Here is a 57,185-nt window from a genome sequence, read left to right on the forward strand (position 1 = left end):
CTGCCGCAGCAAGTGCCTCATGGGTTTCAGCTTCAGAAACATCGCCAGCAACACAATGCGCCTTTCCGCCAAACGCCGCGATCTCCTCCGCAACACGTTCGAGACCGGCAAGCCCACGAGCATTCAGCACAATGGCTGCGCCCTCTCTGGCAAAAAGTAATGCAGTGGCGCGTCCTATACCCGACGATGCGCCGGTGATGATTGCGACCTTGTCTTTCAAGCTGGACATATTGAGCCTCCATGATTTCGTGGAGGTCCCAATTAGAGTTCCGACCGCAACGCAACCATCCGTTTCTTGCGTTCGAATGTCGAAACAGTCTTGTGAGAAAAATTGTCAGTCGGTCTGTAAGCCGGGTTCTGTATGGCCGGACTTTCGCCCGACGTGGCAGCCATTCATCTGGGACGGATGTCGCCACCCGCCTCGTGCAACCCACCCGGACGGCTGATCCGGAAACCGATTGCCAGCCCTTGCGAACCAGCGCGCCGTCCCTATTCGGTTTTGCTCCCGATGGGGTTTACCGTGCCGTCTGCATTGCTGCAGACGCGGTGGGCTCTTACCCCACCCTTTCACCCTTACCCCGTCATCCCTGCCGTTTCATCACGCAACGGTACGGAAGACGGGGCGGTCTGCTTTCTGTGGCACTTTCCCTGGGGTCGCCCCCGCCGGGCGTTACCCGGCATCGTGTTTCCATGGAGCCCGGACTTTCCTCACCTGCCGCCTTTCGGCACATGACAGGCGCGGCTGCCCGACCGACTGACAGCGCGCATATAGCAACGATAACGGAATAGCGAAACCGGATTCCGGAAAAAATCTCAACTCAGCGGAAACAGAAAAGCCGACAGTGTCTCCACTGTCGGCTCTCCGTTCACATCGGACGGCCTGTACTCTACGCGACCGCCGACGTAAATCTGCGTTCACATCAGAGCGCGCGTATATAGGCCTTGACCGAGCTGCAATACTTTGCGGAAGTCGGGTTCATGCGCGTTGCGCCGTGACCGGCATTGTACTTCAGGATCGTGCCGCAGGTGCTTCCACCGCCGAGCTTCTGTGCCATTGCAAGGTATTTCATGCCGAACTGGATGTTCGTGGATGGCTCGTAAAGGCCCTTGGCGGAACCCGTATAACCGAGGCCGCGTGCGGTCGAGAGCTTGATCTGCATCAGGCCGATTTCACCGGCCTTGCCGCGCACGTTCGGCTGGAAATTGCTTTCGTGACGCACAACCGCATGTGCCAGCGCGGAAGGCACACCATAGGTCGATGCGTAACGGTTAATGATGTTGGAGTAGGTGCTGCCACCCTTGGCGCTACGGGCAGTCGTGTCTTTCGACTGCGCACGCTTGCCTGTGGACCCCTTGGTGGCCGGTGCCGCACGGCGGGTGACAACCGATGCCTTCTTAGGCGTTGTGGTTGGTTTTTCCGCCTCCGCAGACTTGTTCTGCTGGCGTGCCTTGAGGAGAGCTGCGAGGTTGGTCGGTTCAGTTGAAGGGGCACTCAGTGCTGGATTCAGGCCAAACGAACTCATCGCGCCGACAAGGGCGCAAACAACAACAAATTTAGTTTTCATAACCTACCGTCTTGGAACGTTTCTTTTGTCAGACCGCCCGTCTTGGGAGAGACAGTCCTGTTTTTTGATCCCGCCCGATAAGGGTTGTTAGGCCCGTGTCCGCTGGGATTGAGCGATGAAGTGCCGGGCAAATGCAGCTGAAGATTGGTTGCAAAAGTAAAATAGTCTTACAGGTTGTAACATTTGCGATTCACGCATCGACAAGCGGAACCTTTGTCAAAATCCTCCGGCAGCCACCGGGATCAATCTATTTTTTTGAAATCATTACGGAAATGCGAATCAACGCTAAATGGACAAGTTGCCCGCTCACACTTGGTCAGGCGGTAACATTTTGCAGGGAAAAAATTAGCCTGTAGAGGGTATCTATAGTAGATACATCGGCCACACCGTCCACATTTTGTGTCCGAAAATGACGCTGAAAGGCCTTAATCACGGTTTCTGTGCCTTCATCGAAGACCCCCGTGATGGCGATCTCATAGCCATAAAGTGCCAGCATGGATTGCAAGGCTTCGACAGGCTGACCGTTTTCGCCACGTGCCAGAAACCGTCCACCGCGGATCGATGTCGGCTCGATATAGTGCCCGATGCCCGCATCGTGGAGCCGCTTCCAGGGGAAGTTATGGCCAGGATCGGTCTTGCGCGACGGTGCTATATCCGAATGGGCCAGAACATTTTCCGGCTTGATGGCATAACGCTCGCATATATCGCTGCAGAGGCGGATGAGTGCATCGACCTGCGCATCCTTGAAGGGCGGATAATTTTCGAGATTGCCAGGATTGACGATCTCGATGCCGATAGAAGCGGAATTGATGTCCGTCTCGCCCTTCCAGTAGCTCTTGCCCGCATGCCAGGCGCGCGCCTTTTCCGAAACCATCTGCACGATCCGCCCATCTTCATGGACAAGATAATGCGCGGAAACTTCCATATCCGGCGATTTCAGAACCTGCACCGCCTCTTCGGCAGTCGCCAGCCCGGTATAATGGAGAATGAGAAAGGCGGGCACCTTGCCATCGCGGCGAGGACCGAAATTGGGCGACGGATCGAGCGTTACCCCGGCGAAATCGGGCTGCTCGAGCGCCAGCTCCTGCAACAATTCACTCTCGATTTCGTTCACACTGCTCATGCAGCCTCCAGATTCTTCTCAATGCTCGCCCAGGCAGCGTTTATCGCCGCCAGACGCCTGTTGGCAATGGTTATGAATTCCAGCGGCAAGCCTTCTGCGACCAGCCGGTCAGGATGATGCTCCTTAACCAGCGAACGATAGCGCTTGCGGGCCATCTCGAAGGAAACACCGCGCTCCAGCCCCAGAATGGCATAGGGATCGTCAGCACCGCGCTGAACATGCCGGATCGCGATACGATCGAAAGCAACTTCGTCATAGCCGAAAATATCAGCTACGCCCGCAAGAAAGGCCATTTCCTTTTCGTGCACATAACCATCGGCAGTGGCGATATGAAAAAGGCCGTCGAGAATGTCTTCCAGCAAATGACAATCGGTCTGCCCTTCGCTGCATAATCCGGCAAGCTGGCGCGCATAGGATTCATAGCCTGCGACGTCCTGCTTGGCGAGATCATAGAGCCGCGCGACATGCGCCGTCTCTTCCTTCGGCACGGAGAATATGTCCTGGAAGGCGCGGATTTCATCCTGGGTAACCACCCCGTCGGCCTTCGCCATTTTGGCTGAAAGCGCGATCATCGCGATGGAAAAGGCCACCCGGCGACGCGTGTCGGCATCGCCCTCGAAAACGGTGCGCACGGCTTCGATAACGCCAGTAATGGCATTCGACGCCACTGACGTTACAAACTCACCAATGCGAACCCAAATCGACATGGAACTTTTCTATAGAATTCCGAGTGAACTGAAAACCGTCCACACAGACGAAAGCCGAAAAAACAAACATTTAGAAAGAATGAGAAGGCATTGGCTTAGATTGTTGCCGTGTTCCGCAACGAACGCTTACTGCTGAGGTTCGCGTTCATCGAATGAGCGCTGTGCGACCGTAGCTGCCGCTTCTCCCGCCGTCTGCGCCTGCTGATCCGTCTGCCCCACAGATTTTGCCGCAGCGACAGCATTTGTGCGCGCACGTTCAATGGCTGCAGCTTTCTCTTCCGGGCTTACTACACCGGAACTATCGCGGAGCGATTTGACCAGATCGGGGCCTTTTTCCGTGCTGCCATTTTCTGTCGGTTTTGCAGGCTGCGATACAGCCGCAGCCCCCTGCTCGCCGCCGTTGGTTGTGGCAGCGGTCTCGTCACTTCCCTTGCCGCAGGCGGCAAGCGCAACAAGAACAATCGCAGAGATGAAAAACAGGGCGTTACGGTTCATGACAAAAGCCATAACCGAACCGAGCCTGCGTTGAAACACGGAAAACGCAGAATGCCCGTCTTTTCCCGACGTGGTTGCTTTAACGTTCATCTCAAAACCCATTGGCACGAATGGCGACCCGGAGACCGGATCGCCATCCAAATGCAGACGCATGATGCGTCACGGCTCTGCACCATTAGTTGGCAGGTGCCGTGCCCGTACCCGGCGTTGATGGTGCCGGATTGGTTGGGGCTGGCGTCGTCGTCGTGTCATTGTTCGAAGGCGCTGCCGGCGCGGATGGTGCCGGTGCGTTGCTCGTGTCATCCTTCTTGTCGTTGCAAGCTGCAAGGCCGAGAAGTGATACGGCGGCGACGGAAGCAATCAGAAACTTCTTCACGTTGGCTCTCCTTCCTAGATCAGGCTCGTTGGCCTGGTTTCAGGCATCAAATGGCAATATTGCCAAACGCCTCTCTCTGTTTTCTCCGTGCGTGACCGGTTTGTCCGGCCAATCACCTTTACGGTCGCTCATCGACACAGAAATCCTGTCGACTGGGACCGTCACACAAGAAAACGGCAACAGCGCGAAAAAGTTCTCTCAAATAGTCTTACTGGCCGTAATAAACCGACAGTATTAAAGGCGTATAGCGGCATTCATCAGGTTTAAAAATCCGCAGTTAATTCGTCACGCCCCTGTCATTGGACGATGTTTAACTTTGCGAAATCGAAGTCGGGATTCGTGCATCAGGGGAACTTTTAATGACAGAGCAAACATCAGCCGACACAATTCTCAAACGTGCCGTAACCCAGAACAGCGCCCTCTCGCGTGCGGGCTTTTCCGAAAGGTTGTTTGCCTGGCTCTTCAAAGGGCTGGTCTATCCGCAGATTTGGGAAGACCCCGAAGTCGATATGGCTGCTCTGGCCATCAAGCCGGGTCACCGCATCGTCACCATCGCGTCCGGCGGATGCAATGCCATGTCCTACCTGACCGCCGATCCGGCGCGTGTGGAGGCAGTCGACCTCAATCAGGCACATGTCGCCTTCAACCGGCTGAAACTTGCCGCGGTCAAGAACCTGCCTGACTACGATGCGTTCTACCGCTTCTATGGAAAGGCCGACGACAAGACCAATCTTGCCGCCTACAAGCGCTTCATCCGCCCGCATCTGGACGGCGAAAGCCGCGCCTATTGGGAAAAGCGCAAATGGAACGGTCGCCAGCGTATTTCCATTTTCTGGCGTGATCTCTATCGCCACGGCTTGCTCGGCGTCTTCATCGGCATGGGCCATCGCGTAGCGCGGCTCTACGGGATCGATCCGCGCGATATCTTGAAGGCACGCACGATGGAAGAACAGCGCAGTTTCTTCGACACGGCGCTCGCACCGCTCTTCGAAAAACGCATGGTGCGCTGGGCCACAGCCCGCAAATCATCCCTTTTTGGGCTGGGCATACCGCCGCAGCAATATGATGCCCTTGCCACTGCCGGAAACGGCGATATGGCGCTTGTCCTGCGCAGCCGTCTTGAGAAGCTGGCCTGCGGCTTCCCCCTTACCGACAATTACTTTGCCTGGCAGGCATTCGGGCGCGGCTATAGCGGCAATGAGGAGACTGGGCCTCTCCCGCCTTACCTGTCACGTACCAATTTCGAAATGGTACGGAAACGCGCAGATCGCATGACCGTGCAGAACGCGAGCTACACCGACTTTCTCGCTGCCAAGCCTGGCTCTTCCGTCGACCGTTACATTCTGCTGGACGCGCAGGACTGGATGAATGACGAACAGCTCAATGCTCTCTGGAGTGAAATTACCCGTACGGCAGCAGCGAATGCCCGTGTCATTTTCCGTACAGCAGCGGAACCGAGCCTGCTTCCGGGACGGGTGGCACCACAAATTCTGGACCGCTGGGAATATCAAGCGGATGAATCCCGCACCCTGCATGACCGCGACCGCTCGTCGATCTATGGTGGTTTCCATCTCTATACGCTGAAGGATGCCTGACATGTTGCGCAGCCCGTGGAGCGTTCAAGGTATCAACCATGCCAATCTCATGGATCGGGTCTATCGCCGTCAGCGGCATTTCTATGATGCTACCCGCAAGTATTATCTTCTGGGCCGGGACCCCATGATCGCGGGACTGTCCGTGCCCAAGGAGGGCACAGTTCTGGAGATCGGCTGCGGCACCGGTCGCAATCTGGTGAAAGCTGCGGAAAATTATCCGGATGCGAAACTCTTCGGCATCGATATTTCAGCAGAAATGCTGGATACAGCACGCCGGGCGGCAGAGCGCGCAGGCATTGAAGATCGCGTCCGGCTTGATCGCGCAGATGCAGCCCAGTTCGACCCTGATCGACTGTTCGGACAAACCGGCTTCGACCGGATTTTCATTTCCTATGCCGTATCGATGATCCCGCAATGGCAGTCGGTCATTCGTGAAAGCATCCGGCATCTTAATGCAGATGGGGAATTGCATATCGTCGATTTTGGAAATCAGGCCCGCCTGCCGCGCTGGTTCGGAAAGGCACTCTTCAAGTGGCTAGAATGGTTCCATGTCACGCCGCGTTGCGACTTGTTCTCGGTTTGCGATCAGTTCGCGCAGGAACGCAGTGCTGTTGTTGAAAAGCGTATTCTTTATCGTGGTTTTGCCTGGATAGCGATCATTCGTTCGACAACGTCTCCCGCTCCCAAAGATTAGCACCAAACTTGCCCGCCAGACTGGTGACGTCCGGCTTCGGATCGCGTAACCGTTAGAGGACTGATTCGCGACACGGAACCCCTTTATGAACCGTCTGGCCAGCTACAGCATTCTCGCCCTCGGCGCATTTATTCTTTCCGCCTGCACGACGGTGGATTACGACTTTTCCGACGTAAAGAAATCAGGCAGCTCAGTGGCGCGGATCGCACCGCCGTCCGGCCCTGTGAAAGCGCCGCGCTTCGGCGATCGCGACCCGCATGACTGGACCGGCAAGACGCCCTGGCATTATCCGATACACGGCACCGATGTTTCCAAATATCAGACCAATGTGGACTGGAGCGCCGTGCGCGCCAGCGGCATTTCCTTCGCCTTCATCAAGGCGACGGAGGGCGGTGATCGCGTCGATGACCGTTTCAAGGAACACTGGAACGGCGCCCATCAGGCAGGCATCGCGCGGAGCGCCTATCATTTCTATTATTTCTGCCGTCCGGCTATCGAACAGGCACGCTGGTATATCCAGAACGTACCGCGTGATCCGAGCGCGCTTCCGCCCGTTCTCGATATGGAATGGAACCCGCAGTCGCCAACCTGCAAGCTGCGCCCCAATGCTGCCGTTGTGCGCAAGGAAATGCGCATCTTCCTGCAGGCGCTGGAAAAGCATTACGGCAAGCGTCCGATTGTTTACACGACGGTCGATTTCTTCGATGACAACGACTTGCGGCAGATGGCTGACTATCCGTTCTGGCTGCGCTCCGTTGCCGGTCATCCGGATGAGAAATACGGTCCCCATCCGTGGACGTTCTGGCAATATACGGGCACCGGCTCCATTCCAGGCATCAAGGGCGACGCCGACATCAATGTCTTCGCCGGCGATGCCAACGCATGGAAAAAGTGGCTGGAAAGCAACAAAGTTCGGTAACACAGCGCAGTTTGGCAGTTCACACCAAGTTTTGCTTCATTTCCGGGGCTTGTTGAGGCAATAGCTAAAACAATCCTCGGAGGGAGCAGCTTGCTCCCAATCTATTAGTGTGAGTTACCAATGAAGTTTTTTGCTTCAGTTATCGCAGCCGCCTTGCTTGCATCGACAGCCATGTCCCATGCACAGGCTGCCGCTTCTCCCGCGCCCGCTGCGACGCCAACTGAAAACACCGTCAATCTTCCCAAGCCGGAATGCGAGATCGATTACGGCCAGTGGATGGACAATCTGACCAAGGAAGCCCGTGACGCCGGTGTCGGCGAAAAGGGCATCGCCGAATTGCACAAGGCCATGCTTGAGCAAAAGGTGCTTGATCGCGACCGCAAGCAGACTGTTTTCAACCTGACTTTCACCGAATTTTCCAAGCGCCTCATCTCGGAAGCGCGCCTGAAAAAAGGCCGTGAAAATCTGGTCAAATATGCAGATGTCTTCAAGAAGGTCGAAGATACCTATGGCGTTCCGGGGCCAGTCCTTGCCGCCTTCTGGGGGCTTGAAACCGACTATGGTGCCATTCAGGGCGATTTCGACACGTTGAATGCGCTCGTTACCCTCTCCTACGACTGCCGCCGTCCAGACCTGTTCCGCCCGCAGTTGATTGCCCTTCTCAAGCTTTTCGATCAGGGCGTCGTCGATGCGGCAACCACCGGCGCATGGGCTGGCGAGATCGGCATGATGCAGCTTCTGCCGAAGGATTATCTTGAACGTGGCGTCGATGGCGACGGCGACGGTAAGGTTGACCTGAAGAACAGCGTTCCCGATGCCATGATGACTGCCGGTCGCATGATTTCGGAACTCGGCTGGAAGCGTGGCCAGCCTTGGCTTGAAGAGGTGCGTCTCACCAAGGATCTGCCTTGGGAAGAAGCAATCCGCACCAACCGCAAGCCGCATTCATGGTGGGCTGAGCAGGGTGTGATGGGCCTCAACGGTCCGCTCGGCGCAGATGATGGCGATGCGTCACTTCTGCTGCCGCTTGGCCGCAAGGGACCGGCTTTCCTGTCTTATCCCAACTTCGACGTATTCGTGGAATGGAACAAGTCCATAGTCTATGCCACAACCGCCGCTTATTTCGCGACCCGCCTCGCTGGTGCGCCAGCCTTCGATCCGGGCAACCCGGTTCCGGGCCTTACGCAGGAGCAGCTTAAGGAACTCCAGACCAAGCTTCAGGCCCGCGGTTACGACATGGGCGAAAAGATCGACGGTGTGTTCGGTCTCCTGACCCGCGATGCCGTGCGCGCTGAACAGATGCGCCTTGGAATGCCTGCCGATTCATGGCCGACACAGGAGCTTCTTGATAAGCTCTAAGCAAATCATAAGGCGCGGGATCATCCCCGCGCCTTTTCCTATTCTGCACTCACCACGAATGCCCGTTTCATGCTCACTACCCTGCTCGTCGTCCTTCCCGTTTTCGCGTTGATTTTCTCCGGCTGGGGTGCCTTCAAGCTGAAAATACTCGGGCCTCATGCGATAGCGGAGCTGAACCGTTTCGTCGTCTATCTGGCACTGCCTGCTCTTCTCTTCGACATCATGGCCAATACCCATGGCAGCGAGCTCTGGCAGCCGGGTTTCATCGCAGTATTTCTGCTTTCAAGCGCAATTGCGTTCGCCTTGCCCTTTCTGGTGCGGCTGCGTGGAAGGCTGCCTCTGGCAGATACTGCGCTTGACGGGCTGAACGCCGCCTATCCGAATACCGGTTATATGGGCATTCCACTTTCGATGATCGCCTTCGGGTCAGGCGTTTTGGCAGCGACCACCATTTCGATCATCATCACCGTCTGCGTCACTTTTGCTTTTGCAATCGTGCTGATCGAAATCGGCCTGCAGACCGAGAAGAAGCCGCTTCATCTCGCCTGGAAGGTTATGCGGTCCCTGATCCGCAATCCGCTGCTTGTCGCTCCGGCGCTCGGCGCGGTGGTTTCCTTTCTGGGGTTAACCATCCCGGCCCCGACGGAAACTTTCCTGAAGATGCTCGGTGGCGCCGCATCCCCTTGCGCGCTGGTGGCGCTTGGCCTGTTCCTCGCCCAGCCGCGCAAGATCGAACGCGAAAGCGTCAATGCCATTGCTTTTCTTGTTTCAGTCAAGCTCATCGTCCAGCCTCTCGCAACCTGGCTGCTGGCGGTCTATGTATTTTGACTGCCTCCCCTGCTCGCACAAAGCGCGGCTCTCCTTGCAGCACTTCCGACCGGCACGGGCCCCTTCATGCTGGCCGAGCATTATCGTCGCGAGGCAGCGATTACCTCCAACGTCATCCTCTATTCGACAGCGATATCTATCCTCACCTTATCGGCATATTTGGCGTTAATTCGCTAAAACGGGCGAAAAACATGTCAAAAAACCTGTGGCAACTGCGGCGAAAACAGTACCAAACATGGCAGTTCAGTGTCTTTTTCATGAAATGTGAATAAATTTTCCTAGTCAAATATTTCAATAGTTTAGGTGGTAAACGATAGGTTTATTTCTCCATCACGGCAGATTGCAGTGCGAAATCTTCTTTTGTTCGAGGCGTTTTGCGCTTAGATTCGAGCTTCCTACCAGCGCGCGTCCGGTCACCCGGACGCATATGAAGGAGACAGACCAATGGGACTTACGCGATCTTTAAATGTCCTCATGATCTGTGCGGCATTTGCATTTGTTGCAGCGTTGATAGCAGGCGTCATCCCTTAGGGGAATTAGCCTAAGCCATTACGGCGGCTTCGGTTTTGAGGATAGGCCGACCCGCATGAAAACAAGAAAGCCCGGCGTCACCGCCGGGCTTTTTATGTTTAGGCAACTTCCAGAGTTGCTTCCGTCTTTGGCCTTATGCCGATCATGTGACAGATCGCAAATGGCAGATCGGCGCGATTCATCGTGTAGAAATGGAAATCCTGCACGCCGCGTTCGATCAGATCCATCACCTGCTCGGCGGCAATTGCAGCGGCTACCAGCTGATGTGTCTGCGGATCGTTGTCCAGTCCTTCGAAACGCTCCGCCAGCCAGCTCGGAATATGTGTCGCCGACCGCGCACAGAAATTCTTGACCTGCTTGAAATTATGCACCGGCAGGACACCTGGAACGATCGGGATATAGATACCGGCACGGCGAACGCGCTCGACATAACGTTCGTAAAGATCGTTTTCGAAGAAGAACTGGGTAATGGCGCGTGTCGCACCATTATCGACCTTGCGCTTCAGCATATCGATATCGGTTGCAAAATCCGGGCTTTCCGGATGCTTTTCCGGATAGGCGGAAACTGAAATGTCGAAATCCGCAATATTGCGCAAACCAGAGACCAGTTCGGCACCGTTCTGATAGCCACCCGGCGTCGGCACGTATTTCTCGCCGATACCGGCGGCTGGATCGCCGCGCAGCGCCACGAAGCGGTTGACACCAAGTTCTGCGAATTCACGCACGACGCGATCAACTTCCTCGCGTGTCGCATCCACGCAGGTTAGATGCGCCGCTGGCTTGACGTCGGTTTCCTTGAGGATGCGCGCCACGGTGCGTGCCGTGCGTTCACGCGTGGAGCCTCCGGCACCATAGGTCACGGAGACGAATTCAGGCTGCAGCGGAGCAAGCCGCGTCACCGTATCCCAGAGACGCTGTTCCATTTCCTCCGACTTGGGCGGGAAGAATTCGAACGATACCCGGGTGGTCTGGCCAACATCCGGTCGGCGGGAAAGACCGTAAAAACCCATCAAACTGTCTCCGTCATGCTTATTGTCTGTTTTTGTCGCATGTCTTTATCCCAAAACCGGTTCCCACTTTTGGGAGACATGCGAAGCCGGATCGGCAATGAGAAGGCGTGGATCGCGGGCAAGCCACAGCTTCACTGTCAGCCCTTCGTCTCCATTGGCCGCCTTCGGCTCCAGTTCCAGTGTCTTTTCCGGCTCGAGACCGGCATCTTTCATCCAGCCCAGCATCTGCTCGTCGCTGAAGCCAAGACGCAAATGCGCGTGTTCCTCACGCAGGAACTCGAGCTTGTGCGGTGCGAAATCCACGATCAGCAGCCGCCCATCAGGGCGCAAGGCCCGCGCCGCTTCACGAATGGCAGCAAGCGGATCATCAAGGAAGTGCAGAACCTGATGAATAGTCACCAGATCGAAGCTCTCACGCTCCACAGGCAGCGCGTAGACATCGCCCTGGCGAACCTGCGCATTGCCGATGGCTGCAAGGTCGAGATTAGCTCGCGCCACAGTCAGCATGTCACGATTGATGTCGATGCCGACACCACGAATGTAAAGCGGGGCAAAAAGCTCCAGTAACCGGCCAGTGCCCGTGCCGACATCCAGCATAGCCTGAAACGGCTTGTCACCGATAACCTTTTTGAGGGCCACTTCGACCGCATTCTCGGAAACATGCAGCCTGCGAATCTGATCCCAGCGCCCGGCATTGGCGCTGAAATAGGCAGCAGCCTTTTCCTGACGGCTGGATTTCACCTGCAACAGGCGTTCCATGTCACGCTCAACCAGCGCATCGGCCTTGTCGAGCCGCGCCAGAAGCCCGCGTGCAAGATCGCCGCTGATCGCATTGTCGGCGAGACGAAAATAGGCCCAGGCACCTTCCTGATACCGATCGATAAGATCGGCTTCTGCCAGAAGCTTTAGATGGCGTGATACACGCGGCTGGGATTGCCCCAATATCGTTGTCAGGTCGGAGACGGTGAGATCACCGCGCGAAAGAAGCGCCAGAATGCGCAAGCGGCTCGGCTCAGCCACCGCCTTCAGCACATCTACCATCAGATCGAGTTGCAGTTGCAAACCGGTCATGCCTTCCGCTCTTTGTTGATCCATCACTTCATTTACGGCCCATCACGGTAATCCGTAAAGATATAAAGATATGTTTATATGAAAAGCAATTCCTGCGCAAGCGATTTTCGTGGCACAATGTGTCAGACAAAGGATTCGCCCCAATAACTGACTGTAAGGATAAGCCATGCGTGCAGGCACAATGCGCCAGAAGGCAATCGCCAAATCGCTGACGCTCCTGCTTCCGGCAGTGCCCTATTCGGATTCCGAGCCGATCCGCGCTGCGGCGCTCAGCCCCCATATGAAGACGCTGCCGCCGTCTACTGCCGTGTGGCTGGCGACAGTTGCGCATGTGCGCCACATGCATACCGATTACGATGCGTTGCGGGATGATGGATATGACAAGGATTCAGCGCGCTTCTTCGTACTGGATGCGATCAATACCAAACTGACCGAATGGCGCGCGACGCGACTTCTGTCGCCCGAAGACGACGAAGCCGTGGAGATGTGAAAACGCCGCCCGGAGGCGGCGTTTTGATCGACAATAAAACACCGGTTACTCAGTGCCGTGGCCTTGCAGATATCCATGTTCACGCGGGTTCGGCATGACAAGGCTAACGACGAAGACGATCACCATCATCACGGTCACATACCAGAAGAAGCCGCTTTCCATGCCCTGCTGCTTGAACCAGAGCGCCACATATTCAGCCGTGCCCCCGAAGATCGCATTGGCGATAGCATAGGAAAAGCCGACACCCAGCGCCCGCACTTCCGCAGGAAACAATTCCGCTTTCACGATGCCGCTGATCGAGGTGTACATGCTGACAACCGCCAGAGCAATCACGATATAGATGAATGCCCAGGTCGAGCTCTGCACCGAACCGATCAACGTCATGAGCGGGATTGTGGTCAGGATCGAAATACCGCCAAAGCCGATCATCATCGTCTTGCGGCCGATCTTATCGGACAGCGCGCCAAAAAGCGGCTGCATCAACATGTAGACCAACAGCACGAAGGTCATGGTTTCACTGGCCGTTTCCTTGCTCATACCAGCGGTGTTGACCAGATATTTCTGCATATAGGTGGTGAAGGTATAGAAGGCGAGCGAACCCCCAGCAGTGAAGCCGACGACAACAAGGAAGGCCTTACGATGGTTCTTCCAGATATTGGCGAAGCTGCCTGCTGCCTTGTTGTTGCGGGTTTCTTCCGTCGAGGTCTCGTGAAGGGTCCGCCGCAGGAATAGTGCGACGATGGCCGCAACGCCGCCAATAGCGAAAGGAATGCGCCAACCCCAGGCATGAAGCTCGTCCGACGTCAGGAAGAACTGCAGCACCACGATCACCAGAACAGCAAGCAACTGCCCGCCAATCAGGGTGACATACTGGAACGACGAGAAGAAGCCCCGGCGCCCGGCCAGCGCCACTTCGCTCATATAGGTAGCGGTGGTACCATATTCGCCGCCGACCGAAAGGCCCTGCAGCAAACGCACGATCAGCAGCAGGAATGGTGCCAGAACACCGATTGTTTCATAGGTCGGCAAAATGGCGATGGCGAAGGAGCCAAGGCACATCATCGTGACCGAAATCAGCATGGATTTGCGGCGACCGAGCTTGTCGGCAATGCGGCCAAACAGCCAGCCCCCGATGGGGCGCATGAGGAAGCCAGCCGCAAAAATCGCAGCCGCATTCAGCAGCTGACTGGTCTGATCCTCGGCAGGGAAAAACTGCGATGCGAAATAAAGTGCACCGAAGGAATAGACGTAAAAATCGTACCACTCCACCAGATTACCCGATGCGCTGGCCACGATGGCAAAGACGCGGCGGCGCGTGTCATGGGCATCATGTGCCGCTTCGACCTCGCCATTGGCGTCAGCATGCATTTCTGCATTGTTCATTCTGAAAACTCCCGATAGCAGGCGGTTCTCAAACAGCCTGCAAGCCGCCGACCCCAGGCAGGGATTACCGAAATCGGCGATTGTTTCACTTCATAAACATAAAACTGCGAACCGCATTTCAACTGGAAAGCAGGCTCGCATTTGAAATGTCCTCCCGGTCGAAATCATACTGTTTGGGTCAATTGCGAAGACGCAAAGACGCCTGAAACAGTCCTTGAACCGGCAGCCTCGGCGTTCATTTCCATTGAAAAGTAAAAACGGAGCAAGAGCATCGAAACCGGCCTCCTGAACGAAATCGCAACGGGGATGGCGCGCATCGCGGCGTTGCGATCATGACGGCTCCATATCTAGAGCGGTTTCAGGATGCGGCCAGACCATAGGAACAAAATCGTTTGCATGCAATCTATTCCAATATGAGAAGTTGCTAAAAGACATGATTGACATTCCCGTGCAATGATCCCGCTATATAACATATTGAAATAATTCAAAAATTATCATTTCGCTCTACACGGGCAATCGATCAATTCCGCGTGTAGAGCGATTTTTCGGGCAATTATTTCTTCTGAACAACCAGAAAAATACGTGGGAAACGCAGCAGGACTTTCCCATCGACAGCCGCCGGATAATGCGTCGCAATCCTCGCCTTGTAAGCTTTCAGATAGTCGGCCTGCTCCTGTTCATCGAGCGGATCGAGAAACGGTCGCAACCCTGTCCCCTTCACCCATTCCACAATCGCATCAACGCCATCCAGCGGGTGGTTATAGACCGTATGCCATATGTCGAGCCGCGCAGCCTGACCGGCGAGCGCGTTATAATATTCCATCACCGGCGGCAGAGGTCCCCTGCCCTTGGTGCCGATCCTGGCGACGAAGGCCTCTGTTTTTGCGACGTCACGCATACCAACATGGGTCTGCTCTCCCATATTATCCGGCATCTGGACGGCCAGCACCGCGCCGGGACGAAGCTGCGACAAGAGGCGTTTCATCTGCTCGATATGATCCGGCAACCACTGGAAAACAGCATTGGAGAAGAGGACATCGGTTTCCGCATCCGGCCCATAGCTCGTCACATCGTCGATCGTGAAATCAACTTTCGGCAAGCGGGCCTTGGCCTTTTCGATCATGTCGGGCGAAGTATCGAAGCCGGAAACATCAGCTTCCGGCCAACGCTCGACCAGAAGCTCCGTCGAGTTACCCGGTCCGCAGCCGATATCGACCACCTTGCGCGGCTTATCGATCGGTATCCGGGCCAGAAGATCGCGCGCCGGGCGGCTGCGTTCATCTTCAAACTTCAGATACTGTTTTGCGGACCAGTCTTTCATCGTCTTTCCTTTCATCACGTGAAAAGGGCCTGAAATAAAAAGGCCGGTGCGATGCACCGGCCTTGGAAGTCATTATCGGGTAAGCGGCTTATACGTTACCCGCTTCGGGTTGACACTCTCGGGTCCGAGACGACGGATCTTGTCGGCTTCATAGTCCTCGAAGTTGCCTTCGAACCATTCGACATGGCTATCACCTTCGAATGCGAGGATGTGCGTTGCCAGACGGTCGAGGAACATGCGATCGTGGCTGATGATAACGGCGCAGCCAGCGAAGTTTTCCAGTGCGTCTTCAAGCGCGCCGAGCGTTTCCGTATCGAGATCGTTGGTCGGTTCGTCGAGCAGCAGAACATTGCCGCCGGACTTCAGCATCTTGGCGAGGTGAACGCGATTGCGCTGGCCGCCGGAAAGATTGCCGACCTTCTGCTGCTGATCGCCGCCCTTGAAGTTGAACGCACCGCAATAAGCTCTGGAGTTCATTTCAAACTTGCCGAGCTTGATGACGTCATTGCCGCCGGAAATCTCTTCCCAGACGGTCTTGTTGGCATCCAGCGCGTCGCGGCTCTGGTCGACATAGGAAAGATGAACCGTGTCGCCGATACGAACCGAACCGTTATCCGGCTGTTCCTGCCCCGTCAGCATCTTGAACAGGGTCGATTTACCGGCACCGTTCGGGCCGATCACGCCGACAATGCCACCTGCAGGCAGCTTGAAATTCAGATCGTCGATCAGCAGACGGTCGCCATAGCCTTTCGACAGCCCCTCGACCTCGATGACCACCTGGCCGAGGCGCTCACCAACGGGAATGATGATCTGCGCATCGCCGGGGCGACGCTCTTCCGCACTCTTGACCAGTTCGTCATAGGCCTTGATACGCGCCTTGGATTTGGCCTGACGAGCCTTCGGGCTCGCGGAAATCCACTCGCGTTCACGCGACAGCGCCTTCTCACGGGCAGCTTCTTCGCGGCCCTCCTGCTGCATGCGCTTGGCCTTGGCTTCCAGATAGGCGGAATAATTGCCTTCATAAGGAATACCACGACCACGATCGAGCTCGAGAATCCAGCCCGTCACATTGTCGAGGAAGTAGCGATCGTGGGTGATGATCAGCACTGAACCCGGATATTCGCGCAGGTGCTTTTCAAGCCATGCCGTCGTTTCGGCGTCCAAATGGTTGGTCGGTTCGTCGAGAAGCAGCAAGTCAGGCTTCGAAAGCAGAAGCTTGCAAAGTGCCACGCGGCGCTTTTCACCGCCCGAAAGCTTGGTCACGTCGGCATCGCCCGGAGGGCAGCGCAGCGCTTCCATGGCCATTTCGACCTGGCTTTCGAGATCCCACAGATTCTGGCTGTCGATGATGTCCTGAAGCTTCGCGCCTTCATCCGCCGTTTCGTCGGAATAGTTCATCATCAGTTCGTTGTAACGGTCGATGATTGCCTTCTTGGCAGCCACACCTTCCATCACATTACCAAGCACGTCCTTGGAAGGATCGAGTTCCGGTTCCTGGGCAAGATAACCGCAAGTAGCGCCATCGGCCAGCCAAGCCTCACCGGTATATTCCTTGTCGAGACCGGCCATGATCTTGAGAATAGTCGACTTACCGGCGCCGTTCGGGCCGAGAATGCCGATCTTCGCGTCGGGATAGAAGGAGAGATGGATATTCTCCAAAATCTTCTTGTTGCCATAGGCCTTGTTGAGGCCGGACATGTGATAAATGAACTGGCGTGCCATAAAGCGCGTCGTCTCCGCAGGTTGAGAAGCGCGATCGGTCCAATGCTTACCGAGCCGCGCGGAAATTGTTGACGCGTATGTAGGCTAATTATGCCCCGGAAGCAAACGGCAACCCGCGAAACAGAAGCAGTGGCAACAGCCAATCAATGTTTGATGAGAACCATAAATAATGAAACCGGGCGCGGATATTTCCGTCACCCGGTTTCCCCTCTGGCCACCGTCCGCGAAAGTTTCCTCCCTTTCATCGGACAGCCTGCAAGTTATGACGTGAAATCCTGTTTAAAACGCCCCTGATTGCCCTTCAAAAACCCTGTCTGCAAAACTAGATTTGCCCAAGCTCTTGCGCTTTTCAAGCGGAATCTGCACAAAAAACGTAATTGCCTAAAATTCATTCACACTCCGTTCCAATGCCTGTTTAAGCGACGCCGCATCGTGGGAGATTGACTATTTGCACGGCATAAAATCAGATGGCGAAATGACATTCAAAACCATTCATCATCTGACGGTTTCCGACAAATCGGAACTCCCGTTCCGCACTGTCCGCGCCGGGACACCGCGAGGAGTTGTCCAGATATGCCACGGCCTTGCCGAACATTCCGCGCGCTATGAACGTTTCGCCTCCGCCTTGGTCGCGGCGGGCTACCACGTCTATATCCACGACCATCGCGGGCATGGCACCAATATCGGCGCTCATGCGCCAAGAGGAATGTTCGCACAAAAGCAGGGCCATGTTGTAGCTATCGAGGACGTGCGCGCGCTTAACCGACATATTCACGAGAACCATCCGGGTCTCCCGGTCGTGCTTTTCGGACATTCCATGGGCGGGCTGATCGCGCTGAACTATGTGCTGAACTACGCCGATACAGTCGATGCGGCCGCGATCTGGAACGCCAATGTCGATGGCGGTGCGGAAAGCGCTTTGGCATTCGCACTCCTTTATACGGAGCGCATGCTGAAAGGTTCGGACGTTCCAAGCGCCATTCTGCCGAAAATAACCTTCCGAGCCTGGGGGCGATCCGTACAAGGCCACCGCACGCTATTCGACTGGCTTTCGCATGATACGGCGGAAGTCGATGCATATGTCGCCGATCCGCTTTGCGGTTTCGATGCCAGCGTGGCGTTATGGATCGACATTTTCCACATGATCCGCCGTGGCGCTGATGACCGGAACTTCTCGAAAGTCCCGCGAAACATGCCGTTCAGTCTCGTTGGCGGGGCCGAAGACCCCGCAACGGTGAACGGCGCTGCCGTGCGCAGGCTGGCGGAGAGAATGCGGAAAATAGGTTTCGAGCGTGTCCAATGCACGATCCTGCCCGGCACCCGCCACGAGAGCCTCAATGAGATCAACCGGGATCAGGTGACGCAGAATTTTCTGGATTGGCTGGAGCAGGCTCTTCCGTATCCGGCTATGTCCGGCTAAAAAACGGCAGTCAACCGATCAATCGAGCTATTATCCGGGCCAGAACTCACGTTTACTTGAACCGTCTTGGCTTTGCCATCCAATCAATGCTATGGAGCGCGCCTTGCGCTTTATCGGGTTTCCGGGCAGGAAAGCCGAGCTTAAGCAGATAGCGCGAGGAATAAAGGAACACTCCGCTTGGACACACCGACGATTTCTGTGGTTATCCCCTGCCGCAACGAAGCCGACAATCTTGCCTTTTTGCTGGATGAAGTCGATGCCGCCATGCAGGGCCGCGCATACGAAGTCATCGTCGTCGACGACGGTTCGACGGACTCAACCAGCGATGTACTCGCGGGCCGCATTCATGCAGGCAAGCCACTGCGCCATCTGCGCCACGACCGGTCGTCAGGCCAGAGCGCCGCTGTGCGTTCCGGCGTTTTCGCAGCACGTGGCAAGATCGTCGTGACCATGGACGGCGACGGACAGAACAACCCCGCCTATCTCCCCGTTCTGGCAGATGCGCTGTTAAAGGCCGGGCCTGATTACGGCATTGCTGCCGGACAGCGCCTCAAGCGTACGGATACAAAACTCAAGCAGCTTTCGTCACGCTTTGCCAATAATCTGCGCGGCGCGATCCTCAAGGACAAGACCCGCGATTCCGGCTGTGGCCTGAAAGCGCTGCACACTGACCTGTTCCGACAACTGCCTTTCTTTGATGGATGGCATCGCTATCTGCCTGCCTTGGCGATCCGCGAGGGCTTCGACGTCGTGCATGTCGATGTGGTCGACCGCGAACGCCGCCACGGCAAATCCAATTACGGCATTCTGGACCGTGGAGTGCGCGGCATTCTGGATCTTTATGGCGTCTGGTGGCTGCGGAAGCGCCGCAAGGTCGTTCCGCGTGTGAGAGAGATCACCCATGACTGATATTTTCAACAGCCTGTCACAGTGGCTGCACGAGGTCTTCGTGGCGCAGTGGGATGGCTGGATCGTGCTGGGCTTCGTCGCTCAGGCCTGCTTCACCATGCGCTTCGTCGTGCAGTGGCTGGCATCCGAAAAGGCAAAGCGCAGCGTCATGCCGGTCGCCTTCTGGTTCTTCTCGCTTTTCGGCGGCACCTTGCTGCTGATCTATGCGATCCAGCGCAAGGACCCGGTCTTCATCGCGGGCCAAGGTCTTGGCCTCGTCGTCTATATCCGCAATCTCTGGCTCATCGCCAATGAGAAGAAGCGGCTGACGGTCGGGGAGTAAACTCCCCGTCCGTCTAGAGCGCACCCCGAAAAGTGTGAAACGGTTTTCGGAAAAGATGCGCGTCAAAATAAACAGTTAGAGCGCGTTTCGGACGCAACACCGGTTTCCACTTTTGCTGGAAATGCTCTGGTCAGGCCCGAAGCGTCCGGCCGACGGAACGATAATCAAGGCCGGTGCCTGCAATGTCTTCTGCCTTGTAGACGTTGCGCAGATCGATCAGCACATTTCCGGCCATACCATTGGCCACCCGTTTCAGATCGAGCGCACGATAGGCGTTCCATTCGGTCAGCAGGGCAACAACGCCTGCGCCCTTCGCCGCTTCATAGGCCGAATTGCACCAGACAACATCCGGCAGCACCGCCCTGGCAGCGTCCATGGCTTCAGGATCATGCGCCTGCACCTTGATCCCTGCTTTCTGAATGGCCGCGATAATGTCGAGCGCAGGAGACTCGCGAATATCATCGGTGTTCGGCTTGAAGGCGACGCCCAGGACAGCAACCGTGTCTGCACCGTTTTCCTTGGCGGCAGTCACGATCCGTTCGGCCATCGACTGTTTGCGCGTCTCATTGACCGCAATGACCTGCTCGATCAGCGATTGCGGCGCATCATATTTCTTGCCGGTCGCAGCGAAGGCACGTGTGTCCTTCGGGAAGCACGACCCGCCAAAGCCCGGACCGGCATGCAGGAATTTCGAGCCGATGCGGTTATCCATGCCGATTGCGCGAGCCACTTCCTGCACATTGCCGCCAGTCTTCTCGCAAAGGTCGGCAACCTCGTTGATGAATGTCACCTTCATGGCCAGAAAGGCATTGGCCGCATATTTGATGATCTCGGCATTTTCCAGCGACGTGACGACCATCGGCGTTTCACGCAGGTAAAGCGGACGATAGAGGCGCTGCATTGCGGTTCTGCCGCGTTCGTCTTCCACCCCGACAACCACACGGTCGGGTCGCATGAAATCCTCGATTGCCGAACCTTCCCGCAGGAATTCCGGATTGGACACCATTGAGAACGAGACACCCGGATTGGCAGCCTTGATGCGGTCGCGTATACGCGCATTGGTACCGACCACGACCGTCGACTTGATAACGACCACGGCACCGGGCTTCATGGCAGCGGCGATTTCATCCGCAGCCGCTTCAATATATTGCAGGTCCGCCTCGCCATCTCCGCGACGGGATGGCGTGCCGACCGCGATGAAGATGACGTCAGCGTCCGCGACACTTGCCGGAAGATCGGTACTGAACTCCAGCCGGCCATCGCGAATATTGCGGGTCATCAGTTCATCGAGCCCCGGCTCGAAGATGGTGACTTTCCCGGCCTTCAGCCGTTCGATGATCGATGGGTTCTTGTCGACGCAGGTGACGTGAAAGCCGAATTCGGCAAAACACACACCCGAAACCAGCCCCACATAGCCCGTTCCGATCATCGCCAGCTTCATATGTTCAGTCCTTCAGTTGCCTTCGCGAGAGCCTGTTGAGCTTCCCTGCCCCGTTTGCCGGAAATGACGGCGTTAGAGAACCGGGGAGCCGTTCACTTAAAGTTACATGCAGACCGGAAGCGTCAAACAACTTCATTTGCAGGCAGCCATAACCGAAATATCGGTAGGCTTACAGCCATTTGTCGTAGTCGGACACCAGGAGATGTAGCGGCTTCTCGTTTTCTTCGATATTCGAAAAACGGCCGATCGGCTCGCGGAAAATATTGTCGGTCAGGTCGTCGTTGACAGTCGAAACCTCGCCAATTAGCACATCGCCGCCCTCGCCCCAGAAAGCATGCCAGTTGCCCGGCAGCAGTGTCACGCTTTCGCCCGGCTGCAGCTTCAGGTGAGCACCAGCCTTCTGCGTCACAAGGCGTCCGTCGGTGGCAACCGTCACGTCGGTTTCCTCATCTACACTGCCATCCGGCAGCGAATTGAACAGTTCCAGCACCAGTGTGCCGCCACCACGATTGATAATGTCTTCGGCCTTCACCACATGGCGGTGCATCGGAGAAAGCTGGTTCTTGCGCGAGATCATGATCTTTTCGGCATAAAGCATGCCACCACCGCGCTTGAGGTCCTCGGCATTGCCGTTGCGCGTGGTGAAGAGAAACAGGCCGAGATCGGCAAATTTGCCCTGCCCGTAATCGGTGATATCCCAGCCAAGGCGCGCGTCGCGAATAGCATGTGCATCCGAAGAGGTCCGCGCCTTCAATTCCTCGGGAGACCAGTATGCGAAAGGCGGCATGACATAGCCGAAAGAGCGAATGAAAGCGTCGCTTTCGCGGATGATTTCGTTGATTTCAGAACGTTTCATGGCCACCGAGCCTCCCATGGAATGAAACAGATTGGGATGTGGTTGACGTGGTAACTGGCTTTTAAACCAATTTGCAATCCCGGAAACGCTCCGAAGGCATATGTAACACATATTTGCTACGATCTGATCACGCCGCAAAAGCGACATTTTGGCGTGTCGTCTTTACGCGAAAACCATGTCGCATCCCAATGCGCGTTTAGAATAGTTCAGTGATTGAATCAGAATAACGGAAGCTAGTTCACAGACCTCGGGAGATGTGAGCAAGCCATTGAGATAACGGGATAAGCCGTGCTTCCGGAAGACAAAGGGAACACCGGATCGAGCCATAGTCGCTGGGAGAACAGCAGAGGGCAGATCCAAGATGGAAAGCAAGGGTTCGATTCTATGGACGTTCGCAACGAAATGCTGGGGCTGTTGACCGGGCGCGACCCCAATTTCAGCCTGGAGCAAAAATTCTACACCGATCCGGAATATCACAAGCTGGATTTGGAGAATATTTTCTACAAGGACTGGCTGTTTGTGGGCCATGATTGCGAATTGCCGAAGACCGGTTCCTATATGACCGTGCAGATCGGCGCTTATCCCGTTGTCATCGTTCGCGATGCGCAGGGGGGCATTCGTGCTTTCCATAATTCCTGCCGCCATCGCGGTTCGCGCATTTGCGCGGCCGAAAAGGGAACTGCAGCAAAGCTCGTCTGCCCTTATCATCAGTGGACCTACGAACTGGACGGACGCCTGCTCTTCGCACGTCAGGTCGGCCCTGATTTCAAACCTGCCGAATATGGCCTGAAGCCGGTGCATTGTGAAACCGTCGCCGGCTATATCTATGTCTGTGTCGCCGAGGAAGCGCCTGATTTCGGTGCTTTCCGCAATCTGGTTGAACCCTATCTCGCGCCGCACAATATCAAGGACGCAAAGGTCGCTTTCGAAAGCTCGATCATCGAAAAGGGCAACTGGAAGCTCGTCTGGGAAAACAACCGTGAGTGCTATCACTGCGCCGCGAACCATCCAGAACTCTGCCGCACCTATCCGGAAGCTCCTTCGGCAACCGGCGTGCAGGGTGTGATGGAAGACCCCGAGATCAACCAGCTCTGGAAAAATTGCGCCAACGTCGGCCTGCCTGCGGAATTCAACATGTCCGAGGATGGACGCTATCGCATCACCCGCATTCCGCTTCTGCGCGACGCGGTGAGCTACACCATGTCCGGCAAGGCAGCCGTCAAGAAGCCTTTGAGCGATCAGGTGGCTGGCAACACGAATATCGGCGCAATGCTGCTGTTCAACTATCCGTCGACCTGGAACCATCTGATGGCGGATCATGCGATTTCCTTCCGCGTTCTGCCGATCAGCGCCGAGGAAACGCTTGTCACCACCAAATGGCTCGTCCACAAGGATGCTGTTGAAGGCGTGGATTACGATCTTGATGAATTGACCCATGTCTGGATCCAGACCAATGACCAGGACCGGCAGATCGTTGAAGAAAATGCGGTTGGCATTCGCTCGCCCGCTTATCAGCCCGGCCCCTACTCGGTCGAACATGAAGGCGGCGTGATGCAATTCCTCGAATGGTATACCAACACCATTACACCGCGCCTGCGTGGCGAAGCAGCAAAGCTCAGCCGCGTCGCCTGATAGTGTAATGCGAATTGAGAAGTGAGAAGGCCATGCAGCCTCTGAAATATCTGGACGAGATGCTGCCGTGGAACGACAGGTTGCAGATGCTGGAATGCATCTCGGCCATCGAAGAAGCGCCAGACGTGATGACCTTCTCCTTCAAGACCACCGAGGACAACTGGTTCCGCTATACGCCGGGCCAGTTCGTCACTCTTGAACTGCCAATAGAACGGACGGATGGTCTTGGCCCGGTGCTTCGGACTTATACGCTTTCCTCGACCCCATCCCGTCCCTACCATATCTCCGTCACGGTCAAGGCGCAGAAGGACAGCATAGGCACCCGCTGGATGCTCGACAATCTGCGCCCACCGATGAAGATCAAGGCTTACGGACCGAACGGCGATTTTTCGCTCGCCAACCATCCGGGCGAAAAATATCTCTTCGTTTCTGCCGGCTCCGGCATCACGCCGATGGTCTCCATGACGCGCTGGCTCTTCGACTGCGCACCGGCAACCGATGTCGCCTTCATCAATTGCGCGCGCACGCCGGACGACATCATCTTCCGCCGCGAACTGGAACTGCTTACCGGTCGCATGGAAGCAATGCATCTGGCTTTCATCGTGGAACAGTCGTCACCGCGACACGTATGGCTGGGTCTGCATGGACGCATCGACCGTGCCCGGCTTGAATTGCTGGCGCCTGATTTTCTGCATCGCAAGGTGTTCTGCTGTGGACCGGAACCGTTCATGAACGGTGTACGCGGCCTGCTGGAAGACGCTGGCTTCAACATGGCCAACTACCATCAGGAGAGCTTTAACCCGGCCAGCGAGATTTCGTCGGTTCCGGTGCCATCCACACTCTCCGAAGCAGCGAGCACTGTGGCAGCACCCGCCGCCCCGGCACCGGCAGTTGCCGCCGCAAGCGTCGTCTTCAGCCTTTCAGGTGTGGAAGTCGAATGCACGGAAAACGACACGATTCTGCTTGCCGCACGTAATGGAGGTCTCAAGATTCCGAGCGCCTGCGAGTTCGGAATCTGTGGCACCTGCAAGGTGAAGTGCCTCGGCGGCGAAACCGAAATGAACCACAATGGCGGCATTCGCGACGATGAAATCGCCGAGGGCTATATCCTCGCCTGCTGCAGCCGCCCACGCGGACGCGTGGAGATTGATGCCTGATAACGGAGCCTGAATCAAAAAGCGGCATGTGTGTGCGAAAATGGTGATTTTCGAGTACCGGAGCGGAGCGTACTTAAGGGTACGTGAGCACCGGAACGCAGAAAATTGCCATTTGCAGCCACACAGGGCGACTTTTGGAACAGGCTCTTAGGCTTTTTTCAGAAATTCGGTCCGCAGCACCAGTCCCTTGACCTGCTTGGTGCTGCAATCGACTTCGTCCGGATTTCCGGTGAGGCGAATGCCCTTGACCAGTGTTCCCCGTTTCAGTGTCGTCGAGGTGCCCTTGACCTTCAGGTCCTTGATGAGCGTGACGGAATCGCCGTCATTCAACTGAGTGCCATTGCTGTCGCGGACGATTACGTCTGTCATGATCGTTTCCTGTCTGGTTCCTGATTGGAATCGTCCGTAGCACTCTTGCCGATGTTATACCAGAACGCGGCTTATTGCTGGTCTCGCGAACCCTGTCTGGCTATAGTCGATTATGAAATGAGAAAAGCGAGTATTCCATGATCGGTCATGCACTTGTGGTTGTCGACGTCCAGAATGATTTTTGCCCCGGCGGCGCGCTGCCGGTTGATCGCGGCGACGAAATCATTCCCGCCGTCAACCGGCTGATTGATGAAAGCGAACACGTCATCCTCACGCAGGACTGGCATCCAGCCAATCATTCGAGCTTCGCCTCAACCCATCCCGGTACCAAACCTTTCAACACTGTCGAGATGGCCTATGGCCTGCAGACACTCTGGCCCGATCATTGCGTGCAAGGCAGTCATGGCGCGGATTTTCATGCCGATCTGCAATGGACGCGGGCACAGCTCGTCATTCGCAAAGGCTTTCGCATCGGCATAGACAGCTATTCGACATTCTTCGAAAACGACCATAAAACGCCGACCGGTCTTGGCGGATATTTGCGCGAACGCGATATCGGTTCGCTCACATTGGTCGGGCTGGCCACCGATTTCTGCGTCGCCTATTCGGCGCTCGACGCCATAGAAGAAGGTTTTCAGGTGCGCGTCCGTCTCGATGCGTGCCGTGGGATCGACCTCAACGGCTCGATGGACATCATGCTGCAGAAAATGAAACAGGCTGGCGTCGAACTGATCGACGAGCCTGTTTCAGCATCGCATCTACTCTAATGGTCTGATCCCGACATTTGCGTCCCTCTGATACAGGAGCCGAGTAAATGTCGGAATCGCAAAGACCACTAGTAACTTTATGTATCTCGTGGATTTTTCGAATTTGACGTTTGAAACAGCATCTCATTCAGTCGGGATTCAAACGTCAAATTCAATCCACTAGCTCGCCGTCCGGCATAACGACGAAGATCAGCACCGCAATGATGGTGATGAAGAAGCGGAACGCGGATTCGATCCCGTTCCATGTTTGCGACATCCACATGCCGAACCATTCTCCGCCGACCGACATGAAGCCAACCTGCCAGACCAGAAAGCCGAGCGACAGACCGGCGATGGCCCATTTCTTGGAGCGATTGAAACTGGCCGCGCGATCCGTCAGACGGCCGAGCATCGCAAACGCTCCGATCCAGCACAGGATTGCCGTCAGCGTTTCCGCCGCTATGATGAGAATATAGGCGGCATTGTGCAGCATTGGATTATCGATAGCGCGATATTTGATCGTCGCGTCGGGAAAGATCGTGTCCATCATCAGCACGTGCTGCACGAACCCGAAATTGGTGTCGTAATCGGTGATATTACCGAACGAAACCAGCGTTGCGAAAAAGGCAATCGCCGCCACGAAGGCGGTCTTGCTTAACCGTGTCACGATCATGGAAACGTCTCTCCCCGAAAAGGCCGCAGCATGCCGATCATGTCCCCTGAAACGATCTGCGGCATGAAAGCGATATCAATCGCACTCGGATGATGGTCCTCAACTCCGGCGATTCGGTCAAGACCAACAAAAAGGGCAGCCGAAGCTGCCCTTTTGATCCAGTCAGACACATCAGACTAGTGCCCTGCAACCTCTTCGGCTTCTTCCTGCCAGTTCGGATTGAGCCGGTTATAGCGCAGCGAAGACATGAACGAGAGACCGATCAAAGCGGCGCCGATAAGGCCGGTAATGACTTCCGGAATATGCACCAGCGTCTGGACATACATGATGACCGCCAGAACCAGGATCGCATAGAAAGCGCCATGCTCGAGATAGCGGTACTGGCCGAGCGTCTTGCGTTCGACAAGCATGATGGTCAGCGAACGCACATAGAATGCACCGATACCAAGCCCTATTGCGATAATGAACAGGTTCGTAGTCAGTGCGAACGCACCGATAACACCATCGAACGAGAAGCTGGCATCAAGCACTTCAAGATAGATGAAGGCGCCCAGGCCACCACGATGGACCATGTCCATCTGCTCCTGCGTGGCATCCAGAACCTCGCCAAGCCCTTCGACGGCAAGGAAGGTCAGAAGACCGAACAGCGCGGCAATCAGGAATGTATGCGAGTGCTCAGCATCCAGTTGATAGGAGAAGAAGATAATCAGAGCGATTGCAACGCCGATCTCGACACCTTGCACGGAAGCGAACTTCGACATGCGGCTTTCGATGGCCTTGATCCAGTGCACATCCTTCTCGACATCGAAGAAGTACTTCATGCCGACCATCAGCAGGAATGTACCGCCGAAGGCCGCAATGCCTGTATGCGAATCCGAGATCACGCGGGCATATTCATCCGGCTGCCAGATCGCAAGCTTCAGCGCCGAGATCGGATCGGTCCACATGGCAACCGCAACGATAGCCAGCGGGAAAATGATGCGCATGCCGAAAACGGCAATCACAATGCCCCAGGTCAGGAAGCGATGCTGCCATTCCGGCGTCATGTCGCGCAGGATGCGCGCATTGACGATGGCGTTATCGAAAGAAAGTGAAATTTCGAGAACGCTCAGAACCGCACAAATGATGAAGACGGAGACCATTCCCCCAAAGGTGCCGGTCATTTCGTAGCCGAGCCAGAGAGCACCTGCGAGACCCAATACGGTGAAGACCATGGGCCAGATAAAGTATCGAAGAGTGGCCATTGCAAACCATCGAATTATTATTGTTATCAAACGGAAACAGGCACTGGTCGCTACAGCGCGACTTCCCGCGAAGCGAAATCCGCTTCCCGTCGCACGCTCTACCTGACCAATGCTCTTCCCGCCAAGGCGTACCGGCTATGTAAGTAGGCCATCAGATGCAAACAAGAGAAAGCGTGGCAATAATTTGGCTTCTTTGCGGATTTGATGTGCTGAAATATTTCGTTACTATTTCGTGATACTAAAGTAGAACGACCGCGCAACTCCACCTTCTTGTCTCATAGTAAATTTTGCCGAAACGCCAGATTTGTACGAATTGTCACGTGGCAAAAACTTTATCTCAACATAAATTCATAGTGTGGGTGGCAAATCGCTGTCGGTTGCGCACCCTTCAGGAATAAGGGAATTCAACAAATGATTGCTCCGGAAGAGCTACAGCGTCGAATAGAAAGAAGACTTGCCGAGAGCAGTTTTTCACAGCCGGAACTTTTGATCCGGCGGGCGCATCGCATGGCGCAGGAAGGCAAAAACGGATCTGCCTCCGTTGCCGACGCGTTGCTCAAGGAAGCCGGATCGCAAATAAGTCTGCGTGAACTCTCTGAAATAATTGACCACAAGCCGTGGCTGCTCGAAACGATTATCAACGGTGCGGGAAAAAAGAGCGGTAACTCCGACCACCACTAAAAAGTTTTCCTACAACAGCGTGAAACGGCTTTCGAAACTATTGGCGCCAAAGCGCGCGACGCTTCCAGCGTTTATCTCCAGTACATGACTGCAAGGGGAGAAAGACATGATGATAACCGGACCTCAATGCCGCGCTGCCAGAGCTCTCGTGGAATTCTCCCGCGATCGCCTGGCCCAACTATCCGGCATCGACACAGCGACCATTGAACAGTTTGAACGCAAGCTCGGCACGCCATCGGACGAACAAATACAGGCATTGGCCGACACCCTGGAAAAGGCCGGGGCGCTGTTCATTCCGGAAAATGGCGGCGGTGCTGGGGTGCGTCTGAAATTCAATCGCTCGGAAACTCGACGCATTGCCAATCTGGAGAACGAAGGCGGCCCGACTGCCTCCGATGACGTACCCTGAAACGAAAAAGGGCGGCTAACCGCCGCCCTTGAACCCGTACAACTAGAGCATTTCCAGCAAAAATGCGAAGCGGTTTTGCGCAGGATAATGCAACGAAACAAATGCTTAGGCGATTTCTACGACTCCGTTTTAACCGGAACCGCTCAAAGTTACTTCTTCTCGATCAATGCCGGTGCTATCGGCAAAGGGTCCATCTTGACCGTCACAAGGTCCTTGGCATCAAGGTCCATATCCTTGAGGGATACGCTGCGCAAAACCTGATTGTCGTAGGTCTTGATGTAATAAATGTCATTTTTCATATCAGCGATCGAGGTCCACTGGGTATATTCCAGCGGAGCCTGCGGGTCTCGAATGAGACCTTTCGGAATATCGAAATTATTGGCGATATGCTCAGCCAGACGAACGCTTTCAGGGCCGCTGGGCAGTTTTGCTGCTGATAGCACATAGGCGCTTGCGCGCACGAAACGCGATGGCGGCGTAGAATCTCCCGGCACACCGAGCAGACCCGACCCGTGCCCCAGCGGCTTGATCGTCGCATTGTTGATGACGAGCGGCTTGGCGTTTTCAGGCGACAGATTGACGTAATTGCGCAGGTTCGTCAGATGCCAGTCGAAATTCGGTGAATTGGTCATGACACCAAGCGGATTATCATAAACCTTGAGCTTTCCATCGACCGGTTCAATGACAATCGAAGCTCCCGTCTCGTCATGCAACGTGTAATGGAACGGCGGCGCGATACCCAGGTTTTCCTGTTTCACATTGATGACGGAAACCGTATCGAGTGCGGCCTTGACTTCAGCGACTGTCGCAAAATTGGTCAGCGCCCAGCTCAGAAAGTCCCAAGGCGCAAGACTCTTCGCCGGATCGGCCGTGGCCGGGTCCTGATACTGCGCGAAATCTGGAAAATAGAGAATTCCGCCCGCAAGTCCCTTTTCGTTCATACCGTCAGTAAGCGCCGGTACGCCAAAAGCATTCATCCCGACAGCCGCATACTGACCCTTCCACTTCATGCCGGGTTTGCCGGCCGCTGCAGTCGATGTTATTTCAAATTTGCGCGGAATGACGATGAGATCGGATTTCAGTTCGAAAGCGAACTCCATCGTGCGTGCGTAAACATAGCCATCATCCGTCGTCGGGAGAACAAAGCTCGTGCAGGCAAACGCAGCCTGTGGAACGACCAGACCAGCGCCGATAAGAGCTGCGGCGACACCGCGCGCAAAAACCTGGCGATATGACTTCCAGATAGAATGTTTCGTTTTCATGATGACCTCGTTACTCCACGATTTGTCATTTCAAAAATGTCCAAACTAACAACCCTTGCCTTGCCCTGGCGAACAGAGAGGCCCTCTCCCTTTTTCGAATAAATGGTTGCGCCCCATCAAAGTCAACAGAACAAACCTTAATATAAGTATTAATTTTCAGTTTATTTCGCGCAATGATTAACATATATATAGATCAAGATTTGAATCTGATGTATTATCGGAATTGCTAATACATAATCTAGGGGGTTTTTTCGGTGAAAGACGGAAGATCGCGTAACCATAACGGGAATTTACTGTTAAAATTTTCCAGAAATATTATATTAGCATCAACTGTTTTAATAGGTACATCAGCAGCATCGCTCGCTGCAGATGCCGTGGCGACACAACCAGAAATTCAGGATCAGCAGCGCTGGCGCGTGATCTTCAGCCCTTATGTTTGGGGCGCATCGCTGAATGGTAGCGCCGGCCTGCTGGGCCGCAGCACCGATGTGAATGTCCCCTTCCGCGAGATTTTCGACAATCTCGATATGAGCTTCATGGGCAATATCGACGTCAACAATGGGACGGTTGGCTTTTTTATCGACGGACAGTACGTCAAAACCAGCCAGGACGAAAACCTGCGGGATAACGAGCTTGCTCTCGATATCAAGACAACGACCCTGTCCGGCGGTGCATATTATCGCATCTATGAACAGCAGCTCGAAGGAACCACGCTCTTCGGAAACCAACGGGTTTTCGCAATTGAACCAACGGTCGGTGTGCGCTGGACAAAGCTGGAGGCCGGACTTGAAGTCGGTCCTTTCAGCGGATCACGCAAGGTGGAGTGGACCGATCCGTTCATCGGTACGCGCGTCTTTTACGACATCAACGACCGCTGGAACATTTTTGCAGAAGCCGACATTGGCGGTTTCGGGGCTGGAACCAAGCTCAGCGCCAACGGCCAGATTTATCTCGGTTACCGTACGCTCGTCTTTGATGTCCCGACGACATTCCGCGTCGGCTATCGGGCGCTCTATCAGGATTACAAAGACAACGACACTATCGAGAAGTTCAAGTATGACGTGACCCAGCATGGGCCGGTCATCGGTCTCTCCGTTACATTCTAGTTCACAGCACAATTAATCTCTGTTGCTCGACCCGCCGGTAATACCGGCGGGTTTTTGCTATTCGGCCCAGACCAGCGCAACCTTCTGCTGGAATATAGTCGGATGAGATCACCAAAATAGGGAAAGGATTGTTAGGGAGAACTTCCCTAAGTAAAACGCAACGACTCCCGATAATAATAAGCGGGAGATTTGAGTGCACATCGAAAAATAGAAAAACGATTTTCGGTGTGCGTGTCTAAAAAACAGTCAGAGCGCCGATCACATCCAATCAGAAGAAACGCGCGCTGACTTTGGGGGAATGAATGACTTACATCTTTGAGCTGCCGATTTACCTTTCGTTTGCGGCCTTCGCCATACTCGGGATTGTGTTTTATGCGGTCGGACGTTTCGCACTCGACATGCTGTCCAAACACGCAGCCAGTGATATTCTTTCCATTCCCATCGGCGCTTTCATCAGCACTATTGCGACAGCTTGGGCTTTATCGCTCGGCTTTGTTGCTGCGGACATATGGAGCGTTAATTCCAGGGCTGATCAGGCGATCAGTGAAGAGCGTTCGGCCATTTCCCGTTTGATCGGAACCTCCCATACGGAAATATTGAACGCACCTGCACTTACTGCCGCCCTTACCGGCTATCGCCTTGCTGTAATCGACGACGAATGGCGCGACAAGATCAATGTCGAGCCGGCTGGTTCCGTGGAAACGGCGTTGCAGAACATAAGGCGCGAGATCATCAATCTGGCGCGCGGCGATGTACCCTCACCTGTTATCTCCCAGCTCATCAACGACTTCGATGAACTGCAGGACGCACGCAATACCCGTCTGGCTGTAGGATCGACCTCAATCGACTATTACAAATGGTATCTTGTGCTTTCGCTGACATTCCTGACAGCGATAACCATCGCAGCCACCCATGCCGACCGCGTACGAGCTGGCGTAAAGGCGCTCGTCATTTATTCGCTGACAGCATCGTTCTGCCTCTGGATTCTCGCAATCCATGCCAATCCATATCAGGGGCTGGAACGCCTTGAACCATCACTCCTTTTCACCAGCCACAAGCACGGCTAAGATACCGGAAGATTCGATCTATTTTATCCTGCTGAAATTACAGGGAAATCCGTTTAGAACGCGGAGTAGCGATTTGATAAAATTCCTGGGCGCTGGCGCCCTTATAGGTTTGGTGTTTCCCGTCGGAATGGCTTCGGCACAGACCTTCAGCGTCTGTCACGGCTATGAATGCCATTACCGAACAAAGGTTACGCTTACCGCGAAAGACGAACAGCGCATCCGGAATCTTCTGCAGATCGGTAGCCGTAGCGCAGATGGGGAGCGGAACGGATTGCGGACTGCGGTTGCAATCTTCGAACAGCGAAGCACCGCAGCCATCGGCGTTCGGGACAAGCCGAAAATGCAGTTCGGCAAGGCCCGCATCAAGGGCCAGATGGATTGCATCGATGAATCGACCAATACGGATAACTTCCTGCGCTATTTGCAGTCGCGCGGCTGGCTAAAGCATCACAAGGTCGCACGACGCACCTCTCGCGGCGCGTTCTTCGACGGCCGTTATCCGCACTGGACCGCCGTTATTGAGGACAGGCAGGGCCAGAAATGGGCCGTCGATTCCTGGTATGAGGCAGGCGGCGGGCCGCCAGATATAATGCCGCTGCAGCAATGGAAGCAGCGCGGCTATATGGGCGAGCGTTAAAACCCGTGCACCTGTCTTTCTAGTAACTATCTTCGCCTTATATCGCGTAGCGAGGGCATCCACCCAATCATCCTGACTAACGGGCATCCTGCCCCAGAGATTACCGGGCATTTTAGAGGGGACGATCCATGCCGATTTTGAAACGGTCCTTTTCCAGCATCTGCACCACCGCACTCGTTGCAGGCAGCATGCTTGCCGCGCCGATTGCCGAAGCCTGCACGCGTTTCGTTTATCACGGAGCCAACGATCAGGTAATGACTGCGCGATCCATGGATTGGAAAGTAGATGTTGCAACCAACCTCTGGATTTTTCCACGCGGCATGAAGCGTTCCGGCGAGGCGGGCAAGAACTCGCTCCAGTGGACGTCCAAATATGGCAGCGTCATCGCTTCAGGTTACGACATTTCAACGACGGATGGGTTGAACGAAGCTGGACTTTCCGTCGGCGCACTGTGGCTGGTCGAATCCGAATATCCCAAATATGACGGTACCACCCCGGGTCTCAGCATCGCGGCATGGGCGCAATATGTGCTCGATAACTTTGCCACGGTCGATGAAGCAGTCAAGAAGCTGAGCACCGATCCTTTCACAATTGTAACGGACAAGGTGCCCGGCGAAGACAGGCTGGCGACACTCCATCTGGCGATATCCGATTCCAGCGGCGACAGCGCGGTCATCGAATATATCGACGGCAAGCAGGTGATCCATCACGGCAAGCAATACCAGGTGATGACCAACTCGCCGACCTATGACGAGCAGCTGGCGCTCAACTCTTACTGGACCCAGATTGGCGGTACAGTCATGCTGCCGGGCACCAACCGAGCCGCCGATCGTTTCGCACGCGCTTCCTTCTACGTAAATGCCATTCCGAAAGCCGAAGACCCGGTCGAGTCGATTGCCAGTGTGTTCAGCGTCATCCGGAACACCTCGGTCCCCTATGGCCTGACGACACCTGACCAGCCGAACATTTCCTCGACACGCTGGCGGACAGTGGCCGACCAGAAGCGCAAGCTCTATTTCTTCGAGTCCGCTTTGACACCCAATGTCTTCTGGGTTGATTTGAAGAAAATCGACTTTTCACCAGAGAGCGGCAAGGTCAAGAAACTCGATCTAGGTGCCAATCAAACCAACACGTTCAATGGCGTCGTCAACGACAGTTTCAAGGAAAGCGAGCCCTTCAAATTCCTCGGCCTCTGAGCTGGTTCTGCAATTTTTTGCTGAACCAATCGCTCCCCGTTGCGTTAGTTAACCATAACCAAGCCAGAACGGGGGGCCAGAACGGAGGAACAACCAATGGACTGGAATCGCGTTGAAGGAAACTGGAAACAGGCCAAAGGCAGGATCAAGGAACAGTGGGGCAAACTCACCGATGACGATCTCGACCAGATCAACGGTCGACGCGAGCAGTTGGAAGGTAAAATCCAGGAACGCTACGGCCTAGAAAAGGACCGCGTGCGTTCCGAGCTGGACGATTGGTACAATCGCCAGACCTGGCTTTCGTAAAGCCCACATTATTCGAGAGAAAGCCCTGCCAGTCGGCAGGGCTTTTTCAATTGTTACCGGCAGCCATCCACGCGCTGCAGTGATGCCGACAGCCCCATCAGGGAAAACGTATAGCGGGTCTGCGTGCCGCGTGCCGATGTCGCCTGCACGTTGAGCGTTTTGCCAGCGCGCATGGCGCGCATCAGCTTCGCCTCATCAGCAACATTTTCCGCCCAGGCACGATTGCCCTCGCTGAAGAATGGAAAGCGCGTGCCATCCACCATCACGTTGACCGAGCTGTCAGTCTTCAGCTCATACCCCATCACCAATTGAGGGCTGTATTGGCCATCCGCCTTGGAAATAATCACGAAATTATCGCCGTGCCGCACACCGGCGGGATGAAAATTGATCGGCACCGTCAAGGCATAGCACTTGTTACCCGCTAGGTCGGTGTTCTGGTAAACGCCCCAATCGCGGAACTCACCCAAATAACTCGTCTTCGCTGAAGCCGCGAGAGAACTCGCCACCAACCCTGCCAATGCCAGCGCAACGGTGGTTGCATTTTTTCTCATCGCCCAAAACCTCCATTTTGTTGCCAGTTCACGTCACTTAAAAAATTGTTTCATTGCGTTACTATTTTCTTAACGAACTGCTAAAATTTGTTGAAAGTTTGCGATGAGAACCAAAACACCGATCTGGTGAAACAGACCGGTGTTCTGCAAACCGGATCGAAACGCGCCCTAGAACCGGAATTGAAGCCCCAATGAGTAGCCAACCTCATTGCCGTCTTCATGTGCAAAACGCGCATTGATTTCGCTGAACAGGCCAATGTTCTCAGTTACTGCCAGCTGGGCTCCCAATTGGGCGCGCCCAAAGTCCTTATCGACACCTCCAAGAAAAGCAATTCGGTCGCGGCCATCGGCTATACTGGTCAGACGGATTGTTTCAGGGCGGCCATCAGCCAATTCCCGCACCCATTTCACACTCGTATATGGCCGTAGGACCATACCATTTGCGAACGTCATGGTGCCATGCAGACGCCAACCAATACTGGCCTCGAGCGAATCGAAATCCTGCTTCGCGTAGTCTAACGCGGTTCTGAAGACGTCCCCTTCATCGAAGCCATCGATACGGTAGCGCATATAATCGAGACCGGCCACCGGACCACTCTTCATACCGGCCCAGCTGAAATCATGACCACCTTCGATGCGGGCACCCCAGAACAGTGCGGAAGTATCGGACTGCAATTGTTGATTCAGCAGAACAGGACCGTTCATTGCCTGCAGGAAGACCGAGCGATCATTATCGAAGCTGGTCCGCCCGATATTGATGTCGCCCGCAAACCAGTTGGAGGCCGCATCCTGATAAAGGGCGTACAAAGCCCCCTGCCAGCTATCGCCGTCAATCGAACCGTCATTGGCCAGCTTGTCCCGACTGCGCTGAAAGCTGAGGCTTCCACCGAGCGTCCACGCTTGATTGTAGCGATAATCACCGAGAAGGTGAAAGCCAAGACGATTGGCATCCGAAATTCCGGGCAGGTCGAAACCGCCGCCCGGATATAACTCCCCTTCCACACTTGCTTCACCGCTGAACGTTCCGACGGCGCGATCGCTTTCAAGCAAAGTCAACCAACGACGGCTATGCAAACTCGTCAGTGCTTGATGCTGACGCTGCATTTGATCCGTCATTTGCCGGATCATCGTGCCTCCGGAAGCTGTCGAGGCAAGCAGATCTGCGCCCGTCAGTTCGAGGACGAGACGGGTCAGCAGCCTTGAAAAGTCCTGGAGTCTCTGGTCAATACGCTCCTGACCGAAGGCATTGGTGAGAACATCCTTATTGTCGAGACTCGGCGTATGCCATGTCGAACCGCCGGGGATCGCCGCATTGTCCGTCTGCTGATAACCGTCGAGATCGCCAAGTTCCCAGTTGGTCGCCTCAATGAACAGAACCGGCACACCGAGCCCGTTGAAACTTTCCCCATCGCTACAGCAACCAGTTCCAGCCGGATACTCATGATTGAGCCCGGGATTGGTAAAGAGCGGAATATCAAGCTCGTTCGCGATGCGCAAAATCTGGTCACGATAAGCAGTCAAAGCCGGATTATCGATGCTATTGCTGCCTGCATGGGCATACATCTTATCGCCGGTAATGAGGCTGTCGAGATTGATCATGCCGAGCATATTTGCGCGCTGTTCGTCACTGAGCGACGCAACATAGGCTCTAGATCCCCGCAGCCCCTCCTCTTCCGCTCCAAAACCGACCACTTCCAGACCATTTTCCAGGGGAATACCAGCTAGATTGCGGGCGATCTCGGTCAAGACGGCTGCACCGGAGGCATTATCATCGAGCCCCTGAAGCGTTGGACGGCCGTAATAGGTGTCGTAATGTGCGCCGAGAACCAGATACTGGTCGCTTGTGCCTGGTGCCGATGCAATAACATTCTGCGAACTGCGGCTGCCTGCCCAAGTAAAGTCCTGTCTGCTTGTCGCGTAACCAACACCGAGGCGCGACTGCATCCAGTCCGTCGCACCGACAAAACTGGCCGTACCGCGATAACGACCGGGATATTCAGTAATCAGTCGTTCAAGCGTCTCATTGGCATATTGTCCATAGTCATATGCCGACGCTTCTTTTGCTAAACCTGTGCTGGCAATACCAGCCGACAGAACAACTACATGCATCATACGGCGAAATGCCGATGTCCGTGTCAATGCCATCTTATGTGAAGCGATTATTCCTGCAGTACGGAGTCTATCCGGCCGCTTTCCCCACTTATAATACACCATGAACCCCAATCATTATTATGTTTCATGGTGTGATTGTTAGTTAAGCGAGCTTACGGCGTCACGGAATTATTGAGGAGAACTCACATATAACTTACGTTCAAGGGAAGAACGACGGATCGTTAAAAGCCGGTTCATTGAAAATGACGATAAACACAGTGCAGCAATACAAATGGAAATGCCGCCCATTGGCATAAAATAACTGAAGAAAAAATGGTGGGCCCGGAGGGACTCGAACCCCCAACCAAGCGGTTATGAGCCGCCGGCTCTAACCAATTGAGCTACAGGCCCCACGCATCCTTGCCCTACCCTAAAGAAAGCCGGGACACAAGCTGTCAAATGCATCAGTTGCCCTAATGCGCACATATTCAGTTGCGATGCATGCAACCTGGAGCATTTCCAGTAAAAGGGCGAAGCGGTGTTGCGTGGGATGATGCGACGAAACAAATACTTAGAGCGGCTCCAGCGACTCCGCATGAACTGGAACCACTCTAGAGCCACGGTCTTTCTGATTTGAACCGGCAGTTGCAATTGGCACGCATTTCGAATCTGATATCGTCGGCTTCAGACAAGAGCGGGAACTTAAGAAATAAATGATTTCAAAGGCAAAGCGGCTAACCGCACCGGTGCAACCAGCTTTGCCAGAGCTGCCTCAACTTTCTCTATAGGAGATTTTATGAACAACCGCGCTACCACTCTTCTTGCAACCTCCTTTTCTGCAATCATGCTCGCAGGCGCACTGACGCTGCCAGCTCTGGCACAGGAGAATCAGATGACGAAGCAGCCTGCGCGTATCGCCGTCACCGGCGAAGGCACCATGACCGCCTCGCCCGATATGGCCATCCTCAATCTCTCCGTATTGCGCGAGGCAAAGACCGCGCGCGAAGCCATGACCGCAAACAACGAAGCCATGGCGAAAGTACTCGAAGCCATGAAGAAAGCTGGCATTGAAGACCGCGATCTTCAGACCGGCGGCATCAACATCCAGCCGCGCTACGTCTATCCGGACGACAAGAACGGGCTGAAAGAGCCGAACATCACCGGCTATACGGTTTCAAACAGCCTAACGGTTCGCGTGCGCGATCTGGCCAAGGTGGGCAACGTGCTTGATGAATCCGTCACGCTCGGCGTCAATCAGGGGGGCGATCTGAGCTTCGTCAACGACAATCCGGCAGCCACGATCAATGAAGCGCGCAAGCGCGCCGTTGCCGACGCTATCGCCAAGGCGAAGACGCTTGCCGATGCTGCCGGTGTAGGTATCGGTCGCGTTGTCGAGATCAACGAGCAGAGCCGCCCACCCATGCCAATGCCGATCGCTCGCGCGCAGTTCAAGACCATGGCTGCCGCAGCACCGGAAGATGCCGTGCCCGTTGCAGCAGGCGAAAACAGCTACAACGTTTCGGTCAATGTCGTTTTCGAAATCAAAGAATAACGGCAGCTCAATTGGCAAGAGCAAGGGGCGCACCAGCGCCCCTTTTTTGCCTGCCATAAAAGAAAAGCAACGGTGTTAGGCGTCAAGCACCGTTGCGTTGGCGTCTCGCATTCTAGCATTTAGGATGATGATCATTTTACGCATGACGGCGACAAGTGCGACCTTTCCGGGCTTTCCTTGCTGCTTGAGACGCGTGAAGAATGCCTTCATGTCGGGATCGAAACGAATGGCAGGCAGCGCTGCGACGTAAAGCGCGTCGCGCAGATGTCTTCTACCACCTGCAATCATGCGCTTGCCGCGCATCAGACCACTATCGCGATTAAGCGGCGCAACGCCAACCAGCTTGGCAATTTGTCCTTTGTCAGTATGCCCCAGTTCCGGCAGGTCGGCCAGGATGAAGCATGCCGTTCGTAGGCCGATCCCCTTGAGCGACATCAAAACCTCGGCCTTCCGGCCCAACTCTGCATCCGCTTTCAGGCAAGCCGTCATTTCATCCACGATAGCCTGACGCTGATCGAGCAGGAAACGCAGGCTTTCCTCGATCCAGACTTTCGTTCGCCCGGTCAACTTCTCCCGGCGATTTTTCTCCTGCACGATCATGTGCGACAATTGTCTGTAACGACTGACAAAATCCGCCAGAGCCCGCTCCTGAGAAGAGCGTTGTGGCAGAATTCTTGTTTCCATGCGCCTTGCATAATCGGCAAGAATGAAGGCGTCGATCCTGTCGGTCTTGGAGAGTTGGCCACAGGCACGTGCAAACTGCCTGATCTGCTTCGCATTGACCTTGGCGACAGGCAATCGCGCGGCCTGCAAGGCGGCAACGACAAGGCGCTCGTAACCGCCGGTCGGTTCGAGAACCAGACGTTCAATATCGTCCACAGTTGCGAGAAAGGCGAGAAAACTGGCAATGCCTGCTGCCGTATTTTGATAGGTCACTGTCTGGCCATCCGGCAGAACGCAGGCATCCAAAGACGATTTTGATATGTCGATGCCGACAAAACGGCTAGTATAAGACATGAGGCTGGTCTCCCTTATACACGAGCGCGAAGCTCCCTCAACGGTGCGACAAGACCTCAAAAGCTGCAAAGGGTTCTGCTTTTTTACGAACGAAAGTTCACGCCCCGATGGGCTCAACCGCTTTGCAGCAGCCATTGCGGTGTTGCATTCACCACAATGACATAGAGGCCGGAACGAAGTTTAACGTTCCGGCCTCAAATGTATAAGCCCCGGCCTGATTGCTCAGGCCGGGGCTTTTGAAACTCTACTATGCTGTTAGCGAATGATCGGGCAGCCGCGTACATTGGCGAATACAACACCGGCAGGACGGCCGTGACGGAAGCCGCGAACCTGGACCGACTTGCCACGATAGACGACACGCGCATTGCGGATGCCCATGCGATTGGCCTTCATCTTGGCACCTTCCACTGAGCAGGCAGGGCCGCGATAGGCTGGACGGCCATGGCGATAGCCTCTGTAATCAACATTCACGATGGCAGAGCTTGCCGACGTGCCGATGGCTGGAGCAACGACCGGCGATGCAGCGTTGGCCGAAGCTGCCGTCGTGAAGATGGCGGCAACACCAAGAGCGGCGGTTACGGCGAACGACTTGAGCGAAATAGCAGACATCTTTGAACCTCTTTCAATTTGTTTTCAGGTCTTGCCTGAGACACCCGAGAAGTAGCGCCCGAGAGATGAACAGAATGAAAAACTCACGTTCATGTGCCGTTCAGCTTCGTTTGAAGTAAAAGGAACAGCAACATACAGACTTTATTAATTCAATAAATTCAATGTGTTATGAGAGAACAAAATCCGTGCTACAATATTCGAAGCACAGATTAAATTTACGCAATGTTTGAAAACCGCAAGCGCGCCATCAGCGTTGGCCCGGCATCACCATATGATCCAGATAATCATCGTCATCTTCCAGATCGTGATCGAAAGCCGTCACCTTGCCGCGAACGGAAACACCTGCCTCGTGCACCGTTTCGGGTGAACCCGAAACAAGCGGATGCCACCAATAGAGATCCGAACCTTCGGCAACCAGACGGTAGGCACAGGTGACAGGGAGCCAATCCACCTCGTCAACGATTTCCGGTGTCAGAAAAACGCAGTCCGGCACCGTCTTCTTTCGGTTCGGATAATCGCGGCACTGGCAGCTGTCGGGGTTGAGCAACGTGCAGGCAACGCTGGTCCAGTAAATCTCGTTGGTGTCGTCATCCTGCAATTTATGCAGGCAGCATTGGCCGCAACCGTCACACAGACTCTCCCACTCGCTGCGGGTGAGTTGATTCAAGGTCTTGGTGCGCCAGAATGGTTTGTCGTTCATGATGCAGCGTATAATGGAATTGTGTCGGGAATGGCGTGGACAAATCGCCGCCGTTTCAGAACACTTGATATCCGATCCTTATCGGGTTATTAGACCCAAGTCATCATCATGACCGTAAGCGTCTTACGTTAGGCAACGCATCAATCTCGCCGGGAACGGCAATTCGCATTGATGTTTCGTTGCGCCTTCCCCGCACAATATTCAGGAATACACATGTCTCAGTTTGAATGCGGCCGCCGCAGAAAGCTGCCAGCACGCTATGCATCTATTGTGATGCCTTTCATCCTATCGATCATGATGACATTCATCGTCTCATTGATTGCGACCGCCAAGAGCCTTGGCGTTACCCATCCCAATCTTGCATCGAGCTGGATGACCGCATGGGCTCTCTCATGGGCGGTCGCCTTTCCGGTCCTCCTCGCCATTCTGCCCGTCGTGCGCAAAATGGTCGCCATGGTGTGCCACCCGCATTAATCTCTAAACAGAAAAAGCCGCGCATATATTATATGCGCGGCTTTTATTTTTTTCTGCAGGTGGTTCAGCGGAAAATAGCTTCGCCCTGTTCATCCACGATCTGCCGGCCCTTGTTCAGCGAAATGCTGGCGGCATCTTCGATGCCGGGGCAACGGTCGGCACGAACGAAGCGATATTCCTTCACTTCGCCATCAATCGTCTTGGAAATGACGCCGCAGACCTGATACTGCCCGCCCTCGCTATAGGGCGTGGCAATGATCAGAAAATCCTTGTGCTCAAGGCGACCAGCCTCTTTCGGCTCTGCCGGTGTCTCGGAGGCAGGGCCCCCACCGAAAAGACGCTTCAAAAAAGACATATCGCCTCCCTTCCCGTATGTTTTTGTTCAGTTCAGCTTAGCTATCCAGGCCCTAGCTATCCAGGAACGAACGCAGCTTACGCGAACGGCTCGGATGCTTCAGCTTGCGCAGCGCCTTGGCCTCAATCTGGCGAATACGTTCGCGGGTAACCGAGAACTGCTGACCGACTTCTTCCAGCGTGTGATCGGTGTTCATGCCGATGCCGAAGCGCATACGCAGAACGCGTTCTTCACGCGGCGTCAGCGAAGCCAGAACACGGGTCGTCGTATCGCGCAGGTTGGCCTGAATGGCTGCATCGATTGGCAGAAGCGCGTTCTTGTCCTCGATGAAATCGCCTAAGTGTGAATCTTCCTCGTCGCCAACCGGCGTTTCGAGCGAGATCGGCTCCTTGGCGATCTTCAGCACCTTGCGCACTTTTTCGAGCGGCATGGCGAGCTTTTCAGCCAGTTCTTCCGGCGTCGGCTCACGTCCGATTTCATGCAGCATCTGGCGCGACGTGCGAACGATCTTGTTGATCGTTTCGATCATATGCACCGGAATACGAATGGTACGCGCCTGATCCGCAATCGAACGGGTGATCGCCTGACGAATCCACCATGTCGCATAGGTCGAGAACTTGTAACCGCGGCGATACTCGAACTTGTCGACAGCCTTCATCAGGCCGATATTGCCTTCCTGAATGAGATCGAGGAACTGCAGGCCACGGTTCGTGTACTTCTTGGCGATCGAGATGACGAGGCGAAGGTTGGCTTCGACCATTTCCTTCTTGGCGATGGTCGCTTCGCGCTCGCCCTTCTGCACCTGATTGACGATACGGCGGAATTCGCCGATGGAAATCGCGGTTTCGGTCGCCAGCATCTGGATTTCAGAACGCAGACGGTCGATGGCGCGCTCTTCCTTGGCTGCGAATTCCTTCCAGCCTCGGGCTGAAAGCGTGCTGACGCGCTCCACCCACTTCGGGTCCAGCTCGTGGCCCTGATATTCCTTCAGGAATTCCTCACGACGCACGCCGAAGGATTCTGCCAGACGCAGCAGCTTGCCTTCGTTCTGCACCAGACGCTTGTTGATGTCGTAAAGCTGTTCGACGAGCTGTTCGATACGGTTCTGGTTCAGCGACAGTGACTTCACTGCCTTGATGAGCTGATCCTTCAGTTCCTTGTAGCGACGCTCCTGGCTCGACGACAGTTCGCCCGTCGCGGCCAGACGGCCCTCGACCTGCTGATCCTGCAGCTTGCGCAGTTTCTTGTAGGTGTCGGCGATGAGGTCGAGCGTTTCCATGACCTGCGGACGCAGCTCGGCTTCCATGGCCGCCAGCGACAGGTTGGCTTCGTCTTCGTCCTCTTCCTCTTCTTCCGTGGGCATGTCGCCGCCGACATTGGTAATGTCGTCGTCATCACGCGAGCGGCGCTGAGGCTTGTCATCGCGCGGCTTTTCCTCTTCCACGCGCTCGATCACCGGAGCCTGCTTGGCTTCCGGACCGGCATAGGTGGTTTCGAGGTCGATGATTTCGCGCAGCAGAATGTTGGAATCGTTCAACTGGTCGCGCCAGATGATGATCGCCTGGAAGGTCAGCGGGCTTTCGCAAAGCCCGGCGATCATCGTTTCACGACCGGCCTCGATGCGCTTTGCAATCGCAATTTCGCCTTCACGCGACAGAAGCTCGACAGAACCCATTTCGCGCAGATACATGCGCACCGGATCGTCGGTACGGTCGGTCGGCTCTTTCTTGGTCGTAGTGGTGGCGACAGCCGTACCGCCGGACTCAACCAGATCGCCGCCCTCTTCCGAGTCGTCGTCGTTGTTCTCTTCGCGGTCGTTGTCCTGCTCGTCATCTTCAACGACGTTGATGCCCATATCGGAAAGCATCGACATCGTGTCTTCGATCTGCTCGGATGTCACTTCCTCGGAAGGCAGCACGGCATTCAGCTCGTCCATGGTGACGTAGCCGCGCTTCTTCGCGAGTTTGATCATCTTCTTGACAGCATCGTCAGAAAGGTCGAGAAGCGGACCGTCGGCGGCACCTTCGCGCTCGACTTCGGCTTCTTCGTTTTCCTTAACCTTCGTTGCCATATGTTCTTCTCCAGGCGACCCCGGTCGCTTCTAAGATATATAGAGTTCTCGGACAGTTTTGCGAGGCCGCAATCCGTCAGTTGATTCTGCGAGTAGCCGATTTCCTGTTAATGGCGGATTAACCTTGCCATCGGTATCGGGCTTCTTCATCTCCGATTTCTTGTGGGCAGATCAGGCGGTCGACCAGACATTGCCTTTCACCAGGCCTTTTTCCCGGCCATTTTTCGGCCCGGACCCAGCTTGCCGCCCTGCAGCCTCGGATATCACCGGTTTCTGTTCTTTTCCTTGTTCGAACTGTCGTGATTCCGTCATTTACGCCATACGTCAAGAGCGACTCACCTGATTCGCGCTTAAAAAGCGAATCATTTTGTTGTCGCAGCCTCTTCGCTGGCCAGATAGAGCACGTTTTTCGGATCGCAACCCCGCATTTCCGGCTTTTCTCGCATCACTGATTCGGAAATCCGAATCAGAAACCGCCGGGCGGGCGCCCTGAAGACAGGCCAAAACCGTCAATCAGAGCTTCAGTCGCATCAGCTTTCAAAATCTGATTTTGTATATCTCTGAGACGCGCAAACAATTCACCCGTCTCGTCTGTTTCAAGCGCAGCCTCAACGGCTCGCAGCTCCTTATGTAGTGTGCGCGCACGCTGATGCAAGTGAAGCGCTTGCCGAAGGGCTTCACGCGCGTCGTCTTCTGCGGCCAGAGCCGTCGCAGTCCAGAGTTTCGCGCCCTTTACCACGAGTTCGAGCATTTCAATCTGCTCGCCATGACCGGCATTAACGAGTGCGTGCCGCATGGCGTGGCCATCTTCCATGTGACCGGCAGCCAGCACATCCAGCATGGCCAGATGCAGCGACTTGAGGACTTCGTGTCCCAGATCGAGTGCAGCCAGCGTCTCGAAATCCTCTTCGATCAGACGCGGATGATTGAGAAGCGTCAGCACGATAGCCGTTTCACGCAACGGGGCATGTGATCCCGCGCCCGGCCTGCCGCCCTTTACCAGCGTCGAGCGGACAAGACTGTCGGAAAATGCAAGACGGCCATTGCCGCCAGCCGGCCCGCCGCGCCCACGTCCGCCATCATTTCTGCTATTGAAAGCTGAATTGCGCTGACCACCGCCTTGATACCCCTGACGCCCCTGATGACGTCCTTGCCCAAAAAAGGCTTGTGCCCGGTCGCGCATATCCTGACTGTAGTGGCGCCGAATATCCTCATTCGCGATGCGGCTCGTTATTTCACGCAGGCGCGCTTCAAGTTCGGCCCGGCGTTCCGGCGTATCGAACACACCGCCCGTCGTCTCCCGCGTCCACACCATATCGACCAGCGGTCTGGCGTCATGCAGGACCGCGTGAAAAGCGGCAGGGCCTTCCGCCTTGACCAGATCGTCCGGATCCTGCCCTTCCGGTAATAGCGCAAAACGCAGCGATTTGCCCGGCTGCAAGGCAGGCAATCCGAGATCAACGGCGCGATGGGCCGCGCGAAGCCCCGCCCCGTCGCCATCGAAGCACAGAACGGGTTCAGGGCTGATGCGCCAGAGAAGTTCGAGCTGTTCTTCCGTCAGTGCCGTGCCAAGCGGAGCCACCACCTGATGGATGCCTGCCTGCGCCAGCGCAATCACATCCATATAGCCTTCAACGGCAATGATGGATTTGGCGGGTTCACCCCCTTGCGGCTGACAGGCCTTGCGTGCCCGCAATCCGTTATAGAGGACCCGTCCCTTGTGAAAGAGTTCGGTTTCCGGCGAATTCAGATATTTGGCCGGAGCATCGGCAGAAAGCGCACGCCCGCCGAAAGCAATTATGCGCCCGCGCAAATCCTCGATCGGGAACATGACGCGATCACGAAAACGGTCATAGGAAACGGCAATTCCTTCACCGTGCACGACAAGGCCACATGCTTCGATCTGCTCGCGTGAAACACCTTTGCCTGCCAGAAACTCCTTCAACGCATTGCGCGATTCCGGTGCATAGCCGATGCGAAACGACTGCTGTATCGCGGTCGAGAGTCCACGATCCCGCAGATAGGCGCGCGCCTTGGCCCCGACGGCGCTTTGCAACTGGTTTTCGAAGAACTGCGCAGCCAGCTCCATGACGTCGTAAAGCGTGGCGCGCTGTGCCTCGCGCTTTTCCATCTCCGGATCGCGCGCAGGCATCGGAACGCCCGCCATATCGGCGACGCGCTCCACTGCTTCGGGGAAGCTCAAACCCTCAAGGTCAGTCAGAAACTTGAAGTGATCGCCAGTCACACCGCAGCCGAAACAATGATACCGTCCCTTGCGATCTTCACAGTGAAAGCTCGGCGTCTTCTCGCCATGGAACGGACAGCAGGCCCAGAAATCCCCCTTCGGAGGATTGCTTTTCTTGCGGTCGAACGAAGCGCGCGTTCCTATCAGCGTCGAGATCGGGACGCGGTCTCTGATCTCATCGAGAAAGGAGGGCGGAAAACGCATTACAGATTTCACTTTCAGTTCGGTCGGGCAGGTCATTCAGACAGCGGGTTTGTATTCCATAGAGTATATAGGCGCGCCCGTTCCGACAGTCCATCGTGCAGGCATGTCCCTCCCCGCTAATCACATGTCGCTGGCAAACAAGCGCTCTGTCACAAAACTGTCATATATTCGTCATGACACTGCAGGATTGGATTGCTTTTAGTTGCGAATAACCCCATATCTCTTGAAGAATTGATTAGCCGGAACATATTTTTTCTTCATTTGTTGCGTTAGCTTAATCACAAATGTCCACCTCCAACCCGAAGGGATTTTGCCGTGAATGGTTCTTTGGTCCTTTTGCATCTGGCCGGTGCAGTTGCGCTTTTGCTTTGGGCGACACGCATGGTCCGGACCGGGGTGGAGCGTGCCTATGGCGACCGGTTGCGCAGACGCCTGCGCAACCAGATGCAGAACCCGCTGCTTTCCGTCGCCTTCGGCCTTGCCCTTGCTGTCGCCCTGCAAAGCTCGACAGCGGTTACGCTTCTCGTCGGTTCATTTGTCGGTTCAGGTTTTGTCAGCGGTGTCGCAGGCCTCATGGCCGTGCGCGGCGGTGAACTGGGCTCCGCCCTCGTCGTCAAGATCTTAAGCTACGACCTCACGCTTTTGGTGCCGCTCTGCCTTGTCATTGGCACTGGCATCTTCATGACGACCGAGCGCCGCGACTGGCGCCAGATCGGCCGCATTCTGGTGGGCATCGGCCTGCTCATCATGTCGCTGGAAATGACGGGACAGGCCACCGAGCCTTTGCGGCAAAGCGAATTGCTGCCGGTCATCGTCGATTATCTGTCAGGCGATCCGATTACGGCCTATCTGCTTGCCGCCCTGATGACATGGCTGTTTCATTCCAGTGTTGCCGCCGTCATCCTGCTCACCACCTTTGCCTCGCGCGGGCTGATCCATCCCGAGCTTGCCGTCGTGATGGTCCTCGGCGTCAATCTGGGCTCATCCATCATCGCTCCGATCCTGACCCGCCAGGCGCCGCCTGAAACCCGCGTCGTGCCGCTCGGCAATCTCCTGATGCGCGGTGCCGGATCGCTCATCATGCTGGTGCTTTACCAGACGTTCAAACCGTCCGTCGCCTTTCTCGGCACCGATCCGGTTTCGCAGGTGGTCAATGCGCATATCCTGTTTAATGTCATCGTGATGGTTGCTGGTATTCCGCTTTCCGGCCTCGTGCTGCGTGCAACTGAAGCTCTGGTCAATCTCAATGCAGGCAAGGATAGCCCTGTTTCGCAACAGCCGATCGAGATCGAGCAATATAGCGCGCTCGATACTGCCGTACTCGACCGGCCTTCGCAGGCGCTTGCCAATGCAACCCGCGAAGTGGTCGGCGTCTGCGACACGATCGAAGTCATGCTGCGGCGGATCATCGAGCTTTATGAAAAGCCCGATCAGATACGGATCGATGAACTCGAAGCCCTCGATGATCGCGTGGACAAGCGTCATGCCGCGATCAAGCTCTATCTGACCAAGCTTGCAACCCATGAGCTCAGCGATTTCGAGTCGCTGCGCATGCAGGAATTGCTGGGGGCATGCGTGAAGCTTGAGCAGGTCGGCGACATCATTGTGCGCAACATGCTCGCGCATGTTCAAAAGAAGATGGACCACAAACTGGAATTCACGGAGGAAGGCTGGAAGGAACTCAGCCATTTCCACGCCATGGTTCTGGCCAATGCGCATATGGCATTCAATGTGATCGTCTCACGCGATGGCCGCACGGCCCGTCAGCTAGTGCAGGAAAAAGACCAGCTGCGTGAACTGGAAAAGCAGACGAGCATGCGTCATTTCAGCCGCCTGCGCGAAGGTGCGACCCGCAGCATAGAGACCAGCAGCATCCATCTCGACACCATCCGCGATCTCAAGCAGATCAACTCGCTGCTCGCCTCAATGGCCTATCCCGTCCTCGAAGAACAGGGCCTCCTCAGCGATACGCGACTCAAGACCGTCAAGCAGAGCTGAAATCAGACCACGCGGCGGCGGGTACACACCCGTTGCCGCATGACGTTGAATATCAAAAGGAAATATCCGCAGCAGGGCGGACCCGAACACGGGCATTTCCAGCCTTGAAGCCATTCAACGTTTCATTGTGATGCGCAACGATATCCGCAAATTGCAGGCTGGCGGTGTCGCCCGTGGTATGCGCGTCCCCGATCAGGGTGACGTCATAGCCGAGAGAAACGGCGCGCCGGACGGTCGTGTCGATGCAATATTGTGTCTGACAACCACCGATGACGAGATGCGAAATATCCAGCCTTTGCAAAAGAGCCTGAAGGTCCGTCTCATGGAAAGAGTCGCAGCTGCGCTTCTCAACGAGGGTATCTCCCGGTCTTAAAGCAAGTTCTTCGCGGATTTCCCAACCGACTATGCCTTTTTCAAGCTCGTCGCCCGGACCGCCATCATGCTGCACCATGATGACCGGAACGCCGGCCTGACGCGCTTTCTCCCGCAGATCGCGCAGTCTGATGACAATCTCATCGAGGGCATGGTCGATAGCAGGCTGCCGTTCCGGCGTGCCAGTCCCCGCCACAATGTCGTTTTGAACGTCTATGACAAGCAAGGCTGTTTTCATCGGTCCACATCCGGTCATCGATTAATCCTTGTCATGCATAGCATAAGAAAAAGCCCCCGCCAGAGCGGAGGCTGAAACATAAAGCAAAAGGCGCTTATGCCTGACGCTTTCACTGCAGAAGCGATTTCACGATGGCGCTGGCCTTGGTGAAATCCATCTTGCCTGCATAGCGCTCTTTAAGAACAGCCATGCACTTGCCCATGTCGCGCAGGCCCTGAGCGCCGATTTCCGCAATCACATCCGCGCAGGCCTGCTTGACTTCATCCTCGGTCATCTGCTGTGGCAGAAACTCGGAAATGATCGTGATTTCCTCGCGCTCGGCTTCCGCGAGTTCAAGGCGGCTGCCTTCTTCATAGATACGGGCGGATTCTTCGCGCTGCTTGACCATCTTGCCGAGAATACCCAGCAATTCTTCGTCCCCGACCGGGTCCTTGCCGGCGGTACGGTTGGCGATATCTCGGTCCTTTACCGCAGCCAGGATCAAACGCAGCGTCGACATGCGACGCTTCTCCTGTGCTTTCAGCGCGGTCGTGAGGGCCTGGGAAATCTCCTGGCGAAGCATAACGTCTCTCCTGACGGTGTAAGTTCTGTGTTGTTCGTTTCCTGCATCTATACAACAGGCGAATAGAAACGCCGAGCTGTCCGAACCACCATCCCGAGAAATAATAATACGACGATTATCGTCATTATTTCAGGAAAGCATGGCTTCGGACGATTGACCCGGCCTTCAAGTTTCTCTATTGCTCAAGGCTTAGCAGGACATCGGCACGTGCTCGCGGCGGGAGGTTTCAAATCCCCGCTGCCTTTTGGCGCATATATGACCCTTGACGCTCCATCTTTCAAGCTACCTTACCGGTGGCAGGTTGAAACACGGATGCGTGCCGTACGAACTGGTAATGAAATAACACGCTGGCGAAACAGGAGTGCAGACCATGACAGAAACCACACCGAAAACAGCACCCTGGACTGTTGAAAAGCGAACCGCCGTCCTCGTACTCGCCGATGGAACCGTGATCGAAGGCAAGGGCCTCGGCGCAATCGGCGCGGTCGAAGCCGAAGTCGTGTTCAACACGGCGTTGACCGGTTACGAAGAAATTCTGACCGACCCATCCTACGCCGGTCAGATCGTGACGTTCACTTTCCCGCATATCGGCAATGTTGGCACCAATGCCGAAGACGTTGAAGACCTGACGCCAGCCAATCGGCACGGCGCGGTCGGCGCGATCTTCAAGGCGGACATCACGTCGCCGTCGAATTTCCGCGCAACGGAAGATCTGGACGCCTGGCTGAAGCATCGCGGCATCATTGCGCTTGCTGGTATCGATACGCGTGCGCTAACCTCGCTTATCCGCGAGCGCGGCGCACAGAACGCTGTCATCGCGCATGATCCAAGCGGCAAGTTCGACCTCGACGCACTCAAGGCGCGCGCTGCCGCCTGGAGCGGTCTTGAAAATCTCGATCTTGCCAAGGACGTCACGGTTGGCCAGAGCCTCACATGGAAGGAAACGCCATGGACTCTCGCAGACGGCTATGGTGAACAGGACGCCCCGGAATATCACGTAGTGGCGCTCGACTTCGGCGTGAAGCGTAACATTCTGCGCCTCCTCACCGGCCTCGGCGCAAAGGTCACCGTGCTGCCTGCAACGGCTACGGCTGAAGACGTTCTAGCCCACAACCCGGATGGCGTCTTCCTGTCCAACGGCCCCGGCGATCCGGCAGCGACCGGCGAATATGCCGTGCCAACCATCAAGAAGCTTGTCGAAACCGATCTTCCGGTCTTCGGCATCTGTCTCGGCCACCAGATGCTGGCGCTCGCGCTCGGCGGACGCACCGAGAAGATGCATCAGGGCCATCACGGCGCCAACCATCCGGTAAAGGACTACACGACCGGCAAGGTCGAGATCGTATCGATGAACCACGGCTTCGCGGTCGATTCAGACTCGCTGCCAGAAAATGTCGAGGAAACGCATGTATCGCTCTTCGACGGCACTAATTGCGGCCTGCGCGTCGTCGGCAAGCCAGTATTCTCGGTGCAGCACCATCCGGAAGCATCGCCCGGCCCGCAGGATTCGCACTATCTGTTCCGCCGCTTCATCAACCTGATCCGCGAAAATAAGGGCGAAACGCCGCTTCCCGAGCGCGAACAGGCTGCATAAACCCGCCGCATGAGTTATCAAAATAAAAGGCCGGAGTAAAAACTCCGGCCTTTTCGTTTTCCGTATCGATCAAACCTCTGACAGCTTTGCCGATGGCGTCGGGCGTACCCGCGCCACCACGATGACCAGCGCCAAAAAGACCAGCCCGGCACCGACGGCATAGGGCATGCCCGCAAAGACGAACGGCGCATTCATACCGGTGAACACGGCGAAAAGCTGCGTAAAGATAAGCGGGCCGATGATGGTCGTAATGCTCGACACGCTCGTCAGCGCGCCCTGCAACTCGCCTTGCGCCGACGGAGGAACCTTGCCCGCCGCAATACTGCGTAGCGGCGGATCGGCCAGACCTTCCAGCGCCGTCAGAAAGATGACTGCATAAACCATCCAGCCTTCCCATGCGATGGCGTAGCCGATCATGCCCAGACAGGAGAACAGCACACCAGTGATCGCCGTGCGCCGCTCGCCGAGCACTGGCAGAACCCGTGGCAGAACCAGCGCCATCACGAATGCGGCCCCGATACCGAAGAGCCCGAGCGACAGACCGATCTGGGCTTCGCTCCAGTTATAGCGATAAGCACCGACGAAGGACCAGACGGACGGATAGACGGCGTGGGCCAACCAGAACAGGAAGAAGACCAGAACCACCCAGCCGATGCCGGGATAGTTTCGCATCTGCTTGAGTGCGCCCAGCGGATTGGCGCGGGCGATCTGGAACGTGCGCCGGTTTTCGCGCTTCAACGTCTCCGGCAGCAGGAAATAGGCGAGGATGAAGTTGATGAAAGACAGGAACGCCGCTCCATAGAACGGAACGCGCGGACCGAATTCACCCAGCAAGCCGCCCAGAACAGGGCCGAGTGCGAAACCGACACCGAAGGCAATGCCGATCAGGCCGAAATTGCGCGCACGATTGCTGTCATCGCTGACATCGGCGATATAGGCTGATGCCGTTGCAAAGCTCGCTCCGCTGATACCTGCCAGCACACGGCCGACAAACAGCATCCAGTAGGAGACTGCGAGCGCGCAGATCAGGTTGTCGAGCGCGAAGGTGAAGATCGAGGCCAGCAGAACCGGGCGCCGCCCGAAACGGTCGCTCAGATTGCCGATCATCGGGGCGAAGAGGAACTGCATCCCGGCATAGACCAGCAAAAGCCAGCCACCATCGACGGCCGCAGTGCTGATATCCGCGCCGGTCAGCTCTTCGAGAAAAGTCGGCAGAACCGGCATGATGATCGCAATGCCGATAATGTCGAGGAACAGTGTCATAAAGACGAGTAACAAGCCCCGCCGTACAAACTGGGGATCATGCATGGGACACCTGAAATATGCTCCACGACAGACCGAGTGGAACATTCATAAATCGTGTTAATTGGAGAACTCGCGCGCCATCGCCGCTCAAAACTGAGCGTCACGCTTGTAAATCGGAAAAAGGCCGCGCCGGTACGGAAGCATTTATCTGGAAAATTATTTCGCGACAAGACGAATATTGCAGGCTTTCGACAAAAAGAATGAGTGTTTTTCCCGCATAAAGAAAAAGGCGGTAGAAACCGCCTTTTTCTACAGTAGCAGAACGATTTTAAACGTCGCCGCTAAACGTATCGCATGATTCCAACTTGCCGCTATCGAAACCGCGCTGGAACCACTTGGCGCGCTGGGCGGAGGTGCCGTGGTTGAAGCTTTCCGGCACGACATAACCCTGACTTCGGCGCTGCAGCGTGTCATCACCAATCTGGTGCGCCGCGTTCAAGGCCTCTTCAAGATCGCCTGTTTCCAGAATACCCTTCTGCTCCGTGTAGTAACCCCACACACCAGCGAAGCAATCGGCCTGAAGCTCGACGCGAACCGACATCTGGTTGGCCTGAGCTTCGCTCATCTGCTGGCGCATCTGGTTGAATTTCGGCAGAATGCCCAGAAGATTCTGGACATGGTGTCCGACTTCGTGCGCCAGGACATAGGCTTGGGCGAAATCGCCGGAAGCGCCGAAACGGTTTGCCAGTTCCTTATAGAAACTCAGATCGATGTAGAGCTTGCGATCGCCGGGGCAATAAAACGGCCCGGATGCAGCGGAAGCAAAACCGCAGGCCGAACGAACCTGCCCGGAAAACAGCACCATCGTCGGCGGCGTATAGGTCTGGCCACGCGACTTGAAAATGCCGCTCCAGACGTCTTCCGTCTCAGCCAGAACCGTACGGGCGAACTGCGTTGTCTCGTCATTGGCAACAGCGCCACCCTCGGCAGCGGTCCGTCCGGATTGTCCAGCCTGCTGGGTTACGCTCGGCCCCATGCTGCCATCCCCGAACAGGATCGGCAGCGGATCGATACCAACCGCACGCAGCACGAAGAACATCACCACCAGAATGAGAATGCCGGAAATGCCGCCGCCGCGAACGATTCGAAAACCGGGCCCGCCAAGGCCACCACCACGACCGAAGCCACCGCCTATGCCACCGTCCTGCGCTCCGCGCTGATCTTCCACATTGTCACTTTGCCTACGGCCTTGCCAGCGCATTGACCAACTCCCCTGCACCGTGCCGCCCTCAACGAAGCAGCACCAAACTATACCTGCGATTGTCGCATAAAGAGTTGGCACGGCAACATAAAAAGTAAATGGCAGCGTCAATCACAAACGAAGACTCTTTCGCAATAGTTTGGACACAGGAAAGCCTCTTCTGCTTCGACGGGCAAAAGCTGCTGCAACAAGCGCCATCAGAAGACATGCCACGAGAAATGGTGACTTCAAGCCATGGGGAAAGGCGACTTCATTCATGATGCGCCCGGGCATAAAGGCGAAGAAACCTGCACCGAGAATACCGCCCAGATAGACGCTTTTGATGATTCGAAGATGCATCTCGATCTGCCCCCTCCGGGCCGCCGCGACAGCGCGCGCGCACCCCAACAGCACCAGTATCGAAAGGACATGTATGGGACTGAACCCGGCGACGAGATTGATCTGATGAATGAAGAAGCTGGAGATTGCGGTCACGATCATCAGCATCACCCAAAGCCGTCCGAGCACTTTGTGCGATCTGGTGCCTTTGCGGCGCATGAAGATGACAAGGCCGATGATTGCAGCTGGCAAGACAGCCGCAACGTGAATTTGAATGGCGAGCGGCGCATGAAGAAGTGGTTCGAAGTTCATCGCAGGGTTCCTGTTGAATTTCCTTTCGCTTTCAACAAGACTGCGCTCGTCTCAATCGAAACGGCGTCAAATGCAGGAAAACTTCGTGAACGGCGGCCTGTTGCAATTCGCGCTTCGTGAATTGTCGACCATTCTTCGTGCGCCACGCCTCTGGGGCACCTTCATCATCGTCGTCCTGATCTTCACTATTACCGGCCCCTTCGGAACGGACCTGTCCATGCCGGTGGCGGTTCGCTTCTTTTATTGGCTCTCGGTCCAGTTTGCCGGATGGACTACGGCAATTATCTTTTCCGTCCTGGCTGATGCTTTCCTTGAACCTGTCGCAAGACACGCCTTTGCCCGCATGATGACCGGAGCAGTTGTGGCCGCCCTGCCGATCGGGCTTTGGGTTGCATTCATCGACTGGGGATTTTCCGGCAGAGCGCCGACGACTGCAGCCATCCTTGCCAATGCCGTCATTGCGCTGCCACTCAGTGCCCTGTTCTGCATTCTGGCCTATATGACGCTGCGTCATGATCTGGAAGCCGTGCCGAGAAATATTTCTGAGTCGTCACCTCCATTGCTGGCCCGGCTGAAACCGGATAATCGGGGTGCGATCCTGCGTCTCACCGCAGAAGATCACTACACACGGGTGGTCACCAGTCGGGGGCAGGAACTCGTTCTTCTGCGCTTTTCCGATGCTGTGAAAGAGGTTGGCGCGACGAGCGGACTTCAGATACATCGCTCGCACTGGATTGCCGACCGGCATGTCGCGGGATTGCGCAAAGCCAATGGCGGTTTCAGCCTGCTGACAAATGACGGCGACCTGCTGCCAGTCAGCCGCGCAAGCCAGAAATCGGCCCGTGAGCGCTTTGGTTCGGTTATAACATCCATAGAGAAAGCATAAGTGCTTTCGGCAACTACCTGTGCCTCACAATCTATACGCTAGCAATTGCGGAAATGCTCGGCACTCGTTACAGCGTGTACCGTCAATGGGGGCATAGGCGATGCAAAACCGAAAGCAGCTTTATTCGATCCAGATTTTGCGCGGTCTTGCGGCAACGGCCGTCCTGATCGCTCATACGATTGAGCATCCGCGCGCAGAAACGAACAATGCCATAACGATGCTGGGCGTTTTCGGCGTTCAACTGTTCTTCGTCATCAGCGGTTTCATCATTGCTTATGTCAATGCCGACGGTCCGTTCAGGCCCGGTGACTTTCTGCTACGCCGCGTTTTCCGCATCGTGCCGCTTTACTGGCTCTGCACGATCACGGTTTTCTTCTGCGCGCTCTATCTGCCTTCACTATTCAAGACGACGGTTCCGGAAGTAGCCTATTTCATCAAATCGCTGTTTTTCATACCCGCCGCCACACCGGGCGACCCAAGCGATTGGCGCCCGCTCTTCAAACTCGGCTGGTCGCTGAACTACGAATTGTTTTTCTATCTCGTGTTCGCCTTGTTCTGGTGGTGCAAAAATGCCTTGCAGCGTACGATCTTGCTGACAGGCATCTTCGGCGCATGTGTCATCGGAAGCTTCTTCGTCGAACCATCGGCGAGCATCGCAGCGTTCTATCTACACAAGAACCTGCTGATTCATGTGCGGCATGTGGCTGGCCGAAGCGGAAAAGCATCGCCTGTGGGAAAGAATGCCCCCTATCGCACTGGCCGGAATCGGCATCCTCGCCATAGCAGCGCTCTACGGCACCTTTTCCACCCCACTGGTCGCGTTCAACAACTTCTCCACCTATCTGATCATGTGCAGCGCGGCTGTATTGCTGGTTGTCGGTGCATTGGGCATCGAACGTTGGCTCGGCGACCTGCGAGACAATTTCTTTGTCGATCTTGGTGCAACTTCCTATTCGCTCTACCTGACCCATATGTTCGTGGTCGGTTTCGGCTGGGCGGTGATGCGCAAGCTGAACCTCGGTCCCACGCTTGAAATCGCCGGCATGGCTGCCATCGTGATTGGCGCGATCATCGCAGCAAAGATTTCCTACCGCCTGATCGAACTACCGTCGAACAGGCTCGGCCATATGCTCACAAAGCGCAAGAAGCCGTCTCTGAAGGTCGCTCAGGCAGAAGCCTGAACGGCCCGCGAAGGCTGCAGTTCGGTTATAACATCCTTAGAGAAAGCGTGAGGCGGGCAAGAATTATCGTGAATGCCCGCACTTTCTTTGAAATAAAACGATTTGTGGGGTTCCGCTTATCGAAATGATTGCCTATAAGGCCCGCTTAGCCCACAGAATTCATACGCTGCCAACCCGCCGGAAAACCGTGCGGGCTTTTCTGGCAGGCTAAGCAGCATGTCTCTCGAAAGTGGGAAGCGGTTTCGAGACCAAGACATGCTTAAAACAAGAGCATGATCCCGAAAAATGGGAACCGGTTTTCGGACAAGATCATGCGCGCGAGGAAGATAGGACGAGCGCCCATGCCGAAACGTACAGATATCAAATCGATCCTGATTATCGGCGCGGGCCCCATTGTCATCGGCCAGGCTTGTGAATTCGACTATTCGGGCACACAAGCCTGCAAGGCGTTGAAAGAGGAAGGCTACCGGATCATCCTCGTCAACTCCAACCCGGCCACGATCATGACCGATCCCGATCTGGCGGATGCGACCTATATCGAACCGATCACGCCTGAAGTGGTCGCCAAGATCATCGCCAAGGAACGCCCGGACGCGCTGCTGCCGACCATGGGCGGCCAGACCGCACTGAACACCGCATTGTCGCTGCGCCGTATGGGCGTGCTGGAGCGCTACAATGTCGAGATGATCGGCGCGAATGCAGAAGCCATCGACAAGGCGGAAGATCG

55 protein-coding genes, 1 tRNA gene, 1 other RNA gene and 2 pseudogenes (2 of these 59 only partly in view) are annotated in these 57,185 nt (G+C 55.5%); 27 read left to right on the forward strand and 32 right to left on the reverse strand.

All coding sequences use genetic code 11. The annotated features are described in order from the left end of the window. The 7 genes from MKS82_RS15940 to MKS82_RS15970 form a co-directional block, all read right to left on the reverse strand. Positions 1–229: the start of an SDR family oxidoreductase gene (locus tag MKS82_RS15940; protein WP_109989764.1), read on the reverse strand. Its footprint begins 521 nt before the window's first position; the window shows 229 of its 750 coding nt (coding positions 1–229); it begins with the start codon at positions 227–229; its stop codon lies off the left edge, out of view. A 101-nt stretch (positions 230–330) separates the two neighbouring features. Continuing rightward, an RNA gene (gene rnpB, locus MKS82_RS15945) (RNase P RNA component class A) lies at positions 331–758 on the reverse strand. 162 nt (positions 759–920) lie between these two features. Further along, entirely contained in the window at positions 921–1,565 is a 645-nt protein-coding gene (locus MKS82_RS15950; RefSeq protein ID WP_109989763.1) for a lytic transglycosylase domain-containing protein, read from the reverse strand. Positions 1,566–1,881: 316 nt separating this feature from the next. Then, positions 1,882–2,688: an N-acetylmuramoyl-L-alanine amidase gene (locus MKS82_RS15955; protein ID WP_109989762.1), complete on the reverse strand. Its 807-nt coding sequence runs from the start codon at positions 2,686–2,688 to the stop codon at positions 1,882–1,884. Continuing rightward, entirely contained in the window at positions 2,685–3,395 is a 711-nt protein-coding gene (locus MKS82_RS15960) for a J domain-containing protein (RefSeq protein WP_109989761.1), read from the reverse strand. Before MKS82_RS15960 ends, MKS82_RS15955 begins: the two co-directional genes overlap by 4 nt. A gap of 126 nt (positions 3,396–3,521) precedes the next feature. Next, positions 3,522–3,980, reverse strand: coding sequence for a hypothetical protein (locus tag MKS82_RS15965; protein ID WP_109989533.1), 459 nt, complete (start codon positions 3,978–3,980; stop codon positions 3,522–3,524). An 85-nt stretch (positions 3,981–4,065) separates the two neighbouring features. Next, on the reverse strand, positions 4,066–4,266 hold the full coding sequence (locus tag MKS82_RS15970; RefSeq protein WP_109989505.1) for a hypothetical protein: 201 nt from the start codon (positions 4,264–4,266) through the stop codon (positions 4,066–4,068). A gap of 359 nt (positions 4,267–4,625) precedes the next feature. On the opposite strand from MKS82_RS15970, the gene MKS82_RS15975 reads away from it, so the two are divergent. From MKS82_RS15975 to MKS82_RS15995, 5 genes and pseudogenes are all read left to right on the forward strand, one after another. Then, positions 4,626–5,861 (forward strand): DUF3419 family protein, encoded by a 1,236-nt coding sequence (locus MKS82_RS15975; protein WP_240579002.1) that lies wholly within the window; start codon positions 4,626–4,628, stop codon positions 5,859–5,861. 1 nt (position 5,862) lies between these two features. Beyond that, complete coding sequence (locus tag MKS82_RS15980; protein ID WP_109989507.1) at positions 5,863–6,555, forward strand: class I SAM-dependent methyltransferase; 693 nt, start codon at positions 5,863–5,865, stop codon at positions 6,553–6,555. 85 nt (positions 6,556–6,640) lie between these two features. Continuing rightward, complete coding sequence (locus MKS82_RS15985) at positions 6,641–7,474, forward strand: glycoside hydrolase family 25 protein (RefSeq protein ID WP_109989508.1); 834 nt, start codon at positions 6,641–6,643, stop codon at positions 7,472–7,474. A gap of 120 nt (positions 7,475–7,594) precedes the next feature. Continuing rightward, positions 7,595–8,833 carry a lytic murein transglycosylase gene (locus tag MKS82_RS15990; protein ID WP_061345990.1) on the forward strand — a complete coding sequence of 413 codons (1,239 nt, stop codon included), beginning with the start codon at positions 7,595–7,597 and terminating at the stop codon, positions 8,831–8,833. A gap of 69 nt (positions 8,834–8,902) precedes the next feature. Then, a pseudogene (locus tag MKS82_RS15995) lies at positions 8,903–9,838 on the forward strand (AEC family transporter). Positions 9,839–10,290: 452 nt separating this feature from the next. Here MKS82_RS15995 and metF read toward each other — a convergent pair. Together metF and MKS82_RS16005 are read right to left on the reverse strand one after the other, a co-directional pair. Further along, on the reverse strand, positions 10,291–11,202 hold the full coding sequence (gene metF, locus MKS82_RS16000; protein WP_109989510.1) for a methylenetetrahydrofolate reductase [NAD(P)H]: 912 nt from the start codon (positions 11,200–11,202) through the stop codon (positions 10,291–10,293). Between the two features lie 45 nt (positions 11,203–11,247). Further along, a complete protein-coding gene (locus MKS82_RS16005) occupies positions 11,248–12,273 on the reverse strand; it encodes an ArsR/SmtB family transcription factor (RefSeq protein ID WP_109989511.1) in 1,026 nt (341 codons plus the stop codon). Between the two features lie 166 nt (positions 12,274–12,439). Between MKS82_RS16005 and MKS82_RS16010 the strand changes: the two genes are divergently transcribed. Beyond that, entirely contained in the window at positions 12,440–12,763 is a 324-nt protein-coding gene (locus tag MKS82_RS16010; protein WP_109989512.1) for a DUF2293 domain-containing protein, read from the forward strand. 45 nt (positions 12,764–12,808) lie between these two features. On the opposite strand, the gene MKS82_RS16015 is transcribed toward MKS82_RS16010, so the two are convergent. From MKS82_RS16015 to ettA, 3 genes are all read right to left on the reverse strand, one after another. Further along, a complete protein-coding gene (locus tag MKS82_RS16015) occupies positions 12,809–14,146 on the reverse strand; it encodes an MFS family transporter (protein ID WP_109989513.1) in 1,338 nt (445 codons plus the stop codon). A 553-nt stretch (positions 14,147–14,699) separates the two neighbouring features. Beyond that, positions 14,700–15,467: a trans-aconitate 2-methyltransferase gene (gene tam / locus MKS82_RS16020; protein WP_109989514.1), complete on the reverse strand. Its 768-nt coding sequence runs from the start codon at positions 15,465–15,467 to the stop codon at positions 14,700–14,702. Between the two features lie 72 nt (positions 15,468–15,539). Beyond that, positions 15,540–17,189: an energy-dependent translational throttle protein EttA gene (gene ettA / locus MKS82_RS16025; protein ID WP_109989515.1), complete on the reverse strand. Its 1,650-nt coding sequence runs from the start codon at positions 17,187–17,189 to the stop codon at positions 15,540–15,542. Positions 17,190–17,664: 475 nt separating this feature from the next. On the opposite strand from ettA, the gene MKS82_RS16030 reads away from it, so the two are divergent. From MKS82_RS16030 to MKS82_RS16040, 3 genes are all read left to right on the forward strand, one after another. Beyond that, a complete protein-coding gene (locus tag MKS82_RS16030; RefSeq protein WP_109989534.1) occupies positions 17,665–18,609 on the forward strand; it encodes an alpha/beta fold hydrolase in 945 nt (314 codons plus the stop codon). A gap of 177 nt (positions 18,610–18,786) precedes the next feature. Next, positions 18,787–19,518 (forward strand): glycosyltransferase family 2 protein, encoded by a 732-nt coding sequence (locus tag MKS82_RS16035; RefSeq protein ID WP_010659700.1) that lies wholly within the window; start codon positions 18,787–18,789, stop codon positions 19,516–19,518. After that, positions 19,511–19,840 (forward strand): lipid-A-disaccharide synthase N-terminal domain-containing protein, encoded by a 330-nt coding sequence (locus MKS82_RS16040; protein WP_109989516.1) that lies wholly within the window; start codon positions 19,511–19,513, stop codon positions 19,838–19,840. The genes MKS82_RS16035 and MKS82_RS16040 overlap by 8 nt, the downstream gene beginning before the upstream one ends. Positions 19,841–19,970: 130 nt before the next feature. Here MKS82_RS16040 and MKS82_RS16045 read toward each other — a convergent pair whose 3' ends face one another. Then, a complete protein-coding gene (locus tag MKS82_RS16045) occupies positions 19,971–21,281 on the reverse strand; it encodes a UDP-glucose dehydrogenase family protein (protein WP_109989517.1) in 1,311 nt (436 codons plus the stop codon). A gap of 169 nt (positions 21,282–21,450) precedes the next feature. Further along, positions 21,451–22,137, reverse strand: a complete 687-nt coding sequence (locus tag MKS82_RS16050) for a D-lyxose/D-mannose family sugar isomerase (RefSeq protein WP_109989518.1) — start codon at positions 22,135–22,137, stop codon at positions 21,451–21,453. A 384-nt stretch (positions 22,138–22,521) separates the two neighbouring features. Here MKS82_RS16050 and MKS82_RS16055 point away from each other — a divergent pair, with 384 nt between their 5' ends. Together MKS82_RS16055 and MKS82_RS16060 are read left to right on the forward strand one after the other, a co-directional pair. Beyond that, entirely contained in the window at positions 22,522–23,769 is a 1,248-nt protein-coding gene (locus MKS82_RS16055) for an aromatic ring-hydroxylating oxygenase subunit alpha (protein ID WP_109989519.1), read from the forward strand. 32 nt (positions 23,770–23,801) lie between these two features. After that, positions 23,802–24,926, forward strand: coding sequence for a hybrid-cluster NAD(P)-dependent oxidoreductase (locus MKS82_RS16060; RefSeq protein WP_109989520.1), 1,125 nt, complete (start codon positions 23,802–23,804; stop codon positions 24,924–24,926). 147 nt (positions 24,927–25,073) lie between these two features. On the opposite strand, the gene MKS82_RS16065 is transcribed toward MKS82_RS16060, so the two are convergent. Further along, entirely contained in the window at positions 25,074–25,295 is a 222-nt protein-coding gene (locus tag MKS82_RS16065) for an alkylphosphonate utilization protein (protein WP_010659694.1), read from the reverse strand. A gap of 137 nt (positions 25,296–25,432) precedes the next feature. Between MKS82_RS16065 and pncA the strand changes: the two genes are divergently transcribed. Continuing rightward, the gene (pncA, locus tag MKS82_RS16070) at positions 25,433–26,062 is read left to right on the forward strand and encodes a bifunctional nicotinamidase/pyrazinamidase (protein ID WP_109989521.1); all 630 of its coding nucleotides are present in this window, start codon (positions 25,433–25,435) and stop codon (positions 26,060–26,062) included. Between the two features lie 151 nt (positions 26,063–26,213). Here pncA and MKS82_RS16075 read toward each other — a convergent pair whose 3' ends face one another. Together MKS82_RS16075 and MKS82_RS16080 are read right to left on the reverse strand one after the other, a co-directional pair. Then, the gene (locus MKS82_RS16075; RefSeq protein ID WP_109989522.1) at positions 26,214–26,714 is read right to left on the reverse strand and encodes a DUF2165 family protein; all 501 of its coding nucleotides are present in this window, start codon (positions 26,712–26,714) and stop codon (positions 26,214–26,216) included. A 176-nt stretch (positions 26,715–26,890) separates the two neighbouring features. Then, positions 26,891–27,958 carry a DUF475 domain-containing protein gene (locus MKS82_RS16080; protein ID WP_176036847.1) on the reverse strand — a complete coding sequence of 356 codons (1,068 nt, stop codon included), beginning with the start codon at positions 27,956–27,958 and terminating at the stop codon, positions 26,891–26,893. 411 nt (positions 27,959–28,369) lie between these two features. On the opposite strand from MKS82_RS16080, the gene MKS82_RS16085 reads away from it, so the two are divergent. Together MKS82_RS16085 and MKS82_RS16090 are read left to right on the forward strand one after the other, a co-directional pair. Next, positions 28,370–28,639: a hypothetical protein gene (locus tag MKS82_RS16085; protein ID WP_109989524.1), complete on the forward strand. Its 270-nt coding sequence runs from the start codon at positions 28,370–28,372 to the stop codon at positions 28,637–28,639. A 106-nt stretch (positions 28,640–28,745) separates the two neighbouring features. Next, a complete protein-coding gene (locus MKS82_RS16090) occupies positions 28,746–29,048 on the forward strand; it encodes a helix-turn-helix domain-containing protein (RefSeq protein ID WP_109989525.1) in 303 nt (100 codons plus the stop codon). A gap of 149 nt (positions 29,049–29,197) precedes the next feature. Here MKS82_RS16090 and MKS82_RS16095 read toward each other — a convergent pair whose 3' ends face one another. Then, complete coding sequence (locus tag MKS82_RS16095) at positions 29,198–30,310, reverse strand: linear amide C-N hydrolase (protein WP_109989526.1); 1,113 nt, start codon at positions 30,308–30,310, stop codon at positions 29,198–29,200. A gap of 314 nt (positions 30,311–30,624) precedes the next feature. On the opposite strand from MKS82_RS16095, the gene MKS82_RS16100 reads away from it, so the two are divergent. The 5 genes from MKS82_RS16100 (at position 30,625) to MKS82_RS16120 (ending at position 34,622) form a co-directional block, all read left to right on the forward strand. Then, on the forward strand, positions 30,625–31,416 hold the full coding sequence (locus tag MKS82_RS16100) for a hypothetical protein (RefSeq protein ID WP_419190732.1): 792 nt from the start codon (positions 30,625–30,627) through the stop codon (positions 31,414–31,416). 302 nt (positions 31,417–31,718) lie between these two features. Next, positions 31,719–32,483 carry a bestrophin-like domain gene (locus tag MKS82_RS16105; protein ID WP_109989528.1) on the forward strand — a complete coding sequence of 255 codons (765 nt, stop codon included), beginning with the start codon at positions 31,719–31,721 and terminating at the stop codon, positions 32,481–32,483. A 76-nt stretch (positions 32,484–32,559) separates the two neighbouring features. Beyond that, entirely contained in the window at positions 32,560–33,120 is a 561-nt protein-coding gene (locus tag MKS82_RS16110; RefSeq protein ID WP_109989535.1) for a hypothetical protein, read from the forward strand. A 128-nt stretch (positions 33,121–33,248) separates the two neighbouring features. Continuing rightward, positions 33,249–34,316 carry a linear amide C-N hydrolase gene (locus tag MKS82_RS16115; protein ID WP_109989529.1) on the forward strand — a complete coding sequence of 356 codons (1,068 nt, stop codon included), beginning with the start codon at positions 33,249–33,251 and terminating at the stop codon, positions 34,314–34,316. A gap of 96 nt (positions 34,317–34,412) precedes the next feature. Further along, complete coding sequence (locus tag MKS82_RS16120; protein WP_109989530.1) at positions 34,413–34,622, forward strand: CsbD family protein; 210 nt, start codon at positions 34,413–34,415, stop codon at positions 34,620–34,622. A gap of 53 nt (positions 34,623–34,675) precedes the next feature. On the opposite strand, the gene MKS82_RS16125 is transcribed toward MKS82_RS16120, so the two are convergent. The 3 genes from MKS82_RS16125 to MKS82_RS16135 form a co-directional block, all read right to left on the reverse strand. After that, positions 34,676–35,173, reverse strand: a complete 498-nt coding sequence (locus MKS82_RS16125) for an invasion associated locus B family protein (protein WP_109989531.1) — start codon at positions 35,171–35,173, stop codon at positions 34,676–34,678. A 168-nt stretch (positions 35,174–35,341) separates the two neighbouring features. Then, complete coding sequence (locus MKS82_RS16130) at positions 35,342–37,285, reverse strand: autotransporter domain-containing protein (RefSeq protein WP_109989536.1); 1,944 nt, start codon at positions 37,283–37,285, stop codon at positions 35,342–35,344. A gap of 313 nt (positions 37,286–37,598) precedes the next feature. Beyond that, positions 37,599–37,675 (reverse strand) — tRNA-Ile (locus tag MKS82_RS16135). Between the two features lie 385 nt (positions 37,676–38,060). On the opposite strand from MKS82_RS16135, the gene MKS82_RS16140 reads away from it, so the two are divergent. Next, positions 38,061–38,816, forward strand: coding sequence for an SIMPL domain-containing protein (locus MKS82_RS16140; RefSeq protein ID WP_109989532.1), 756 nt, complete (start codon positions 38,061–38,063; stop codon positions 38,814–38,816). A gap of 75 nt (positions 38,817–38,891) precedes the next feature. Here MKS82_RS16140 and MKS82_RS16145 read toward each other — a convergent pair whose 3' ends face one another. From MKS82_RS16145 to MKS82_RS16155, 3 genes are all read right to left on the reverse strand, one after another. Further along, the gene (locus tag MKS82_RS16145; protein WP_024897869.1) at positions 38,892–39,833 is read right to left on the reverse strand and encodes an IS110 family transposase; all 942 of its coding nucleotides are present in this window, start codon (positions 39,831–39,833) and stop codon (positions 38,892–38,894) included. 255 nt (positions 39,834–40,088) lie between these two features. After that, complete coding sequence (locus MKS82_RS16150) at positions 40,089–40,442, reverse strand: antifreeze protein (RefSeq protein WP_109987178.1); 354 nt, start codon at positions 40,440–40,442, stop codon at positions 40,089–40,091. 247 nt (positions 40,443–40,689) lie between these two features. Beyond that, positions 40,690–41,142, reverse strand: a complete 453-nt coding sequence (locus MKS82_RS16155; RefSeq protein ID WP_109987179.1) for a YcgN family cysteine cluster protein — start codon at positions 41,140–41,142, stop codon at positions 40,690–40,692. A gap of 213 nt (positions 41,143–41,355) precedes the next feature. Here MKS82_RS16155 and MKS82_RS16160 point away from each other — a divergent pair, with 213 nt between their 5' ends. Then, complete coding sequence (locus tag MKS82_RS16160; RefSeq protein WP_109987180.1) at positions 41,356–41,616, forward strand: DUF2798 domain-containing protein; 261 nt, start codon at positions 41,356–41,358, stop codon at positions 41,614–41,616. A gap of 64 nt (positions 41,617–41,680) precedes the next feature. Here the strand turns inward: MKS82_RS16160 and MKS82_RS16165 are convergent, their stop codons facing one another. The 3 genes from MKS82_RS16165 to dnaG form a co-directional block, all read right to left on the reverse strand. After that, on the reverse strand, positions 41,681–41,971 hold the full coding sequence (locus MKS82_RS16165) for an HlyU family transcriptional regulator (protein ID WP_109987181.1): 291 nt from the start codon (positions 41,969–41,971) through the stop codon (positions 41,681–41,683). Between the two features lie 52 nt (positions 41,972–42,023). Next, the gene (gene rpoD / locus MKS82_RS16170; protein ID WP_109987182.1) at positions 42,024–44,042 is read right to left on the reverse strand and encodes an RNA polymerase sigma factor RpoD; all 2,019 of its coding nucleotides are present in this window, start codon (positions 44,040–44,042) and stop codon (positions 42,024–42,026) included. A 466-nt stretch (positions 44,043–44,508) separates the two neighbouring features. Continuing rightward, the gene (gene dnaG, locus MKS82_RS16175) at positions 44,509–46,491 is read right to left on the reverse strand and encodes a DNA primase (protein WP_109987183.1); all 1,983 of its coding nucleotides are present in this window, start codon (positions 46,489–46,491) and stop codon (positions 44,509–44,511) included. A 315-nt stretch (positions 46,492–46,806) separates the two neighbouring features. Here dnaG and MKS82_RS16180 point away from each other — a divergent pair, with 315 nt between their 5' ends. After that, positions 46,807–48,489: a Na/Pi cotransporter family protein gene (locus MKS82_RS16180; protein WP_109987184.1), complete on the forward strand. Its 1,683-nt coding sequence runs from the start codon at positions 46,807–46,809 to the stop codon at positions 48,487–48,489. Positions 48,490–48,541: 52 nt separating this feature from the next. Here the strand turns inward: MKS82_RS16180 and MKS82_RS16185 are convergent, their stop codons facing one another. Together MKS82_RS16185 and MKS82_RS16190 are read right to left on the reverse strand one after the other, a co-directional pair. After that, a complete protein-coding gene (locus tag MKS82_RS16185) occupies positions 48,542–49,099 on the reverse strand; it encodes a cysteine hydrolase family protein (RefSeq protein WP_109987185.1) in 558 nt (185 codons plus the stop codon). A gap of 109 nt (positions 49,100–49,208) precedes the next feature. Continuing rightward, positions 49,209–49,661: a GatB/YqeY domain-containing protein gene (locus MKS82_RS16190; RefSeq protein ID WP_012091702.1), complete on the reverse strand. Its 453-nt coding sequence runs from the start codon at positions 49,659–49,661 to the stop codon at positions 49,209–49,211. Between the two features lie 370 nt (positions 49,662–50,031). Here MKS82_RS16190 and carA point away from each other — a divergent pair, with 370 nt between their 5' ends. Continuing rightward, a complete protein-coding gene (gene carA, locus MKS82_RS16195) occupies positions 50,032–51,255 on the forward strand; it encodes a glutamine-hydrolyzing carbamoyl-phosphate synthase small subunit (RefSeq protein ID WP_109987186.1) in 1,224 nt (407 codons plus the stop codon). Between the two features lie 69 nt (positions 51,256–51,324). On the opposite strand, the gene MKS82_RS16200 is transcribed toward carA, so the two are convergent. From MKS82_RS16200 to MKS82_RS16210, 3 genes are all read right to left on the reverse strand, one after another. Further along, entirely contained in the window at positions 51,325–52,563 is a 1,239-nt protein-coding gene (locus MKS82_RS16200; protein WP_109987187.1) for a TCR/Tet family MFS transporter, read from the reverse strand. Between the two features lie 265 nt (positions 52,564–52,828). Continuing rightward, positions 52,829–53,761 carry a KPN_02809 family neutral zinc metallopeptidase gene (gene ypfJ / locus MKS82_RS16205; RefSeq protein WP_109987188.1) on the reverse strand — a complete coding sequence of 311 codons (933 nt, stop codon included), beginning with the start codon at positions 53,759–53,761 and terminating at the stop codon, positions 52,829–52,831. Positions 53,762–53,872: 111 nt separating this feature from the next. Continuing rightward, positions 53,873–54,391, reverse strand: a complete 519-nt coding sequence (locus MKS82_RS16210) for a DUF2306 domain-containing protein (protein ID WP_109987189.1) — start codon at positions 54,389–54,391, stop codon at positions 53,873–53,875. Between the two features lie 85 nt (positions 54,392–54,476). Between MKS82_RS16210 and MKS82_RS16215 the strand changes: the two genes are divergently transcribed. From MKS82_RS16215 to carB, 4 genes and pseudogenes are all read left to right on the forward strand, one after another. Beyond that, on the forward strand, positions 54,477–55,277 hold the full coding sequence (locus MKS82_RS16215; protein WP_240579003.1) for a LytTR family DNA-binding domain-containing protein: 801 nt from the start codon (positions 54,477–54,479) through the stop codon (positions 55,275–55,277). Positions 55,278–55,377: 100 nt separating this feature from the next. Then, positions 55,378–55,851: pseudogene (locus MKS82_RS29530) on the forward strand (acyltransferase family protein); the annotation flags it as partial. Positions 55,852–55,966: 115 nt separating this feature from the next. Beyond that, a complete protein-coding gene (locus MKS82_RS29535; RefSeq protein ID WP_276313336.1) occupies positions 55,967–56,458 on the forward strand; it encodes an acyltransferase family protein in 492 nt (163 codons plus the stop codon). Between the two features lie 341 nt (positions 56,459–56,799). Next, on the forward strand, positions 56,800–57,185 hold the start of the coding sequence (gene carB / locus MKS82_RS16225; RefSeq protein WP_109987191.1) for a carbamoyl-phosphate synthase large subunit. 3,100 nt of this gene lie beyond the right edge of the window; 386 of the gene's 3,486 nt are visible here — the first part of the coding sequence; the start codon lies at positions 56,800–56,802; its stop codon lies beyond the right edge, outside the window.

This window comes from Ochrobactrum sp. A-1, from assembly GCF_022488005.1.
GTDB lineage: Bacteria > Pseudomonadota > Alphaproteobacteria > Rhizobiales > Rhizobiaceae > Brucella.

Coding starts and splice junctions, on each gene's coding strand:
- MKS82_RS15950 (WP_109989763.1), bottom strand. CDS start 1,565: ATGAAAACTAAATTTGTTGTTGTTTGCGCCCTTGTCGGCGCGATGAGT.
- MKS82_RS15955 (WP_109989762.1), bottom strand. CDS start 2,688: ATGAGCAGTGTGAACGAAATCGAGAGTGAATTGTTGCAGGAGCTGGCG.
- MKS82_RS15960 (WP_109989761.1), bottom strand. CDS start 3,395: ATGTCGATTTGGGTTCGCATTGGTGAGTTTGTAACGTCAGTGGCGTCG.
- MKS82_RS15965 (WP_109989533.1), bottom strand. CDS start 3,980: ATGAACGTTAAAGCAACCACGTCGGGAAAAGACGGGCATTCTGCGTTT.
- MKS82_RS15975 (WP_240579002.1), top strand. CDS start 4,626: ATGACAGAGCAAACATCAGCCGACACAATTCTCAAACGTGCCGTAACC.
- MKS82_RS15980 (WP_109989507.1), top strand. CDS start 5,863: ATGTTGCGCAGCCCGTGGAGCGTTCAAGGTATCAACCATGCCAATCTC.
- MKS82_RS15985 (WP_109989508.1), top strand. CDS start 6,641: ATGAACCGTCTGGCCAGCTACAGCATTCTCGCCCTCGGCGCATTTATT.
- MKS82_RS15990 (WP_061345990.1), top strand. CDS start 7,595: ATGAAGTTTTTTGCTTCAGTTATCGCAGCCGCCTTGCTTGCATCGACA.
- metF (WP_109989510.1), bottom strand. CDS start 11,202: ATGGGTTTTTACGGTCTTTCCCGCCGACCGGATGTTGGCCAGACCACC.
- MKS82_RS16005 (WP_109989511.1), bottom strand. CDS start 12,273: ATGACCGGTTTGCAACTGCAACTCGATCTGATGGTAGATGTGCTGAAG.
- MKS82_RS16010 (WP_109989512.1), top strand. CDS start 12,440: ATGCGTGCAGGCACAATGCGCCAGAAGGCAATCGCCAAATCGCTGACG.
- MKS82_RS16015 (WP_109989513.1), bottom strand. CDS start 14,146: ATGAACAATGCAGAAATGCATGCTGACGCCAATGGCGAGGTCGAAGCG.
- tam (WP_109989514.1), bottom strand. CDS start 15,467: ATGAAAGACTGGTCCGCAAAACAGTATCTGAAGTTTGAAGATGAACGC.
- ettA (WP_109989515.1), bottom strand. CDS start 17,189: ATGGCACGCCAGTTCATTTATCACATGTCCGGCCTCAACAAGGCCTAT.
- MKS82_RS16030 (WP_109989534.1), top strand. CDS start 17,665: ATGACATTCAAAACCATTCATCATCTGACGGTTTCCGACAAATCGGAA.
- MKS82_RS16040 (WP_109989516.1), top strand. CDS start 19,511: ATGACTGATATTTTCAACAGCCTGTCACAGTGGCTGCACGAGGTCTTC.
- MKS82_RS16045 (WP_109989517.1), bottom strand. CDS start 21,281: ATGAAGCTGGCGATGATCGGAACGGGCTATGTGGGGCTGGTTTCGGGT.
- MKS82_RS16050 (WP_109989518.1), bottom strand. CDS start 22,137: ATGAAACGTTCTGAAATCAACGAAATCATCCGCGAAAGCGACGCTTTC.
- MKS82_RS16055 (WP_109989519.1), top strand. CDS start 22,522: ATGGACGTTCGCAACGAAATGCTGGGGCTGTTGACCGGGCGCGACCCC.
- MKS82_RS16060 (WP_109989520.1), top strand. CDS start 23,802: ATGCAGCCTCTGAAATATCTGGACGAGATGCTGCCGTGGAACGACAGG.
- MKS82_RS16065 (WP_010659694.1), bottom strand. CDS start 25,295: ATGACAGACGTAATCGTCCGCGACAGCAATGGCACTCAGTTGAATGAC.
- pncA (WP_109989521.1), top strand. CDS start 25,433: ATGATCGGTCATGCACTTGTGGTTGTCGACGTCCAGAATGATTTTTGC.
- MKS82_RS16075 (WP_109989522.1), bottom strand. CDS start 26,714: ATGATCGTGACACGGTTAAGCAAGACCGCCTTCGTGGCGGCGATTGCC.
- MKS82_RS16080 (WP_176036847.1), bottom strand. CDS start 27,958: ATGGCCACTCTTCGATACTTTATCTGGCCCATGGTCTTCACCGTATTG.
- MKS82_RS16085 (WP_109989524.1), top strand. CDS start 28,370: ATGATTGCTCCGGAAGAGCTACAGCGTCGAATAGAAAGAAGACTTGCC.
- MKS82_RS16090 (WP_109989525.1), top strand. CDS start 28,746: ATGATGATAACCGGACCTCAATGCCGCGCTGCCAGAGCTCTCGTGGAA.
- MKS82_RS16095 (WP_109989526.1), bottom strand. CDS start 30,310: ATGAAAACGAAACATTCTATCTGGAAGTCATATCGCCAGGTTTTTGCG.
- MKS82_RS16105 (WP_109989528.1), top strand. CDS start 31,719: ATGACTTACATCTTTGAGCTGCCGATTTACCTTTCGTTTGCGGCCTTC.
- MKS82_RS16115 (WP_109989529.1), top strand. CDS start 33,249: ATGCCGATTTTGAAACGGTCCTTTTCCAGCATCTGCACCACCGCACTC.
- MKS82_RS16120 (WP_109989530.1), top strand. CDS start 34,413: ATGGACTGGAATCGCGTTGAAGGAAACTGGAAACAGGCCAAAGGCAGG.
- MKS82_RS16125 (WP_109989531.1), bottom strand. CDS start 35,173: ATGAGAAAAAATGCAACCACCGTTGCGCTGGCATTGGCAGGGTTGGTG.
- MKS82_RS16130 (WP_109989536.1), bottom strand. CDS start 37,285: ATGATGCATGTAGTTGTTCTGTCGGCTGGTATTGCCAGCACAGGTTTA.
- MKS82_RS16140 (WP_109989532.1), top strand. CDS start 38,061: ATGAACAACCGCGCTACCACTCTTCTTGCAACCTCCTTTTCTGCAATC.
- MKS82_RS16145 (WP_024897869.1), bottom strand. CDS start 39,833: ATGTCTTATACTAGCCGTTTTGTCGGCATCGACATATCAAAATCGTCT.
- MKS82_RS16150 (WP_109987178.1), bottom strand. CDS start 40,442: ATGTCTGCTATTTCGCTCAAGTCGTTCGCCGTAACCGCCGCTCTTGGT.
- MKS82_RS16155 (WP_109987179.1), bottom strand. CDS start 41,142: ATGAACGACAAACCATTCTGGCGCACCAAGACCTTGAATCAACTCACC.
- MKS82_RS16160 (WP_109987180.1), top strand. CDS start 41,356: ATGTCTCAGTTTGAATGCGGCCGCCGCAGAAAGCTGCCAGCACGCTAT.
- MKS82_RS16165 (WP_109987181.1), bottom strand. CDS start 41,971: ATGTCTTTTTTGAAGCGTCTTTTCGGTGGGGGCCCTGCCTCCGAGACA.
- rpoD (WP_109987182.1), bottom strand. CDS start 44,042: ATGGCAACGAAGGTTAAGGAAAACGAAGAAGCCGAAGTCGAGCGCGAA.
- dnaG (WP_109987183.1), bottom strand. CDS start 46,491: ATGCGTTTTCCGCCCTCCTTTCTCGATGAGATCAGAGACCGCGTCCCG.
- MKS82_RS16185 (WP_109987185.1), bottom strand. CDS start 49,099: ATGAAAACAGCCTTGCTTGTCATAGACGTTCAAAACGACATTGTGGCG.
- MKS82_RS16190 (WP_012091702.1), bottom strand. CDS start 49,661: ATGCTTCGCCAGGAGATTTCCCAGGCCCTCACGACCGCGCTGAAAGCA.
- carA (WP_109987186.1), top strand. CDS start 50,032: ATGACAGAAACCACACCGAAAACAGCACCCTGGACTGTTGAAAAGCGA.
- MKS82_RS16200 (WP_109987187.1), bottom strand. CDS start 52,563: ATGCATGATCCCCAGTTTGTACGGCGGGGCTTGTTACTCGTCTTTATG.
- ypfJ (WP_109987188.1), bottom strand. CDS start 53,761: ATGCGCTGGCAAGGCCGTAGGCAAAGTGACAATGTGGAAGATCAGCGC.
- MKS82_RS16210 (WP_109987189.1), bottom strand. CDS start 54,391: ATGAACTTCGAACCACTTCTTCATGCGCCGCTCGCCATTCAAATTCAC.
- MKS82_RS29535 (WP_276313336.1), top strand. CDS start 55,967: ATGTGCGGCATGTGGCTGGCCGAAGCGGAAAAGCATCGCCTGTGGGAA.